Source organism: Pseudomonas sp. 21LCFQ02, assembly GCF_024129895.2.
Lineage (GTDB): Bacteria > Pseudomonadota > Gammaproteobacteria > Pseudomonadales > Pseudomonadaceae > Aquipseudomonas.
Map to the genome: position 1 here is coordinate 687424 of NZ_CM178749.1, position 54779 is coordinate 742202.

Here is a 54779-nt window from a genome sequence, read left to right on the forward strand (position 1 = left end):
ATCTGATCGCTGATTTGCAGGCCGGCTTTGGACACCTCTAAAAACTACCTGCTGGCTGGGCGCCTGCGGCGCTACGCGCGCCATCGCCTACGTTTTTAGAGGCGCCCTTTTGCCACTGCAGGCTGACAGCGGTTCGCCCGGCTGTGCAATTTGCCCCGATGGCGCGGCTCTGCTAGTGTCGCGCCGGTTCACCCTGACCGGAAATAGCTCATGGCTCGCAAGAAAGCTGCACTGGATTTCGAACAGTCTCTCGCCGATCTGCAAACGCTGGTAGAGCGTCTGGAAAATGGCGAGTTGTCGCTGGAGGACTCCCTGACGGCGTTCGAACAAGGCGTGCGCCTGACCCGCGATTGTCAGAGTGCGCTGGCCCAGGCCGAACAGAAGGTCCAGATCCTGCTTGAGCGTGATGGCGAACTGGCCGAAGCACCGTTTGAAAGTGACTCACTCCAAGCGGATCAAGCGCAATGATCGCAACCTACCAAGCACTGAGCCAGGCCCGCGTGGACCGTGCTCTGGAACCGCTGTTCAAGGCCCCGACCGCCGAGCTGGACCGCATCTATGCGGCGATGCGCTACAGCGTGATGAACGGCGGTAAACGGGTTCGCCCGCTACTGGCCTACGCGGCCTGCGAGGCCATGGGCGGCATCCCGGAACACGCCAATGGCGCAGCCTGTGCGGTGGAACTGATTCACGCCTACTCGCTGGTCCATGACGACCTGCCAGCCATGGACGATGACGACCTGCGGCGCGGCCAGCCGACGACCCACAAGGCCTTCGACGAAGCCTGCGCGATTCTTGCCGGCGACGGCCTGCAAAGCCTGGCGTTCAGCGCCCTGACCGACCCGCAACTGAACGTGCGCGATGCGCAAACCCGCCTGCAGATGGTCGAGACCCTGGCCCGTGCCGCCGGTCCCGCCGGCATGGTCGGCGGCCAGGCCATCGACCTGGGTTCGGTGGGTCTGAAGCTTGATCAGGCTGCACTGGAGAACATGCACCGGCACAAGACCGGCGCCCTGATCGAAGCCAGTGTACGCCTCGGTGCCCTGGCCAGCGGCCACGCCGACAGCGAGCGGCTGGCGGCCTTGCAGGTCTACGCGCGCGCCGTCGGTCTGGCTTTTCAGGTTCAGGACGACATTCTCGATGTAGAGAGCGACACGGCAACGCTGGGCAAACGCCAAGGCGCCGATATCGCCCGCGACAAGCCGACCTACCCTGCATTGCTGGGGCTGGACGCCGCCAAGGCCTATGCGCTGGAGCTGCGTGACCAGGCACTTGAAGCCCTGCGACCATTCGACGCGGCCGCCGAACCGTTGCGCGCGCTGGCCCAGTACATTGTCGAGCGACGTAACTGACTGGCACCGCCTGTCGCCGTATGTTTCCCGCTAGCGAATCAATACTGATCTGCCACGTCGAAACGTACAGCATTACTCATCCACGACGCGCTTCATGGGCAGCCTGCCATGCTTGATGTAAACTGCCGCGTCTTCTACTTATAACGATTCGCCTGATGCCCAAGACGTTCAAAGAGATTCCCCGCGAGCGCCCCGTCACGCCGTTGCTCGACCGTGCTGGCACACCGGACGCCCTGCGCCGCCTCGGCGAAGCCGAGCTGGAAACCCTGGCCGATGAACTGCGCCTTGAACTGCTCTACAGCGTAGGCCAGACCGGCGGCCACTTTGGCGCAGGTCTGGGTGTCATCGAACTGACCATCGCCCTGCATTACGTGTTCGACACGCCCGATGACCGCCTGGTCTGGGACGTCGGTCATCAGGCCTATCCGCACAAGATCCTCACCGGCCGTCGCCAGCGCATGCTGAGCCTGCGCCAGAAGGACGGCATTGCGGCATTCCCGCGGCGCAGCGAAAGCGAGTACGACACGTTCGGCGTCGGCCACTCCAGCACCTCGATCAGCGCCGCGCTGGGCATGGCCGTTGCCGCTCGTCTGCAAGGCATCGAGCGCAAGTCGATTGCCGTGATCGGCGACGGCGCGCTGACCGCAGGGATGGCCTTCGAAGCGTTGAACCATGCACCGGAAGTCAACGCCGACATGCTGGTGATCCTCAACGACAACGACATGTCGATCTCGCGCAACGTCGGCGGCCTGTCCAACTACCTGGCCAAGATCCTCTCCAGCCGCACGTACACCAGCATGCGCGAAGGCAGCAAAAAAGTGCTGTCGCGCCTGCCCGGTGCCTGGGAAATCGCCCGTCGTACCGAAGAATACGCCAAGGGCATGCTGGTGCCTGGCACGCTGTTCGAAGAGCTGGGATGGAACTATATCGGCCCGATCGACGGCCACGACCTGCCGACCCTGGTCGCTACCCTGCGCAACATGCGCGACCTCAAGGGGCCGCAGTTCCTGCATGTGGTCACCAAAAAGGGCAAGGGCTTCGCCCCGGCGGAAGTCGACCCCATCGGTTATCACGCGATCACCAAACTCGACCCGCTGGACGCTCCGGCCGCCGCGCCCAAGAAGCCCGGTGGGCCGAAGTACGCCGGAGTGTTCGGCCAGTGGATATGCGACATGGCCAGCCAGGACCAGCGGCTGGTGGGCATCACCCCGGCCATGAAGGAAGGCTCTGACCTGGTGGATTTCGCCGAGCGTTTTCCGCAGCGTTATTTCGACGTGGCGATTGCCGAACAACACGCGGTGACCCTGGCCGCCGGCATGGCCTGCGAGGGCAGCAAGCCGGTCGTGGCGATCTATTCGACCTTCCTGCAACGCGGTTATGACCAGTTGGTGCATGACGTGGCGGTGCAAAACCTCGATGTGCTGTTTGCCATCGACCGCGCAGGATTGGTGGGTGAAGACGGCCCGACCCACGCCGGCAGTTTCGACCTGTCTTACCTGCGCTGCATCCCGGGCATGCTGATCATGACCCCGAGCGATGAGAACGAGCTGCGCAAGATGTTGACCACCGGCTACCTGCACGAAGGCCCGGCGGCGGTGCGCTATCCACGCGGCACCGGTCCGAACGCCGCCATCGAGGCGGGTCTGGCGCCGATCGAGATTGGCAAGGGTGTGATCCGTCGCCAGGGTAACGGCGTAGCGATTCTGGTGTTTGGCGTGCAGTTGGCCGACGCGCTAAAAGCCGCTGAGCCGATTGATGCGACGGTGGTCGACATGCGTTTCGTCAAGCCGCTGGACGAAGCGCTGCTGCGCGAAATCGCTGCTGGTCATGAGCTGTTGGTGACTGTCGAGGAGAACTCGGTGATGGGTGGCGCTGGCGCTGCGGTCAGCGAATTCCTCGCCCAGGCCAATATTCTCAAGTCGGTACTGCATCTGGGGCTGCCGGACACCTATGTAGAGCACGCCAAGCCGGCGCAAATGCTGGCTGAATGCGGCCTGGATGCCGAAGGGATCGCGGCGGCGATTGCGCGGCGCCTGGAGTTGATGGGTAACTGACGCCTTCGCGGCTGAAGCGGATCGCCGCCCGGCCTCTCCTACGGTTTCACAAACCTTGCAGGAGCGGCTTCAGCCGCGAACGATCCGGTTCGGTGTATCGATCTTTACCGCTTAGGCCGCAGGCTGCGGCGGCACCAGACGTGGAATACGGTACAGGAACAACAATCCGATACTGGCAAACGCCAGCAGGAACACCAGCGCGGCGTTCAGGCTGAACAACACGCCAATCGCCGCAAACCACGCCGGGGTACTGGCCGCCAGAAACGCGATACGCCGCACCGCCGCCAGGTTCAGCCAGGCAGCGGGTTCCTGCGGTGTATCCAGGTGAGTACGGGTGGTTTCCAGCGCACGCTTGTAGACGCCATGGGTCCTGACGCTGATCAACAACGACCCAGCGCCCATTGCAAACAACAGCAACGCCATGATCCCCGGCTCCGAAGCCTTGAAGAACAGGCAGGCGAGCAGCAGCGGCGCAAGGGTCAGGCCCAGTTGCCGCCACCAGGCCAGCTCCAGTCGCTGATACACCTCGCCCCGGGTCACGCCGGATCGACCTCGCTCTGATGCTCATTGCCCATCATATGGCCCAGCTTGCCGGCCTTGGTAGCCAAGTACAGCTTGTTATGCGGATTGCGCCCGGTGTGCAGCGGCACCCGCTCGGCAACCTTGATGCCCATGTCGGTCAGCGCCTTGACCTTGCGCGGGTTATTGGTCATCAGCCGTAGCGACTCCACGCCAAGGTGCTCAAGCATCGGCAGGCAGATGCCGTACTCACGCATGTCGGCGGCAAAGCCCAGGCGCTCGTTGGCCTCGACGGTATCGGCACCACCATCCTGCAGCTCATAGGCGCGGATCTTGTTCATCAGGCCAATACCTCGGCCTTCCTGGCGCAAATACAGCAACACACCACGGCCTTCTTCAGCAATCGCCCGCAGGGCTGCTTCGAGCTGGGAGCCGCAATCGCAACGCTGGCTGAACAACGCATCACCTGTCAGGCATTCGGAATGCACCCGGCCGAGCACAGGCGCGCCATCGGCGATCTCGCCAAGGCTCAGGACAACGTGTTCACGCCCGGTGGCCGACTCAAGAAAGCCGTGCATGGTGAATTGCGCAAAAGGCGTGGGCAATTTGGAAGCGGCGACAAAAACGACGGGCACCCTGTGCTCCTAAATGTGAAATCAGGCAAGCCGGCATTGTAACAGCAGGTTTGACACTCGCTTATGCCGAATTTTCGTACGTCAATATCAGAAAACTAGATTAAGTCGACGATCCACACCAGCCCTTGTAGCGACAACCAGGCCATCACACCGGCCAGTACGTCGTCGAACATGATGCCGATGCCGCCCTGGATATTCCGGTCGCACCAGCAAATGGGCCAGGGTTTAAGAATGTCGAAAAACCGAAACAGCACAAAACCTGCGAGCAGCCAGTGCCAGCCCTCGGGAACCAGCCACAGGGTGATCCACATGCCGGCAATCTCATCCCAGACGATGCCTTCATGATCGTGCACGCCCAGATCATCGGCGACTCTGCCACACAGCCAGCAACCGAAGATCAGGGTGATCGTCAGCATCAGGCCGTAGCCCCAGCCCGGCAGCATCTGCCACAGGGGAATGAACGGCAGGGCGATCAGCGAACCCCAGGTGCCCGGTGCCTTGGGCAGGGTTCCGGTACCGAAACCAAACGCCATGAAATGCCAAGGGTTGGTCCATACCGAAGGCGGCACGTACTCGGCAGAAATCTTGTCGGGATTGTTATTCACTGTGAATCTCGAAAATGTTGATAACCGCGCACTGCCGGGGTGATGTCCTGGCCGTCTCGGTCGATCAGCGCAACGCCTTCGCCGGCAGTCACCTGACCGATGACAGTGATCGGCCAACCAGCGGCTTGCAAGCCGGCCAGCTGAGGGGCTGGCAGAGTAAAAGCCAGGACATAATCGTCACCGCCGCTCAGGGCTGCCTGTTGCGCAGCAACGTCGCCCAACAGGTCGAGCAGTGCACTGGACATCGGCAAACAGTCGCGTTCAACCAGCAGGCGCACGCCTGACGCCTTGGCGATATGCCCGCAGTCGGCCAGCAAGCCGTCGGAAATATCCAGCGCGGCCGTGGCCTTGCCGCGCAGGGCCATACCCAGCGCCAACTGCGGTTGTGGCGACCAGTAGCGGGCCAGCAGTGGCTCGCTGACAGCAGGCTCAGTGCTGCGCTCGCCCAGCACCAGCGGCAAGGCGCCCGCCGCATCGCCCAACGCCCCGCCGACACACAGCAGCTCGCCAATCTGCGCGCCGCCACGGGTCAGCGCCTGGCCGCCAGGCACAGCGCCAAAAACTGTCAGGGTCAGGCTCAGCGGGCCACGGGTGGTGTCGCCACCGATCAGGCGCAGCCCGCAGGCTTCGGCCATCCGATTGAGACCTTCGGCAAAGGCTTTGAGCCAGTCGGCCGTGAAGTCAGGAAGGGTCAGCGCCAGGGTGAAGCCAATCGGCCGGGCGCCCATCGCCGCCAGGTCGCTGGCGGAAACACCCAGGGCGCGCTGGCCAAGCAGGAAGGGATCACAGACAACCGGAAAGTGCACCCCGGCCACCAGGGTGTCGGTAGACACCGCCAGTTGCTCGCCCGCCGCCAGGCTGAGCAAGGCGCAATCGTCACCGATGCCCAGCGCGACCGACTCGCCGGGCCGCGCACAGGGCGCGGCGGCGAAGTAGTGACGGATCAGTTCAAACTCACCCATGACAGCCTGCCTTATCGACAAGCCGATCAGCGCTTGTGAGCTTTGACTTCAGCAGCACGCAGGCTTGGCGCCAGTTTGTCCAGCACACCGTTGACGAACTTGTGGCCGTCAGTGGAGCCGTAGACCTTGGCCAGTTCGATCGCTTCGTTGATCACCACGCGATACGGCACGTCGATGCGACGCAGCAGTTCGAAGGTGGACAGCCGCAGCACGGCCAGTTCAACCGGGTCGAGTTCTTCGATGGTCAGGTCCAGGCACGGCTTGAGCGCAGTGTCGATCTCGCCCTTGTGGCTGGCCACGCCGTGCAGCAGTTCGCGGAAATAACCGCCGTCAACATTGCTGAAGTCGTTATCGACGCGAAACTGCGCTTCGATCTCGTTCAGCGAATGACCGGCCATCTGCCACTGGTACAACGCCTGGGTCGCCAGTTGCCGTGCTTCGCGGCGCTTGGCGGACTTGCTCTTGGCGACGTCCGGTGACTTGGGTTCGCGCGGGTTGAACTTGTCGCTTTCGTCGGAAATCACTTGGCCTCCAACTGCGCCAGCAGGCTGACCATTTCCAGAGCCGACAAGGCCGCTTCAGCACCTTTGTTACCGGCCTTGGTGCCGGAACGCTCGATGGCTTGCTCGATGGTGTCGACAGTCAACACGCCGAAGGCAACCGGTACGCCGAACTCCATGGAGACCTGGGACAGGCCCTTGACGCATTCGCCGGCCACGTATTCAAAGTGCGGAGTACCACCGCGAATCACCGCGCCCAGAGCAACGATGGCGGCAAATTCGCCGCGCTGGGCGACTTTCTGTACGACCAGCGGGATTTCGAAGGCACCCGGCGCGCGGATGATGGTGATGTCGCTTTCTTTGATGCCGTGGCGAACCAGCGCATCGATAGCACCGCTCACCAGGCTTTCCACTACGAAACTGTTGAAACGGCCAACCACAAGGGCGTAGCGGCCTTGTGGTGCGATGAAGGTACCTTCGATGGTCTTCAGGGTCATGCGCTTGAGTCCCGTATAAAGAGCGGGTTCGCCTCAGTGGCGAACATTGAAAATGTCAGGGCACCTCTAAAAACTACCTGCGTTGCCATCGCGGCATTGAAAACCGGCTCAAAATGCTCATTTACACCCCGTAAACTCCGCTTTCTCGCCGGTTCTCGCCTTGCGCTGACTGCCTCGCCTACATTTTTCGAGGTGCCCATTAGGTCATCAATCAAAAAGCACGACGCGCAGACGGCAAAAACCTGGGTTTTTGCTCTATCTGCGCGCGAGTTGTCATTCCGATGGCACGTATTCTACAACTTCCAGATCAAAACCGGATATCGCATTGAACTTCATTGGCGAACTCATCAGGCGCATCTTGCGCACACCGAGGTCGCGCAGGATTTGCGAACCGGCGCCCACCGTGCTGTAGGTGCTCGGCAACTTGATCGGCTGTTGCCCGGCGGTTTCCCGAATATGCGCCAACAGCACATCGCCATCAAGCGGGTGACCGAGCAGCAGCACGACACCGCTGCCGGCCTCTGCCACGGCTGCCATGGCGGCGCGCAGGCTCCAGCGGCCGGGCTGTTTGACCAGCAGCAGGTCGCGCAGCGGGTCCATGTTATGGACCCGCACCAGAGTCGGCTCTTCGGCGCAGATCTTGCCCAGGATCAGGGCCAGATGCACTTCGCCTTCGACCGAATCACGGTAGGTCACCAGGTTGAAGTGCCCCACTTCGCTGTCCATCGGCTGCTCGGCAATCCGCTGAACGGTACGTTCGTGGGTCATGCGATAGTGAATCAGGTCGGCAATGGTGCCGATCTTGATGTCATGTTCAAGGGCGAAAGCTTCCAGCTCGGCGCGACGCGACATGGTGCCGTCGTCGTTCATGATTTCGCAGATCACCCCGGACGGCTCGAAACCGGCCATCCGCGCCAGGTCGCAGGCGGCCTCAGTGTGCCCGGCACGCGCCAGAGTGCCGCCAGGCTGGGCCATCAGCGGGAAGATATGGCCGGGGCTGACGATGTCTTCAGCCTTGGCATCCCTGGCCGCTGCCGCCTGCACAGTGCGTGCACGGTCGGCAGCAGAGATACCGGTGGTCACGCCTTCGGCGGCTTCGATGGACACCGTGAACTTGGTGCCGAAGCCAGAACCGTTGCGCGGCGCCATCAGCGGCAGCTTGAGCGTTTCACAACGCTCGCGGCTCATGGGCATGCAGATCAGGCCGCGCGCGTAGCGGGCCATGAAGTTGATGTGCTCAGGCTTGACGCATTCGGCGGCCATGATCAGGTCGCCTTCGTTCTCGCGGTCTTCGTCATCCATGAGGATGACCATCTTGCCCTGACGAATGTCTTCGATCAGGTCTTCAATCGTGTTGAGCGCCACGCGGCACCCCCTTAATTCAGGATTTCAGGTAGCCGTTGGCGGCCAGAAAGCTTTCGGTGATACCGCCCTGGGTCGGTTCGGCGGCCTTGTCGCCCAACAGCAGGCGCTCCAGATAACGCGCCAGCAGGTCGACTTCAAGGTTGACCTTACGCCCCGGGCGGTAGTCAGCCATGATGGTCTCGGCCAGGGTGTGCGGCACGATGGTCAGCTCGAACTCGGCGCCGTGCACGGCATTGACGGTCAGGCTGGTGCCATCAACGGTGATCGAGCCTTTGTGAGCGATGTATTTGGCCAGCTCACGCGGCGCACGCACACGGAACTGGATCGCCCGGGCGTTTTCTTCCCGCGAAACGATCTCGCCCACGCCATCGACGTGACCGCTGACCAAGTGGCCGCCCAGCCGTGAGCTGGGAGTCAGGGCCTTTTCCAGGTTGACCAGGCTGCCGGTCTTGAGGTCGACGAATGCGGTGACGTCGAGGGTTTCGCGGCTGACATCGGCCCAGAAACCGTCGCCTGGCAGTTCAACCGCGGTCAGGCACACGCCGTTGACCGCGATACTGTCGCCGAGCTTGACATCGCTCAGGTCGAGTTTGCCGGTCTCCACATACACCCGAACGTCGCCGCCTTTGGGAGTCAGTGCACGGATGCTGCCGATCGATTCGATGATGCCGGTAAACATGGGGATCCTCCGCAGGAACAGGCTGCACGCCAACAGGCGCCAGGGCAAAGCCGGAAATTATACGCCGCGTCTGGGCGCAGGCAGAGCAATGACGTGCCAATCGCTGCCAACTGCACGCATTTTCACGATATTGAGCTCTAGGGCTTCATCCATTCGCGACAACGGCAAATCCAGCAACGGCCTGGCGCTGGAGCCGAGGAACTTGCCGGCGATGAAGATCTGGTATTCGTCGACCAGGCCAAGCTGAGTGAAGGCCCCGGCCAGTCGTGGGCCGGCCTCGACCAACACGTCATTGGCTCCGCGCGCGCCCAGCTCAAGCAGCAAAGCGCGTAAATCGACATGCCCCTGCGCACCGGGCAGGCTGAGCAATTCATGGCCCTGCGCCTGGTAATGCGCCACGGCATCGGCGCCCGCACAAGCCGCCACCAGCGCCGGACCAGCCTGGAAGAAAGCGGTGTCCAGAGGCACTCGCAAGCGGCCATCGACCAGGACCCGCAATGGTGCCCGGCTGGCGGCCAGAGCGGTCTGCTCTGGGTCCAGAGCCAGTTGTTCGGGGCGCACTGTCAGCCGTGCGTTGTCGGTGAGTACCGTGTCGGCACCGCTGAGCACTACGCTCGATTGGGCGCGCAAACGCTGGACGGCGGCACGCGCCTCGGGACCTGTGATCCATTGGCTTTCGCCGCTGGCCATCGCCGTGCGCCCGTCCAGGCTCATGGCCAGCTTGACCCGCACATAAGGCAGGCCGCTTTCCATACGTTTGATAAAGCCTTTGTTCAGCTTACGCGCCTCGGCTTGCAGCACACCGCTGTGGACTTCGATGCCAGCGTCGTGCAGGCGCTGCAAGCCACGCCCGGCCACTTGCGGATTGGGGTCCTGCATCGCCGCCACCACCCGCCCCACGCCTGCCTTGACCAATGCGTCAGCGCACGGTGGGGTGCGGCCATGATGGCTGCACGGTTCAAGAGTGACATAGGCGGTGGCCCCACGGGCCTGTTCACCGGCCTGACGCAGGGCATGCACTTCGGCATGCGGCTCACCGGCCCGTACATGCCAGCCTTCGCCCACCACCTGAGCATCGCGCACGATCACGCAACCGACCCGCGGGTTGGGATGGGTGGAGTAACGCCCCTTGCGTGCCAGCTCCAGCGCGCGAGCCATGTAACCGGCGTCGAGTACCGCTTGCTGCGCGCTCATTCCTTGCCCGGCTCACGAGCCAGGCGCTCGATCTCTTCGCGAAATTCGTTGAGGTCCTGAAAGCGCCGATACACCGAAGCAAAGCGGATGTAGGCAATCTCATCGAGCTTTTGCAACTCGCCCATGACCAGCTCACCCACCACCAGCGACTTGAGCTCACGCTCGCCGGTCGCTCGCAGCTTGTGCTTGATATGCACCAGCGCCGCTTCCAGGCGTTCAACACTGACAGGACGCTTTTCCAGCGCCCGCTGCATGCCGGCCCGCAGTTTTTCTTCATCGAAAGGCTGACGTCTGCCGTCCTGCTTGATCAGCCGCGGCATGACCAGTTCGGCGGTCTCGAAGGTGGTAAAACGCTCGCCGCAGGCCAGACACTCGCGACGGCGACGGACCTGCTCGCCTTCGGCAACCAGGCGCGAGTCGATGACTTTGGTGTCATTGGCAGCGCAGAAGGGACAGTGCATGGTGGCAAGCCACTGAAAAAGGGGAGCGCCATGGTAGCGCATCTCGTCGCCAAGACAAGACTCAGAGCGCTGGACACAGCGCCACGGCAATATGAAACTGCCGTCACGTTTACCCGATGCCGGAGCCGATGCGTGCTCCTCCACTGTTTTAGCTGGAGTATTCATGTCACCAAGACATTTCGCCGTGCTCGGCCTGGTTGCACTGCTGGGCGCCTGCAGCAGCAATGAAGCACCGGAGCCGACCCCGGCCCGCCCGGCGCAAGCCGTCGTCAAGAAGCCGGAAGGTCCAGGCCCGCTATTGCCACATCAGCGTGAATTGAGCGGCCAGTTGCTGGGCATCCCGGCAGGCGCGGAAGTCGAACTGGCGATTCTGGTGATCGACGAGCGCGGTCGGCCGCAGAAGCTGCTGGCCAGTACCAAACTCCAGGGCAACGGCCAGTCGCTGCCGTTCCAGGTGCGCTTCAACCCCGAGGCGTTCCCGGTCGGCGCGCGGGTCGAGCTGCGCGGGCGTGCCAGCCAGTCCGGCCAGTTGATCCTGCATCTGCCTGCGCTGCGCATCGAGCAGCCCAATACCCAGGCACTCGGCCCGCTGCAACTCGTCAAGGCACCGTGAAAGTCCTGCAGCACGCATTAAGCCAATTACTTGGCGATGCCCGGCTGGTGGTCACGCCGCTGCCGGGCACCGACCTGAGCCTGTGGCTGATCGACGAGCAGAACATGGACCGGGCATTCAGCCCGGAAGAAACCCGGCGCATTCTCGAACAACCGCCCTACTGGGGTTTCTGCTGGGCCAGCGGCCTGGCACTGGCGCGCTTTCTCGCCGAACAGCCGCACTGGGTGGCTGGCAAACGGGTGCTGGATTTCGGCTCTGGCTCCGGAGTGGCGGCCATTGCTGCGGCCAAGGCCGGGGCACTGGAGGTGGTGGCTTGCGACCTTGACCCGCTGGCCCTTCATGCCTGCCGAGCCAACGCCGCACTCAATGACGTGAAGCTCAGTTACTCGACAGACTTCTTTGCCGAGGCCGACCGCTTCGACCTGATCCTGGTCGCTGACGTGCTCTACGACCGCGCCAACCTGCCACTGCTGGATCATTTTCTCAGCCGCGGCCATCAGGCACTGGTGGCCGACTCACGGGTGCGCGACTTCCAGCATCGGTCCTACCAGCGCCTGGCCAGCCTGCAGGCGCTGACCTTGCCGGACCTGGCCGAGCCCCATGAATTTCGCCATGTCAGCCTGTATCACGCCAGCCGCTCGGAGCACACAGCTTTCAGCAATGCCTTGTGACCTTTATAGTTGGCAGCATCCCGAGATGCGAGACGCGCAATGAGCCAGGACACGCCTTATATCTACGACGTAACCGTCGCCACCTTCGATCAACAGGTCATCGAGAAGTCCTTCCAGCAACCGGTACTGGTCGATTTCTGGGCCGAGTGGTGCGCGCCATGCAAGGTACTGATGCCGCTGCTGGCACAGATCACCGAGGGCTATCAGGGCAATCTGATACTGGCCAAGGTCAACTGCGACATCGAACAGGAAATCGTCGGCCGCTTCGGCATCCGCAGCCTGCCGACCATCGTGTTGTTCAAGGACGGCCAGCCGGTCGACGGGTTTGCCGGCGCACAACCGGAGTCGGAAATCCGCAAATTCCTGGAGCCGCACGTGCAACTGCCGGCACCGGCGGCTGCCGACCCGTTGCAACTGGCCGGGCAACTGTTTGCCGAAAGCCGGTTTGCCGAAGCCGAAGCGCAGCTCAAGGTGCTGCTCAGTGAAGACAACAGCAACGCCAAGGGTCTGATCCTGTATGCACGCTGCCTGGCTGAACGCGGTGAACTGGGCGAAGCACGCACCGTACTGGATGCGGTCAACAGCGACGATGCACACAAGGCTGAACTGGCCGGTGCCAAAGCGCAATTGACCTTCCTCGGCCAGGCCGCGCAACTGCCGCAAAGCGCTGAGCTCAAGAGCCGCCTGGCGCAGAACCCGCAGGACGACGAAGCCGCTTACCAGCTGGCCGTCCAGCAACTGGCGCGCCAGCAGTACGAGGCGGCACTCGAAGGCCTGCTCAAGCTGTTTGTCCGCAACCGTGGTTACAGCGAAGGCCTGCCGCACAAGACCTTGCTGCAAGTGTTCGATCTGCTCGGCAATGACCATCCTCTGGTCACGACCTACCGCCGCAAGCTGTTCGCCGCGCTTTATTGAACCCAGCTGTACAGCGGCGCATCAGCGCCGCTTTCGACCTTGACCTGGGCGTTGTGACGTAGCCGCACCAGCAAGCGCTTGGCCGCTGCGGCGCTGCCGGCCAGGCTTTCAAGTTGCCCGAGCAGGTCCGGGCCGCTCAATGCACCGGCTTGTTGCAGCAGCTGTTGGGCGTGTTGCCACAGCCGGTCGTCCTGGTTGAGCGGCTGGCTGGTCGCCGTAGGCCGGGCGTCCTCGGACGTCGCAACCTGCTGGCCATTGCCTGGCTGCGCGGTGCCGAACCCGGCAAACAACCTCGCCCAATCGCCTTCATCCATTTCAATCTCAAGGTCCACCGGCCACTGGCCGATGCTTCCGCGAATCCGCAGCATGGTCTGCCCCTTCCAACAATCAGATACGCATGCTCCCACAGCTGCCCTCGGCAGCGGCAAAAAAAACCGCTATCATTGCCGACCTCTGTTATAAGATTACATTACATTTCAAGTCATCCCGCCGGAGTCCGTTATGCGCCGTCTGTTGCTCGCCCTGCCCTTCGCCCTGCTGCCGCTGGCTTTCGCCCAGGCCGCAGCGGAGCACGATCATGACCATGAGCACGACCACGGCAGCCTGGGCGCCCATGAACACGGTGTCGGTCGCCTGGATGTGGTACTTGAAGGCAAGACGCTGCAAGTGCAATTCGAAAGCCCGGCGATGAACATTGTCGGCTTCGAGCACGCCCCGAGCAGCGCTGAAGACAAAGCCAAAGTCGCCAAGGCCCGCGAATATCTGCTCAAGCCCAACGCGCTGTTCAGCATCTCTGAAGCCGCCCATTGCTCGGCCCGTTCGGTGAAGCTGGAAAGCCCGCTGTTTGGCGACAAGCCAGATGAACATGACCACGCCAAGGATCACGATCACGCGAAACCGGCCGAGAGCGGCGAGCACGAACACAGTGAAATCCACGCCAACTACATCTTCACTTGCGATGCACCGGCCATTCTGAAGAAACTCGACCTGAGCCAGGTCTTCAAGACCTTCCCTGACACCAAGAAGCTCCAGGTGCAGCTGATTTCTCCTGGCGGCCAGTCCGGTGCCGAGGTCATCGCAGCCAATCCGAGCGTCAAGTTCTGAGTCTGTGGCTGTATCAGCGACCGGGCTTGCCCGGTCGTTTCGTTTTCCCCATTTGAGAGTCAGGGCATGAACCAGGCACTTATCGAGCTGAGCGAACTGGGCTTTAACTGGCCCGGCCAACCACAGTTGCTGGACATCCCGGCTTTTCGTCTGGAGGCTGGCGAAACACTGTTTCTCAAAGGCCCCAGTGGCAGCGGCAAAACCACTCTGCTGGGCCTGCTGGGCGGTGTGCAGACGCCGGTCAGCGGCAGTGTCCGGCTGTTGGGGCAAGAGCTGACCGGGCTGTCAGCCGCCGCTCGCGACCGCTTCCGGGTCGACCACACCGGGTATATTTTTCAGCAGTTCAACCTGCTGCCGTTTCTGTCGGTACGGGAGAACGTCGAACTGCCCTGCCACTTTTCCAAAGTCCGTGCAGGTCGCGCCAGCCAGCGTCATGGGTCAGTGGCCAAGGCAGCCAGCGAGCTGCTGAGCCATCTGGGCCTGCACGATGCGACCTTGCAGGAACGTCGCGCCGACTCGCTGTCGATCGGCCAGCAACAGCGGGTCGCCGCCGCCCGCGCATTGATTGGCCAGCCGGAGCTGGTAATCGCCGACGAGCCGACCTCGGCGCTGGACGCCGACGCCCGCGAGGCCTTCCTGCAACTGCTGTTCGCCGAGTGCCGTGCCGCCGGCTCCAGCCTGTTGTTCGTCAGCCATGACCAGAGCCTGGCGCCGCTGTTCAACCGCAGCCTGTCGCTGGCCGAACTCAATCGCGCCGCCGCCGTGGAGAATTGAGATGTATCTGTTTCGCCTGGCCATGGCCAGCCTGGCCAACCGCCGCTTCACCGCATTCCTGACCGCCTTCGCCATCGCCTTGTCGGTGTGCCTGCTGCTGGCCGTGGAACGGGTACGCACCGAGACCCGCAGCAGCTTCGCCAGCACCGTCAGCGGTACTGATCTGATCGTTGGCGCCCGCTCCGGCTCGGTCAACCTGCTGCTGTACTCGGTGTTCCGCATTGGCAACGCGACCAACAATATTCGTTGGGAGAGCTTCGAACACTTCGCCCAGCATCGTCAGGTAAAGTGGGCAATTCCGATTTCCCTGGGCGACTCGCACCGCGGCTATCGGGTGATGGGCACCAGCGAGGCGTACTTCGAGCACTACCGCTACGGCCGCCAGCAACCGCTGGAACTGGCCCAGGGCCGCGCATTCCAGACCGACCCTTTCGAGGTGGTGCTGGGCGCCGAGGTGGCCGAAGCGCTGCATTACCAGTTGGGCGACAAACTGGTGCTGGCCCATGGTGTGGCCACCATCAGCCTGGTCAAGCACGACGACAAGCCCTTTACCGTGGTGGGCATTCTCAAGCGCACCGGCACGCCGGTGGACCGCACCCTGCACATCAGCCTCGGCGGCATGGAGGCGATTCACATCGACTGGCACAACGGCGTACCCGCGCGCGGCAACCAACAAATCTCCGCCGACCAGGCGCGCAATATGGACCTGACGCCCACGGCGATCACCGCCATGATGCTCGGCCTGAACAGCAAGATTTCGACCTTTACCCTGCAGCGTGAAGTCAACGAGTACCGGGGTGAACCGCTGCTGGCGATCCTGCCGGGCGTGGCCTTGCAGGAGCTGTGGAGCCTGATGGGCACGGCTGAGAAAGCGCTGTTCGTGATCTCGCTGTTCGTGGTGCTGACCGGGCTGATCGGCATGCTCACGGCCATCCTGACCAGCCTCAACGAGCGGCGCCGGGAAATGGCGATCCTGCGCTCGGTGGGCGCACGCCCCTGGCATGTCGCCAGCCTGCTGATTCTGGAAGCCTTTGCCTTGGCCCTGATTGGCGTATTGGCTGGGCTTGCGCTGTTGTACACCGGCATCGCCGCCGCACAAGGTTACGTCCAGTCCGAATACGGTCTGTATCTGCCGCTTTCCTCGCCCAGCCAATATGAATGGAGCCTGCTTGCTGGCATTCTGGGCGCTGCGCTGGTGATGGGGGTGGTGCCAGCCTGGCGTGCCTATCGTCAGTCACTGGCCGACGGGCTTTCGATTCGTTTATGAGGATGTTGATCATGCGGCGCCTGCTGCTTGCCCTGTTGCTTTCGGTCCCCCTGTCGTCCTGGGCGGCCGAGCCCCGCGTGCTGACCTGGAACGACATGATTCCAGCAGACGCGCCGCCGGTGACGCCAATCACCCAGCCGATCCATGACCTGTCGAAAATGGCCGACGCGCTGAGCATGGAATCAGCCCCCGCCGCCCACCAGCAAGCCCCCGACGCGCCGGTGGTCAAAGCGCTGGACGGCAAACTGGTGCGCCTGCCGGGTTATATCGTGCCACTGGAAGTCAGCGAGGAAGGCCGGGTGACCGAGTTTCTGCTGGTGCCGTTCTTTGGCGCCTGCATCCACGTACCACCACCACCGGCCAATCAGATCGTGCATGTCACCAGCGAGCTGGGCGTGAAGGTCGAAGAGCTGTACCAGCCGTACTGGATCGAAGGACCGATGCAGGCCAAACACACCAGCAGCGAACTGGCCGAGGCCGGCTACCAGATGGTGGCAGACAAGATTTTTGTCTACGAACTGTCGGATTCCTGAAAGGTCGATTTCAACGCAGTGTTGCCGAGTGCAGCCATTTTGTGGACACCCTCTGAGTGTCATCACACTTTCATTGAGCTGAGTCAAAACCGCGACGCAGACGCTTTTTTAACATGGCTCCAGACTTTTTAACCGCTCTGGAGCCTTTGATGAACAAGTCCCTGCTGTGCGCATCCCTTTGTGCACTCGCCCTCGCCGCCCCGCTGGTTGCCCATGCTCACCAGGCCGGTGATTTCATCGTGCGTGCCGGCGTTGCCCACGTCGACCCGCATGAAGACAGCGGTGAAGTGCGTCTGGATGGCAGCAAGGTTTCCGGCACCAAAGCCTCGGTTGATGGCGAAAACCAACTGGGCCTGACCTTTGCCTACATGCTGACCGAGCATGTCGGTATCGAGTTGCTGGCCGCTACACCGTTCAGCCACACCGTCTCGGTTCATGGCCTCGGCCCAGGTCTGGATGGCAAGCTGGCCGATATCAAGCAACTGCCACCAACCCTGTCGCTGCAGTACTACCCAATGGCCGCCTCGTCTGCCTTCCAGCCGTATGTCGGCGTGGGCATCAACTACACCAAATTCTTCGATACCGACCTGGCGGGTAACCGCAAGGACCAGGGCTTCAGCAACCTCAAACTCAAGGACTCGGTGGGCCTGGCCGGTCAGGTGGGCGTGGATTACCAACTGACCGATCACGTCATGCTCAACGCCTCGGTGTGGTACGTGGACATCGACACCAAGGCCAGCGTCGACGGTCCGTCAGCGCTGAGTGTTGGCAAGACCAAGGTGGATGTGGATATCGACCCGTGGGTTTACATGGTGGGTGTGGGTTACAAGTTCTGAGCCGGCACACCGGATAAATAAAAAAGGCACTTCAGTGATGAAGTGCCTTTTTGTAGCGTTGCATCAAGCGCTATTCAGCGCCCCAACAGCCTGGCCAGGCCGTCAGTCAGCGGCATCGGCGTTTCGAGGGTGAAACGCTGCAACAGGCGCTGGTTATTGGCCCGGGAATGGCGGATATCACCAGGGCGCGCCTGCTGATAGCTCACCTCTGGCAGGCTGCCAACCACATCCTTCAGAGCCGCCAGCAACTGATTGAGCGAGGTGGTCTGGTTCAGGCCGACGTTGATCGCGCCCTCTTCAACTGTCGGCTGCTCCAGTGCCTGAACCAGTAGCTTGACCAGATCGCCAACGTAGAAGAAATCACGGGTCTGCTCACCATCGCCGAACACACTGATCGGCTTACCCTGGGTGGCGCGCTCGGCGAAGATGCTGATCACTCCCGAGTACGGCGAGGACGGGTCCTGGCGCGGCCCGAAGATGTTGAAGAAGCGGAACACCACCGGCTCCAGCGCATGCTGGCGGCGATAGAAATCCAGGTAATGCTCGCTGGACAGCTTGTCGCTGGCATAGGGAGTCAGCGGCGCCTTGGGGGTGTCTTCACTGATCGGCTCGCCTTCGCCATTGTTACCGTACACAGCAGCACTGGAGGCGAACACCACCCGCTTGATGCCCGCCTCGCGCATGGCCTCACAGACGTTCAGGGTCCCGATGAAGTTGCTCTGGTGCGTCTTTACCGGGTCGTCCACCGAAGCCTGTACCGAAGCGACAGCGGCCAGATGCGCTACCGCCTGACAACCCACGGCAGCGCGTGCGACCAGTGCCGCGTCAGCCACATCACCTTCGATCAGTTCGACGTTGGGGTTATCCAGCGGCAGGTTGCTGCGCTTGCCGGTGGACAGGTCGTCGAGAATCCTGACCGGGTAACCTTTGGCCAACAGGGCGTCGGCCAGATGTGAGCCGATGAAACCGGCACCGCCGGTAATCAGGATAGGAGCGTCAGACATGCCGATAATACCGGTCTAGCAGAACGGGCAACCCGGCGCGCCAGGCGCGTGGCTTGATCCCGAAGGTATGAAGGATTTTCTTGCAGGCCAGCACCGCGTGCTGCGGCTCTTCAGCTGCATCGGGCCGCGCGGCGTGAGCCTGTGCGGTCGGTGCTTCGATGGCCAGCGGGTGCAACAGCCGCGCCTCGGTAAGAATCGCCTGGCCCAGGGCAATCGGCGTGGTGGCTTCGTGGCCGGCGTAGTGATAGGTGCCCCACAGAGGTGCCTCGCAGTCGAGCTGCTTGAGCACCGAGAGCAGGACCCGCGCGGCGTCATCGACGGGCGTCGGATTACCGCGTCGGTCATCGGCCAGCAACAACTCTTCAGCGTCCTTGGCGCGGCTCAGAAAACGCCCGAGCACGCCATCCGGGCTGTCGTCGAGCAGCCAGCCAAAGCGTACCAGCACATGCTGCGGACACGCGGCGCGAACGCTCTGCTCGATCCGCCAGAGTGCCTGGCCGCGCAGGCCCAGCGGCACCGGCTCGTCCTTTTCGCTGTAGGCAGTCGCTCGCGAGCCGTCGAAGACCCGGTAGCTGGACGGTTGCAGCAAGGTAATACCGTGATGCTGGCACAGTTCGGCCAAGCGCTCTACGGAGCGTTCCTGGGCGTCCAGGCGCGCTTCGTTGACAGTTTCGGCCTGGAACCAGTCGTAGTAATAGGCCAGGTTGATCAGGGCGTCGGGGCGGGTGTCGTCGAGCAGTTGCGTGAGGCTGGCTGCGTCCCAGCCGTCTTGCGGCGGACGCGGTGCGAGGAACGCGATATCTTCCTCGGCACCCAGTCGTATCAGCGCCTGCCCGAGGGCATTCCCGCCGCCCAACAGCATAAGGCGCATTCGCATAGAGTCTGCAGGCTCGGTCTCGGTTTTTATCAAATCATCAGGTTCAAAACGCCTGCAAACATAACACGTTGCCCGCCGGTGCCCAACAGTTGTGCGCTGCCCTTGCCGTCATGCGCCAGCAGGGGCTGGTGGCCCTTCTAGCGCCGGCGGGCGGTGCGCGGCTCCGGGGTTCATGACCATCTGCGGGTAAGTCTGGGCGAAGTGGACCTTCGGATGCTGGTCAACGCGCTTTTTGAGCCGTTCGTTAAAGGCTCGGCCAACGCTGTATTGCCCGCCTGAAGAGGTGCGGAACTGCGCGGTCAGCACCACGCCGTTGAGGTCCATACGGTCGACACCGAAGACCTCCAACGGACCTTGCAGGTTGTTCTTGAGCAGGATGTCTTCAGTGATCGAATGACCGGTCTCGCGGATCAGCGCCAGCGCCTCGTCAATATCGGTGTCATAAGTGAACTGCACCGAGAAGAACGCATAGGCAAACTGCCGCGACTGGTTGGTGACTGCCTTGATCTGGCCGAACGGCACCGAGTGCACAAAGCCTTTGCCGTCACGCAGGCGCACCGTGCGGATCGTCAGGCTTTCGACCGTACCTGAATGGCCGGTGCTGAGCACCACCCAGTCGCCGACCGAAAAGGTGTCTTCGATGATGATGAACAGGCCGGTGATCACATCTTGCACCAGTTGCTGCGAGCCGAAACCGATTGCCAGGCCCACGACACCGGCACCCGCCAGCAATGGCGCAACGTTGATGCCCAGGTTGGCCATGGTGGTAATGGCGCAGATCACCACGAGGATGATTTTTATCGCATTACGCAGCAGCGGCAAAATGGTCTTGACCCGGGTGCTGGGCTGGCGGCCGGAGCGATGGTTGACCGGCGGCTTGAGCGCTTCCTGAATCGCCGTATCAAGGACCACCCAGAGCAGCCAGGTCACCAGGAAAATCAGGCCAATACTGCTCAGCGAATCGCTGATCGCCCTGCCGAGGCTGTTGCGCTGGGCGAACTCGAACAGCGAAAAGCCCCATATACGCCCCAACACCTCAATGAAGGTCACCGCCAGCACGATGCGCAGGCAGGCATACACCAGGCTGAGCAAGCGCGCTTTATAAGCATGGCCGGTGCGTACCGCAGGGTCCGAGGGCTGCTTGAAGAAGTGCTGGAACACGGTACTGAGAAACACCGTGGCAATCAGCAACAAGGTTGTGAACAGCGCGCAGCGCAGGGTCTCTTGGCTGTCCTCGCCAGCGCCGATCAGATTGATTGCCGAGACCATGATCATCAACAGAATCGGCAGATTCCACAGGTTGGAGAAGATCTTCAGCGACTGTTGCAGCGCTGGCTGGCGCATACGGCTGCTCAGCGCCCGGTTGCGAATCAGGTGTGCCACCGGGCGGCGCATGCGGATAACCAACACACAGAACACCGCAGAGGCAAACAGGCCAGTGAACACCGCGATGCTGGTCGTGACGTTGCTGCCAATCTGCCGCGCGATCTGCGGGCTGGTCAGGGCATCGCTGAGCGCCGCCAGAAAGCCGATGACGAACAGCGGCGTCGGCGTGTAACGACGCAGGATCTTCACCGCCGTACGCTTGTGCCCGGCATTGAACATGACAATCACGCACAGCAGTACCGAGGTCGAAAACACACCGCTGCTGGTGGCGTAGGCAAAACACAAAGCCAGCGCCCGGCCAATCGAAGACGGTAGAAATTGGCTGACATACAGGGTCAAGGGCAGGCAGATCAGCGCTGGAACCGTGAACGGCAATACGTACTTGAGCAGCGCCTGACTGCGCGTTCGGGTCCTCATGAAGGCTCGCCGGTTCAAGCGTTTGGCAATAAAGCGCCCCAGACCATGGAGCAGCACAAATGTACCGATCCAGACCACCGACAGCACCAGAAAGTCGCCCACCATCTGCCAGGCGCTGCGTTGCGAAGGCTTGTTGACCAGCTTGTCGAGCTCTGTGGCGGCCCGGTCTGCACGCAGCCGCCAGGTATCGACCAGGTCACCGTTGAGATTCAGCGCTCGCTGAACATCGTCGATGCTGCTGCTCAGAGCCCCCAGCAGGCCGCCCTCGACAAGGATTTCAGCGGCTGGCGGTTCCGCCTCGGCGGGTTTGTCGGTTTCAGGCTCCTTTTTCTCCTCGACCGGAGCTTTCTCGGCAGGCCCGGAGGCGGCCTTGTCATCGGGCTTGTCGGCAGCAGCAGCGCCGAGCGGCAGGGCCGGGACTTCAGCAGCGTGCACGGTCAGGTTGCCCGCAAACGAAAGCACCACTAACAGAATCAGGGTCTTTAACTGAACCGCCACGCTGCACTCTCCTCCATCCAGATATCCGATGGGGCTTATCCCCAAGGAACTGATCCCTGCGCGACCCGCAAAGTTCGCCTGAGTGGGCAAGAAATTGGCTGATATTGCGATGCAGGACATTTCAAGGACAACAGCGGGAGGTTGCCGTTAGACATGCGCCCATCAGACGCTTACCGCGGATCTGTGCACTGCCTCCCTGAGAACCTGACGGCTTTTTTTGATTGACGGGTCCATCTCACAAAGATGCTGCCAGAACTTCTCTGCCTGAGTCTCCAGAGGCTGCTTAAGGCGAATCAGCTCGATACTCAAGGTGATGTCATGCTCTTCCCCGCCCGCTCGAACCAGCCTTTTTCGTTCCATGTCCTGGATGACAATTGCCCATGGCAACCAAGCCACGCCAAGTCCCATAAGCGCCATGGAATGCAAGCCATCGGCCAGCGAGCTGTCATGAATGGCAGTGAGCACCGGCAGGTTTTTTGCGATATCGAGTTTTCTTTCCAGCGCCCAGCCCAGAGAGCACTCAGGCTGATAGCGCAAATAAGATACCTCACCGCTCGCCGGCTCAAGACTGTTCAGTGCCGCCCCCAGCATGTCAGGGGCACTGACCGGGACTAGGCGCTCATGGCCCAGCGTCAGGATGTCGAACTGCTGAAAGTCGACGGCGCCTGACAAACAATCACGGATACCGTTGCCCTCATCGCTAAAGGCGACGACGAAGTCTGCCTTTCGATCAGATAACGCGCGAAAACAGCCAGGCAAGTTGGCGAAGTCAATCGAAAACCGTGTAGCGCTCGACTGATTGCGCACTCTGGGCAGCCAGTCAGGGAAGAAGGCCCTGGACATGATATGCGGGGCTGCCAGGGAAATATGCAAGCGCTTGTGCTCTCTGGCGCGGGCGACTGCGGCTTTGGCGTTGTCCAGCAACGCGACCGCCTCAAGCGCGGCAGCCTGCAACTGTTCGCCTGCATCGGTCAGCTCAAGCCGGTGTCGGGACCGATCGAAAACCGGTGCGCCCAACCACTCTTCAAGACTGTTTATGCGTCGGCTCAACCCTGAGGTCGTCACATTGCAACGTTCAGCGGCCTGAGAAAAACTGAGAATACGCGCCAGCACCAGGAAATCTTTCAAAGTCCGAAGATCGCTCATCTTGCGAATCTCGCCATATCCGTTGACGCCGCATCATGGCATGACCGATTCAGCACGGCAAAGCGCTGCGCACTCATCCGACGCTGCCATTGTTGCAACACCTTTTGCCAAAACCGCAATGGCATCTGTCAGCAGTACTGCTAAAAAGCGGACGCTGCCCGGATGGCAGTCAGATGGAATGACTTTGACAAGGAAGTGCAGATGAGTACGCCACATAAGACATTGATCCTCGGGTGCGCTTCCACGGGCGCCAAGTTCACGCCGCGCAATCATTACATCACGGGTGATCAACTGCTGGACTCTATTTGCACCGGGGCAACCATTCATGCCAGCGAACAAGCGATCGTCGACGAAGCGATCGAACTCTATGAATCAGGCTGCCGCTACTATCACTACCACGCGCGCAACCCGCTGACCCGGGAACAGACCACCGACAATGAGATTTATCAGTCGGTCAGCCGCACCATTCAGCGCGCCTGCAAAGACACCCTGCTCAGTTTTGGCGCCAGCCGCAATGGTCGTGAAGTACAAGACAACATCAAGAAATTCGGCGAATGGGAGCGCGTCAGCCAGTGTGCCTTGCCTTTGCACTTTGGTGGTGCCCACTTCGTGACGATTCAGGCTGCCATCGAGCTGCAAGTCATCTGTGACATGGAAAGAAAGCTGAGGAAGTTTGACATCGAGTACCTGTCCAGCGCTCAGTTTGCTCAGGACATCAACAGCTACACGCCCTCTGACCGCGTGGTGAAAGCCACCATGGAAACAAACTCTACAAGTAAAGGCGCCGATTACGGCAGCACCTCGCCGTTGATCCAGTTCCAGATCTACCGCAACGCCATTGCCGCACGCCAACAACTGGGCCTGTTCCATGAAGTGGAATGGGTGCAACTGACGCGCAGTTACGGCATGACGCGATTTGCCGTCGAACACCCGGCCCTGCGCCTGGGCAGTTCGGGGCAGTTGAATATCATCCTGCTGTTCGGTTTTTCGAGTCGCCTGCCGTTTCCTCAGACCTACGAAGAGTTCTGCAATATCGTCGACATTGCCAAGAGCCTTGAATACGACCTGGCCAACCCGAACGAAATAAAGCGCAAGGTGACCATCACTGTTGGCGCTGCGGTCATGCCACAACATGCCGAGCTGCACTACCAGCCTGTCGATGTAGGGCCACAGAAAGGCACGCCAATGTGTGCGCTCAGACGTCTGGCCACCTATGCCGCGCAACCCGACAGCAAGGTCGATATTCTTCGTGTGGGCATGGAGGACACGCCGTACAGCGTGGATAACGAGGGACGTGTGCATATGGGCGATAATCTGCAACTGCTGCATATCGCCCTTGAACAGGTCACGGCCAACGGCGCGAGCATAGAAACGGCTCCGGAAAGCATCATTCATCGAATGGGGCTGGATCTGGTCAGGACGGAATACCTGGCCACCCAACGCCAGACGCCACTGGGCGACTGTGGACCGACCTCCTTGTATCAGGAAACTGTTCTATGAGCGCTACAGACAACCCGCGCCAGCAATCAAACTATCGCTGGGTCATCCTCTTGATCGCCACCATTGCCCAAGCCAGTGCGTGCTTCTTCGTTCAAGGGATTGGCGCAATTGCGATTTTCATTCAACAGGACTGGCACCTGTCGGTCTTGCAGATTGGCCTGTTAGTGTCTGCCGCGCAGCTGATTCCGATAGTGGGGCTGCTGGTGGCGGGTGAGTTACTGGATCGTTTCGATGAGCGCTGGGTTGTCGGTATCGGCACCTTGCTTGTGGCAGCGGCGCTCTGTGCGGCGATGTTCGCCAACAGCTACCTTATGTTGTTGCTGTTTCTGATCATCGTCGGTGCCGGCTATAGCACCGCTCAGCCAGGCGGCAGCAAATCGGTTTCCAGTTGGTTCTCCAGGCACCAGCGCGGCTTTGCGATGGGCATCCGCCAAGCCGGGCTGCCACTGGGGGGCGCGCTGTCGGCCGCGATGCTGCCGTATATTGCCACCCGCTGGGGCTGGCAATGGTCGTTTCTGGCCGGCGGGCTGGTGGCCCTTGCCGGTGCCGTGATCTTCCTGCTGTTTTACCGCAGCGCCAACCCGGACCCAGGCGAGCAAGGCCCGGCGCGAGCTGCTGCGCAGGATCTCAAGGCAACCCTGGCATCGCGCTTCTCGATGCTGAAGGAGCCGGCGATGAAGCAGATCATGATCTCCGGGATCAGCCTGATCTCGGTGCAATACGGCATCCTGATTTTCACCGCACTGTATCTGTACGACCGACTGGACTTGAGCATCACGGCGGCGGCCTCATTGCTCTTTATCGCCCAAGGGGCCGGGGTAATGGGCCGGATCATCCTGGCGGCATGGAGTGACCGGTGTCAGTCAGGGCGCTACTTTCCCGTTATGACTTGCATGCTGGCCATTATCGTTGGCCTGTTGACCCTGATCTGGATGCCTATGCATACCTTCGTCCTGCTGGCGCTGCTGGCAGGCTGGCTCGGCTTTTTCGGGTTTGGCTGGTACGGTCCCTGGGTCGCCTATGTCGCGGAGTCCGCCCCGGCGAGCAAAACCGGTTTTGCACTGGGACTGGCCATGGCCTGTAATCAGGTCGCTATTGTGCTCATGCCACCTGCGCTGGGCTTACTCAAAGACCTGACGCACAGCTACATTCCCGGCTGGAGCCTGTTGATCGTCATGACGCTGGTGGCGCTGGTCATCTCCGCACGCAATGCCTTGAGCTTTCCCAGGCTGGCCTGGGGACGCAAATAACCCGATGCGTAACCACTCAAAGGAAGACTGGCAATGACTGCCCTTCGCTACATTGATTTCCCTGAATTGCTGGAACGGGCACAGCGCGCCAGCAATATCGAAGTCAGTTGCCGATGTAATACCAAGGTCCTTACCGGCTGGGAAAGTCCACTGGTCTCGTCCAATGCCCATCATCTACTGGACATCGGCACGCTGAGCAACGCCGACGAGGAAGATCTGACCATCAACGAGTATCACCCGTCAGGCACCCATTACTGGTCAACGCAGGCCCCCATTGCGCCCCGTTACTACCCCTACAACCGCTGCAAGGTGTCTGAATGTCTGTTGTGCGGGCGCTGCTACCTGCGCTATTCGGAAAGCGGGGCTTATCACATTGAACCGAGAATTCGCTATCTGGACCCGGCGCTGATCGTGGATGCACCTCTGCCAGCCTGATCAGCCGTCTGCCAGATTACAGTCAGAGCTGCACGAGCAGTTGCGGCAGGCCGGCAATCGATGCCAGGCAGTAACTCGCCAAACCACTGTCGTCGCGCTGCAGCCCAGCGGACTTGCCGGTCAGTACCCGCACACTGCGCACCCCGATGCCTGACGCTCCCGCCATATCGGTGCCTGGATCATCGCCAATCACCAACACCTCGCGGGCCTGGCAACCGATCGACTGCAGGGCCATCTCAAAGAACAATGACGAGGGCTTGCCCGTAACCTGCGCAGTTTGCCCACTGGCGTACTCCAGCGCCGCCACGAAGGCGCCGCAATCCAGGCTCGGGCCATCTGCCGCAAACCAGAACGGATTCTTTTGCAGGGCAATCAACCGTGCGCCGCCGCTCAGCAGGCGAAACACCCGATTCAGGTTGTCGTAGCAAAAGGCCTGACCGATATCGCCGATCACCACATAGTCGGGGTTGCGCTCATTGATGAGCAGTCCATCGAACAGCGGCCGAACCGGATCGGGCACCAGCAGATAGCTGCTACACCCTTGCCGGGCCCGCAACCAGGCCACACAAGCGGTGGTGGCAGTCTGGATATGCTGCGCCGGTACGGCAAGACCCAGCGCGGCGAGTTCGGCACTGATGGTTGCAGGCGAGCGTGCCGTGATATTGGTCAGCAGGCGATAGTCGAGCCCTTGCTCATGCAGCCAGGCCAGTGACTCGGCCGCGCCGGCAATCAGCGCCCCCTGATGGGTCAGCGTGCCTTCGATATCGAGTAGCAGTCCTTTGCAGTTCATCTTTATATCCTCTACACAATGCGAAAGCCCCCGCTGGGCGGGGGCTTTCACTGTAGGGCAGCTTGCAGTCAGTTGCTTGTCAGAAAGGAATATCGTCATCGAAGCTGTCGAAGTCGGCCGCCGGCTGCGGAGCCGGTTTTGGCGCTGGTCGCGACTCACGCTGCGGCTGGCTGTACGACTGTTGTGGCGACTGGTCGTAAGACTGATGCTGCGGCGACTGATCGTAGGACTGCTGTGGCGCCGGAGCCGGACGTGACTGCTGCGGGCGCGACTGGCCGTAGTTGCCACCACCCTGGTTGTCGCCCTGCTGCGGACGGCCACCGAGCAGTTGCATGGTGCCCTGCATGTCGACGACGATTTCAGTGGTATAACGCTTGATGCCGTCTTTTTCCCATTCGCGAGTCTGCAGCTTGCCTTCGATGTAGACCTGCGAGCCTTTGCGCAGGTACTCGCCGGCAATTTCCGCGACCTTGCCGAACAGCGAGACGCGGTGCCATTCGGTACGCTCGACCTTCTGGCCGCTCTGCTTGTCGGTCCATTGTTCACTGGTAGCCAGACTCAGGTTGGTCACGGCGTTGCCGTTAGGCAGGTAACGGACTTCGGGATCCTGGCCGCATGTACCGACCAATATGACTTTGTTAACCCCACGGGCCATAACGTTCTCCTAGACTTCACACGTTTGAGTGGCTGGACTGTTGACCAGCTTTTCGAGCGACGCGCGATCCAATAGTTTTGTATCAAGTTTGATATAGATGGCCGCCTCTTCGGCAACCACCACGGCATCTGTTACGCCCGGTACGGACTTCAGGCGTTGTGCCAGGCCTGTTTCTCGCTGTGCCTCAGGCGACAGCGGCAGGCGCAGGCTGGTCACGTAAGGCGGCTCGCGCATGCTCATGGCAACGACCAGCCAGATGGCCGCCAGCGCTGCGCAGCCCAGAAACACCACGTCCAGCCCGCCCTGCTGAAATAGCCAGCCGCCCATGATTCCGCCGACCGCAGAGCCGAGGAACTGGCTGGTGGAATACACCCCCATGGCCGTGCCTTTGCCGCCTGCCGGCGAAACCTTGCTGATCAGCGATGGCAGTGTGGCCTCCAGCAGGTTGAACGCGGTGAAGAATACCACGCTGCCGATCACCAGCGTTCGCAGCGTGTCGCCAAAAGCCCAGAAGAATATTTCAGAGAGCATCAGCACCGTAACAGCGCCAATCAGCACGGCCTTCATGCGGCGCTTCTTTTCGCCATAAATGATGAACGGCAGCATGGCGAAGAACGACACCAGCAGCGCCGTGAGATACACCCACCAATGCTCTTCCTTGGGCAGGCCGGCCTTTTCCACCAGCGCCAGCGGCAAGGCCACGAAACTGGACATCAGCATGGCATGCAGGACGAAGATTCCCAGGTCCAGACGCAGCAGGTCTGGATGGCGCAAGGTCGCGCCCAGGGCTGCCTTGTCGACCCCGGACTCTCGATGCATCAACGGCCCCGAAGACCTGGGCACCATGAACGCCACGATCAGGATCCCCAGCAGCGCCATGGCGCCGGTGGCAAGAAACAGACCGGACAGGCCGAATGCACTGGTCAGCACCGGGCCGATCACCATGGCAATGGCAAACGACAGGCCGATGGTCATGCCAATCATGGCCATGGCCTTGGTGCGGTGCTGTTCCCGGGTCAGGTCCGAGAGCAAGGCCATGACGGCGGCTGAAATCGCCCCGGCACCTTGCAACACACGACCGGCAATCACCCCTTCGATGGAGTCGGCACCCGCGGCCACCAGGCTGCCGAGCGCGAATACCAGCAACCCCAGGTAAATCACCGGGCGTCGGCCGATGCGGTCGGAGATAAAGCCCAGCGGGATCTGCAAAATGGCCTGGGTCAGGCCATAGGCGCCGATGGCCAGGCCGATCAGTGCTGGCGTAGCGCCCGCCAGGTCCATGCCATAGGTGGACAACACCGGCAGGACCATGAACATGCCGAGCATGCGAAAGGCGAACACCAGCGCCAGCCCGCCCGCCGCGCGGGTCTCGGCACCACTCATGCGTTCGCTATGGGAGTCTTGCATGGAAAAACCTCGTGTGAACCGGCGGCGATTCTACCAGTCCCAACGAGGTACGGCACATACGCGGCGCTTTGCCGCGTAATGGCGTGGAGCCGTATACTCCGTCGTTTATGCCCGCCAGCGAGGCCGCAGTGGATAAAATCCTGATTCGTGGGGCTCGGACCCACAACCTGAAGAACATCGACCTGACCCTTCCTCGCGACAAGCTGATCGTTATCACCGGGCTGTCAGGCTCCGGCAAGTCTTCGCTGGCGTTCGACACGCTATATGCCGAAGGCCAGCGCCGTTATGTCGAATCGCTGTCGGCCTATGCCCGGCAGTTCCTGTCGATGATGGAAAAGCCCGATGTCGACACCATTGAAGGTCTGTCGCCCGCCATCTCCATCGAGCAGAAATCCACCTCACACAACCCGCGCTCGACCGTCGGCACCATCACCGAAATCTACGACTACCTGCGCCTTTTGTATGCGCGGGTCGGCCAGCCGCGCTGCCCGGACCACGATATCCCACTGGAGGCCCAGACCGTCAGCCAGATGGTCGATCTGGTACTGGCCGAACCTGAAGGCCGCAAACTGATGCTGCTGGCCCCGGTGGTGCGCGAGCGCAAAGGCGAGCACCTGTCGGTGTTCGAAGAGCTGCGTGCTCAAGGGTTCGTCCGCGCCCGGGTCGACGGTACCCTGTATGAGCTCGATGAAGTCCCCAAACTCGACAAACAGAAGAAGCACTCCATTGATGTGGTGGTCGACCGCTTCAAGGTGCGTGGCGACCTCCAGCAGCGCCTGGCCGAATCGTTCGAGACCGCCCTGCAACTGGCCGATGGCATCGCCCTGGTCGCACCGATGGATGATGAGCCAGGCGAAGAGATGATCTTTTCGGCGCGCTTCGCCTGCCCGATCTGCGGTCATGCGATCAGCGAGCTGGAGCCCAAGCTGTTTTCCTTCAACAATCCGGCCGGCGCCTGCCCGAGCTGCGACGGCCTGGGCGTCAAACAGTTCTTCGACGTCAAGCGCCTGGTCAATGCCGAGTTGACCCTGGCCGAGGGGGCGATACGCGGCTGGGACCGACGTAACGTCTACTACTTCCAGATGCTTGGCTCACTGGCCCAGCACTACAAGTTCAGCCTGGAGGTGCCGTTCAAGGAGTTGAAAGCCGATATCCAGAAGGTGCTGCTCAATGGCAGTGGCACGCAGAGTGTCGATTTCCGCTACCTCAATGACCGCGGCGATATCGTCAAGCGCGCCCACCCGTTCGAAGGCATCGTGCCGAATCTGGAGCGTCGTTATCGGGAGACCGAATCGGCCACCGTACGCGAAGAGCTGGCCAAGTTGCTCAGCACCCAATCCTGCCCGGACTGTCGTGGTACCCGCCTGCGCCGCGAAGCCCGGCATGTGTGGGTCGGTGAGCGGACCCTGCCCGCCGTGACCAATATGCCGATTGGCGACGCTGCCGAGTATTTCGCCGGGCTGACCATGACAGGCCGGCGCGGTGAGATCGCCGCGAAAATTCTCAAGGAAATCTGCGAGCGTCTGCAATTTCTGGTCAACGTCGGCCTGGACTACCTGACCCTGGACCGCAGCGCCGACACACTGTCGGGTGGCGAGGCGCAGCGTATTCGTCTGGCCAGCCAGATCGGCGCCGGCCTGGTCGGGGTCATGTACATCCTTGACGAGCCGTCGATCGGCCTGCATCAGCGCGATAACGACCGACTGCTGGCAACCCTCAAGCATCTGCGCGATATCGGCAACACAGTGATCGTGGTCGAGCACGACGAGGATGCGATCCGCCTGGCCGATTACGTGGTGGATATCGGTCCTGGCGCCGGCGTACATGGCGGGCAGATCGTTGCCGAAGGCACGCCTGCCGAAGTCATGGCGCATCCCGACTCGCTGACCGGTAAATATCTGTCAGGCCGAGTGAAGATCGAAGTCCCGGCCAAACGCACAGCGCGCAACAAGAAGCTGTCGCTGACCCTAAAAGGCGCACGCGGCAACAACCTGCGTAACGTGAATCTGGAAATTCCGATCGGCCTGCTGACCTGTGTGACCGGCGTATCCGGCTCGGGCAAGTCGACGCTGATCAACAATACGCTGTTCCCCCTCGCCGCCACTGCACTCAACGGTGCCACCACGCTGGAAGCCTCTGCTCACGACAGCATCAACGGCCTGCAGCATCTGGATAAGGTGGTGGATATCGACCAGAGCCCGATCGGCCGCACACCGCGCTCCAACCCGGCGACCTATACCGGGCTGTTTACGCCGATTCGCGAATTGTTCGCCGGGGTACCGGAGTCGCGCTCGCGGGGTTATGGCCCCGGCCGCTTCTCGTTCAACGTCAAGGGCGGACGCTGCGAGGCCTGTCAGGGTGACGGCCTGATCAAGGTAGAGATGCACTTTCTGCCGGACATCTACGTGCCCTGCGATGTGTGCAAGAGCAAGCGCTACAACCGCGAAACCCTGGAGATCAAGTACAAGGGCAAGAACATTCACGAGGTGCTGGAAATGACCATCGAGGATGCCCGCGAGTTCTTTGATGCCGTACCTGCTCTGGCGCGCAAGCTGCAAACCCTGATGGACGTCGGCCTGTCGTATATCAAGCTGGGTCAGTCAGCAACCACGCTGTCCGGCGGCGAAGCACAACGGGTCAAGCTGTCACGCGAGCTGTCCAAGCGCGACACGGGCAAGACCTTGTATATCCTTGATGAACCAACCACCGGCCTGCACTTTGCTGATATCCAGCAGTTGCTCGACGTGCTGCATCGTCTGCGCGACCACGGCAACACCGTGGTGGTAATCGAGCATAACCTGGATGTGGTCAAGACCGCAGACTGGCTGGTCGACCTGGGACCTGAAGGTGGATCACGCGGTGGCCAGATCATCGCCACCGGTACGCCGGAAGACGTGGCGGCCATGGAGCAATCGCATACCGGCCACTATCTCAAGCCGTTGCTGGAGCGTGATCGCGCCTAAGGGCAGCTACAAGCTTCAAGTTATAAGCTGCAAGCAGAAGCAACACCGCACTTTCTTGCAGCTTGCCGCTTATAGCTTGCAGTCCAATAAAAAAGCCCCTGTCACAGCAATGTGCAGGGGCTTTTTAATGATTTACTGCCTGTCAGAACTGCGACTGCAGGTAGTTCTGCAGGCCGATGGATTTGATCAGGCCTTGCTGTTTTTCCAGCCAGTAGGTGTGATCTTCCTCGGTATCGGCCAGTTGCAGGCGCAGGATGTCGCGGCTGATGTAGTCACCGTGCTTTTCGCACAGCTCAATGCCTTTACACAGCGCAGCACGCACTTTGTATTCCAGGCGCAGGTCGCTGGCCAGCATCTCCGGTACAGTCGTACCGACATCCAGATCGTCCGGGCGCATGCGCGGAGTGCCTTCAAGCATGAGAATCCGGCGCATCAACGCATCGGCGTGCTGCGCCTCCTCTTCCATCTCATGATTGATGCGCTCGTAGAGCTTGGTGAAGCCCCAGTCTTCGTACATGCGCGAGTGAATGAAATACTGGTCACGCGCAGCAAGTTCGCCGGTGAGCAAAGTATTGAGGTAATCAATGACGTCTGGATGGCCTTGCATCGCCAAACTACTCCCTACAGAAAGGCTGTAGTTTGAACCAAGCCTCTCTTGAGGTCACGGCCATTCGCGCAATAAAACGATAAAAAGCAGTGAAAATCGGTTATCAAGAAGCGAAAAACCGCCCAAATGAGGGCGGTTCTGTTTATCACTATTACTTAGCTAACGGTTACACCCAACGCCTTGGCAATGCCTTCACCATAAGCCTGGTCAGCCTTGTAGAAGTGCTGTAGCTGGCGCTGCACAACGTCGCTGCTGACCCCGGCCATGGCGCCGGCAATGTTGTTGATCAGCAACGCTTTCTGCTCATCATTCATCAGGTTGAACAGCTTGCCGGCCTGGCTGTAGTAGTCAGTGTCCTCACGGTGATCATGACGGTCCGCAGCGCCACTGAGCGCCAGCGCCGGCTCTGCGTAACGCGGCGCCTGCTTAGGGGCATCGCCATAGCTGTTGGGCTCGTAATTCGGAGCAGCGCCACCGTTGTCACCATAGGCCATGGCGCCATCGCGCTGATAGGTGTTCACCGGGCTCTTGGCCGCATTGATGGGCAGGTGCTGATGGTTGGTGCCTACCCGGTAGCGATGCGCGTCGGCATAGGCAAACACGCGGCCCTGCAGCATACGGTCTGGCGACAGACCAACGCCTGGAACCATGTTGCTCGGTCCAAATGCCGCCTGCTCGACCTCGGCAAAATAGTTCAGCGGGTTGCGGTTCAGCTCCACCTCACCGACCTCGATCAGCGGGAACTCCTTCTGCGACCAGGTCTTAGTCACGTCGAACGGGTTCTCGTGATGCTGATTGGCCTGTTGTTCGGTCATGATCTGGATGCAGACCTGCCATTTCGGGAAATCACCGCGCTCAATGGCTTCGAACAGATCGCGCTGTGCGTAGTCAGGATCGGTACCGGCAATGCGTGCAGCATCGGCCGGCGCGAGGTTCTTGATGCCTTGTCTGGTCTTGTAGTGCCATTTCACCCAATGCCGCTCACCGGCAGCGCTGATCAGGCTGTAGGTATGGCTGCCGAAGCCGTGCATATGGCGGTAGCCATCCGGGATGCCGCGATCGGAAAACAGGATAGTGACCTGGTGCAGCGCCTCAGGCGAATGCGACCAGAAGTCCCACATCATCTGCGCGCTTTTCAGGTTACTTTGCGGCAAGCGCTTCTGGGTGTGGATAAAGTCCGGGAATTTGAGCGGGTCACGAATGAAGAACACCGGCGTATTGTTGCCGACGATGTCCCAGTTGCCTTCTTCGGTGTAGAACTTCAGCGCAAAGCCGCGAGGGTCACGCTCTGTGTCGGCCGAGCCACGCTCGCCACCGACAGTAGAAAAACGCAGGAAAATCGGGGTCTGCTTGCCCACCGCCTCGAACAGCTTGGCGCTGGTGTACTGAGTGATGTCGCGGGTAACCGTAAAGGTGCCATGCGCGCCCGAGCCTTTGGCGTGTACACGGCGCTCAGGGATGTTCTCACGGTTGAAATGCGCGAGCTTCTCGATCAGGTGGAAGTCATCGAGCAACAATGGGCCGCGAGGGCCTGCCGAGCGAGAGTTCTGGTTGTCAGCAACAGGTGCGCCGCTTGCGGTGGTAAGGGTCTTGGTCTGGCTCATCGGTAATCCTCCTCAGGCATTGAAGCATCCGTTTAAACGGCTTGAGGAAGAGTATTGTCCATATTCGTTACAAGGGTAAATTGATTGCTTGTTAAACGTTGATAGCAATTACCAATCTACAGACAACAAAAAACCGGGCACTAGGCCCGGTTTCTTGTGATCAGACTGACGTCTTACTCGGCATCTACAGCAGCAGCACCGACTGGACGATCAACCAGCTCGACGTACGCCATTGGCGCGTTGTCGCCAGCGCGGAAACCGCACTTCAGGATACGCAGGTAGCCACCCGGACGGGTTGCATAGCGCTTGCCCAGATCGTTGAACAGTTTGCCTACAGCGGACTTCGAACGAGTACGGTCGAAAGCCAGACGACGGTTGGCAACGCTGTCTTCCTTGGCCAGAGTGATCAGCGGCTCGGCAACGCGGCGCAGTTCTTTGGCTTTTGGCAGGGTAGTTTTGATCAGCTCGTGCTCGAACAGCGACACTGCCATGTTTTGAAACATGGCCTTGCGGTGCGCGCTGGTGCGGCTCAGGTGACGACCACTTTTACGATGACGCATGGTTCATTCCTTACCAAACTCGCGTTCGGTGATTACGACGATCAGGCCGTGGCCTTGTCGTCCTTCTTAAGACTTGCCGGCGGCCAGTTGTCGAGGCGCATGCCGAGTGACAAACCGCGGGAGGCCAAAACGTCCTTGATTTCAGTCAGGGACTTCTTGCCCAGGTTCGGAGTTTTCAACAGCTCTACTTCGGTGCGCTGAATCAGATCACCGATGTAGTAGATGTTCTCCGCCTTCAGGCAGTTGGCCGAACGCACGGTCAGTTCCAAATCGTCAACCGGACGAAGCAGGATCGGATCGATCTCGTCTTCCTGTTCGATTACAACAGGCTCACTGTCACCTTTGAGGTCGACGAACGCAGCCAACTGCTGTTGCAGAATGGTTGCAGCACGGCGGATAGCCTCTTCAGGATCCAGAGTACCGTTGGTTTCCAGATCAATAACCAGCTTGTCCAGGTTGGTACGCTGTTCGACACGGGCGTTTTCCACCACGTATGCGATACGACGGACCGGGCTGAACGAAGCGTCCAGCTGAAGACGGCCAATGCTACGGCTTTCGTCTTCATCGCTCTGACGCGAGTCGGCCGGCTCATAACCACGACCACGAGCTACGGTGAGCTTCATGTTCAGGACGCCGTTGGACGCCAGGTTAGCGATTACGTGATCGGGGTTAACGATCTCGACATCATGATCCAGCTGAATATCGGCAGCGGTAACCACCCCCGAACCCTTTTTCGACAAGGTCAGCGTAACTTCGTCTCGACCGTGCAGCTTGATAGCCAGGCCTTTGAGGTTCAACAGGATTTCAATGACGTCTTCCTGTACACCTTCGATCGCGCTGTACTCGTGGAGTACACCGTCGATCTCGGCCTCGACTACTGCACAGCCGGGCATGGAGGACAACAAGATGCGACGCAACGCATTGCCCAGGGTATGGCCGAAACCACGCTCGAGAGGCTCGAGCGTAATCTTGGCGCGGGTTGGACTGACAACCTGAACGTCGATGTGACGTGGTGTCAGAAACTCATTTACCGAAATCTGCATGGATGCACCTATTTTCTAGCCCTTACTTGGAGTAGAGCTCGACAATCAGGCTTTCGTTGATGTCGGCGGATAGATCACTGCGAGCAGGAACGCTTTTGAAAACGCCCGACTTCTTCTCAGTGTCTACGTCTACCCATTCTACGCGGCCACGTTGGGCACACAGTTCAAGAGCCTGGCCAATACGCAGCTGGTTCTTCGCCTTTTCACGGACAGCAACAACGTCGCCGGCACGTACTTGGTACGAAGGAATGTTTACAGTCTGACCATTGACGCTGATCGACTTGTGCGAAACCAGTTGACGGGATTCAGCACGAGTCGAGCCGAAGCCCATGCGGTATACAACGTTGTCCAGACGGCATTCGAGCAGTTGCAGCAGGTTTTCACCGGTTGCACCTTTCTTGCTAGCGGCTTGCTTGTAGTAGCCGCTGAACTGACGCTCGAGAACACCGTAGATACGACGTACTTTTTGCTTTTCACGCAGCTGGGTGCCGTAGTCGGACTGACGGCCACGGCGCTGGCCGTGGATACCTGGGGCTGCTTCGATGTTGCACTTGGATTCGAGTGCGCGCACACCGCTCTTCAGGAAAAGGTCAGTGCCTTCACGACGAGCAAGTTTGCATTTTGGACCAATGTAACGAGCCATTTCTTACAGTCTCCTGGATTACACGCGGCGCTTCTTCGGCGGACGGCACCCGTTGTGCGGGATTGGTGTCACGTCGGTGATGCTGGCGATCTTATAGCCACAGCCGTTCAGAGCGCGAACAGCGGACTCACGACCTGGGCCTGGACCCTTGACGTTGACGTCGAGGTTCTTGAGACCGTATTCCAGCGCGGCTTGACCAGCACGCTCGGCAGCTACCTGAGCAGCGAACGGGGTGGACTTACGCGAACCACGGAAACCCGAACCGCCGGAGGTAGCCCAGGACAGGGCGTTACCTTGACGATCGGTAATGGTGACGATGGTGTTGTTAAAAGACGCATGGATGTGGGCGATGCCATCAACCACTGTCTTTTTAACTTTTTTACGAGGACGAGCAGCAGGTTTTGCCATGACTAATTTCCTGTCGAAACGCTGGAGCGATTACTTGCGGATCGGCTTACGCGGACCTTTGCGAGTACGTGCGTTGGTCTTGGTACGCTGACCGCGTACTGGCAGACCGCGACGGTGACGCAGACCGCGGTAGCAGCCCAAGTCCATCAAGCGCTTGATTTTCATGTTGATTTCGCGACGCAGGTCACCTTCAGTGGTGATCTTCGCCACTTCGCCACGCAGCTGTTCGATCTGCTCGTCGCTCAGATCCTTGATTTTTACAGCCGGGTTTACGCCGGCATCTGCACAGATTTTCTGTGCAGTAGTGCGACCAACACCATAGATGTAGGTCAGCGAGATAACAGTATGCTTGTTATCTGGAATGTTAACGCCTGCAATACGGGCCATTCAGTGGGACTCCAGTTGACAGCTACCTACGCCCCGGAAGCCAAGAAATAGGGCGCGAGATAATATCGCTGTAGTAACAATTAATCAACCCAGCAGCACACTAGCTGCTGGGCTTAAGCACAGCTCACAATCAGCCTTGGCGCTGCTTATGACGTGGTTCCGCGCTGCAAATTACTCGAACAACACCTTCGCGGCGAATAATTTTGCAGTTACGGCACAGCTTTTTCACCGATGCACGAACTTTCATCACCAACTCCTCGAACCTTATGGGTCTCTCAGCGCAGCATGCCGCTGCCGCCGTAGCCCTTCAGGTTGGCTTTCTTCATCAGGGATTCATACTGGTGCGAAACGAGGTGCGATTGTACTTGCGACATGAAGTCCATCACAACCACGACCACGATCAGCAACGAGGTCCCGCCAAGGTAGAACGGAACGTTGGCAGCCACCACCAGGAACTGGGGAAGCAAGCAAACGGCCGTCATATAAAGAGCACCGAACAGGGTCAAACGGGTCAAAACGCCATCAATGTAGCGCGCCGACTGCTCGCCTGGACGAATGCCCGGAATAAAGGCACCGGACTTTTTCAGGTTTTCCGCTACGTCTTTCGGATTGAACATCAACGCCGTATAGAAGAAGCAGAAGAAAATGATCCCTGCACTAAACAGCAGAATGTTCAACGGCTGACCAGGAGCGATCGACTGCGAAAGGTCCTGCAACCAGCCCAAACCTTCAGACTGACCGAACCAGGAACCCAGCGAAGCCGGGAACAGCAGAATGCTGCTTGCAAAAATGGCCGGGATCACACCAGCCATGTTCACTTTCAGCGGCAAGTGGCTGGTCTGTGCAGCGAAGACCTTGCGGCCCTGCTGACGCTTGGCGTAGTGCACAGCAATACGACGCTGGCCACGCTCAATGAACACCACGAAACCGATGATCGCTACCGCCAGCAAACCGATGGCAACCAGCGCGAAAATGTTGATATCGCCCTGACGTGCAGACTCGAAAGACTGCCCGATTGCCCTCGGAAGACCAGCAACGATACCTGCGAAGATCAACATCGAGATACCGTTACCAACACCACGCTCGGTAATCTGCTCACCCAGCCACATCATGAACATCGCACCAGCCACGAAGGTGGTAACGGCCACGAAGTGGAAGCCGAAGTCTGCAGCGAACGCCACACCCTGACCGGCCAGGCCGACGGACATGCCGACAGCTTGAACCAGAGCCAGGATGACGGTGAGATAGCGGGTGTACTGGCTGATCTTGCGACGGCCAGCTTCACCTTCCTTCTTCAACTGCTCCAGCTGCGGACTGACGGCGGTCATCAGCTGCATGATGATCGATGCCGAAATGTACGGCATGATCCCCAATGCAAAGATGCTCATCCGCTCCAGTGCGCCACCGGAGAACATGTTGAACAAGCTAAGAATGGTCCCCTCATTCTGTCGAAACAGTTCCGCCAGCCGGTCCGGATTGATACCAGGCACTGGGATATGCGCACCGATCCGATAGACGATAATCGCCAGGAACAGAAAACGCAGTCGAGCCCAGAGCTCGGACAGTCCGCCTTTGCTGAGCGCTGAGAGAGCACCTTGCTTAGCCATTTATTCCTCGAACTTGCCGCCAGCTGCTTCGATAGCCGCACGTGCACCTTTGGTGACGGCGATTCCCTTGATAGTGACAGCGCGAGTAACTTCGCCCGACAGCATGATTTTCACACGCTGAACGTTCTGGTTGATCACGTTGGCATCTTTCAGGGTCTGTACAGTTACGACGTCGCCTTCCACTTTGGCCAGCTCGGACAGACGCACTTCTGCGCGGTCCATGGCTTTCAGGGAAACGAAACCGAACTTGGGCAGACGGCGATGCAGAGGCTGTTGACCACCCTCGAAACCAGGGGCAATGGTGCCACCGGAACGGGAAGTCTGACCTTTGTGACCACGGCCACCGGTCTTGCCCAGGCCACTACCGATACCACGGCCTGGACGATGCTTCACGGGACGGGAACCCGGAGCTGGACTCAGATCATTGAGTTTCATCGATTAACCCTCGACGCGCAGCAGGTAGTAAGCCTTGTTGATCATCCCGCGATTCTCGGGAGTATCCTGGACTTCTACGGTGTGACCGATGCGACGCAGACCCAGACCCTTAACGCACAGTTTGTGGTTAGGCAGACGGCCAGCGACGCTCTTGATCAGCGTTACTTTTACGGTAGCCATGATCAGATGATCTCCTCAACGCGCTTGCCACGTTTGGCAGCGATGGAATCAGGAGACTGCATAGCCTTCAGACCCTTGAAAGTGGCGTGAACCACGTTTACAGGGTTAGTCGAGCCGTAGCACTTGGCCAGGACGTTCTGAACACCAGCAACTTCCAGAACAGCACGCATCGCGCCACCGGCGATGATACCGGTACCTTCCGAAGCAGGCTGCATGTAGACCTTGGAGGCGCCATGAGCAGACTTGGTAGCGTACTGCAGAGTGGTGCCGTTCAGGTCAACCTGAATCATGTTGCGACGAGCAGCTTCCATCGCTTTCTGGATGGCGGCAGGCACTTCGCGGGACTTGCCACGGCCAAAGCCTACACGGCCCTTGCCATCACCTACCACGGTCAACGCGGTGAAAGTGAAGATACGACCGCCTTTGACGGTCTTGGCAACGCGGTTAACCTGAACCAGCTTCTCGATGTAGCCTTCGTCGCGTTTTTGATCGTTATTTGCCATAACTTAGAACTCCAGCCCGCCTTCACGAGCAGCATCAGCCAGCGCCTTGACACGGCCGTGGTACTTGAAGCCAGAACGGTCGAAGGCAACTTGCGATACGCCAGCGGCTTTAGCGCGCTCAGCAACCAGCTTGCCAACCTTAGTGGCCGCGTCGATGTTGCCAGTGGCACCATCACGCAGTTCTTTGTCCAAAGTCGAAGCGCTTGCCAGGACTTTGCTGCCGTCGGCCGAAATGACCTGGGCATAGATGTGCTGCGAAGAGCGGTGCACGCAGAGACGAACGACTTCGAGTTCGTGCATTTTCAGGCGTGCTTTGCGAGCGCGACGCAGTCGGGTAACTTTTTTGACGGTCATTTGCTATGCCCTACTTCTTCTTGGCTTCTTTACGACGGACGACTTCGTCTGCGTAACGCACACCTTTGCCTTTGTAAGGCTCAGGACGGCGGAAGTCGCGGATCTCAGCGGCCACCTGACCAACCAGCTGCTTGTCGATACCACGAATCAGGATATCGGTCTGGCTAGGAGTCTCAGCGGTGATGCCATTCGGCAATTCGTAATCCACTGGGTGCGAGAAGCCAAGCGCCAGGTTCAGGACGGAGCCTTTTACCTGAGCCTTGTAACCAACACCTACCAGCTGGAGCTTGCGCTCGAAGCCTTGGCTAACGCCCTGGACCATGTTATTGACCAGTGCGCGAGTGGTACCGGCCATTGCGCGAGTCTGTTGATCGCCATTGCGAGCAGCAAAACGCAGCTCACCAGCTTCTTCAACGACTTCAACGGACGAGTGGACATTCAGTTCGAGGGTGCCTTTGGCGCCCTTGATGGAAAGCAGCTGGCCGGCGAGTTTGATCTCGACGCCCGATGGCAGCTTAACGGGGTTCTTCGCTACGCGTGACATAGTTATCCCCCCTTAGAACACAGTGCAAAGCACTTCGCCGCCGACACCGGCAGCGCGCGCAGCACGATCAGTCATCACACCTTTGTTGGTGGAGACGATAGACACACCGAGGCCGCCACGTACTTTTGGCAGATCATCGGAGGACTTGTACTGACGCAGGCCTGGACGGCTGACGCGTTTGACTTCTTCGATGACCGGACGGCCTTCGAAATATTTCAGCTCAATGGACAGCGAAGGTTTGACTTCACTGCTGACCTGATAACCCGCAATGTAACCTTCGTCTTTGAGAACTTTGGCTACAGCTACCTTCAACTTGGAAGATGGCATGCTCACAACGGGCTTTTCAGCCATCTGGGCATTACGGATACGAGTTAGCATGTCCGCTAACGGGTCCTGCATACTCATGGGCTAGACGCTCCTGATACAGATAAAATTAGCCTTCCGGCTACTACATTTCGCCGAGACAACCGGGCAGAGAAAAACACGGGCTCAGGCGAGCCGGCAATTCTAGTCTTCCCCCAGAAATGAATCAAGCCCCATAAGGGGCTTGATTCAGTCTCGCAACATCCAGCGACCAGCGGTAGAACCACCGGGCGCCGTTGTCGAGATACGTGTTACCAGCTGGCTTTCACCAGACCTGGTACGTCACCACGCATGGCAGCTTCACGCAGCTTGTTACGGCCGAGGCCGAACTTGCGGTAAACGCCGTGCGGACGACCAGTCAGGCGGCAACGGTTACGCAGGCGCGAAGCGCTGGCGTCACGTGGTTGCTTCTGCAGAGCTACGGTAGCTTCCCAACGCGCTTCTGGACTTGCGTTCAGATCAACGATGATAGCTTTCAGCTCGGCACGCTTCTTGGCGTACTTGGCAACGGTGAGCTGACGCTTCAGCTCACGGTTTTTCATGCTCGTCTTGGCCATTATCCGGACTCCAATCAGTTACGGAACGGGAACTTGAAAGCACGCAGCAGGGCGCGGCCTTCGTCGTCGTTCTTGGCAGTGGTGGTCAGGGTGATGTCCAGACCGCGCAGAGCATCGATCTTGTCGTAATCGATTTCCGGGAAAATGATCTGCTCTTTCACGCCCATGCTGTAGTTGCCACGACCATCGAAGGACTTGGCATTCAGGCCGCGGAAGTCGCGAACCCGAGGCAGGGAGATCGACAGCAGACGATCCAGGAATTCGTACATACGATCACGGCGCAGAGTAACCTTCACGCCAATCGGCCAACCTTCACGAACCTTGAAACCTGCAATCGACTTGCGAGCGAAAGTCACAACGGCCTTTTGACCGGTGATCTTTTCCAGGTCAGCAACAGCGTGCTCGATGACTTTCTTGTCACCGACCGCTTCGCCCAGACCCATGTTCAGGGTGATTTTGGTAACGCGCGGAACTTCCATCACGTTCGCCAGCTTAAGTTCTTCCTTAAGCTTGGGAGCGATATCCTTCCGGTAAATCTCTTTCAGTCGTGCCATGGTCTTCTACCTAGCAGTGTTCAAGCATCAACCGCTTTTTGGGTCGACTTGAAGACACGAATTTTTTTGCCGTCTTCTACTTTGAAACCAACGCGGTCAGCCTTGTTGGTTTCGCCGTTGAAAATGGCGACGTTGGAAGCGTGCAGAGGCGCTTCTTTCTCGACGATACCGCCCTGAACGCCCGACATCGGGTTCGGCTTGGTATGACGCTTCACCAGGTTCACACCACCAACAACCAGACGGTTGTCAGCGAGGACCTTCAGCACCTTACCGCGCTTACCTTTGTCTTTGCCGGCGATCACGATGATCTCGTCGTCACGACGAATCTTTTGCATGTCGGATCTCCTTACAGCACTTCAGGGGCGAGCGAGACGATCTTCATGAACTTCTCACCGCGAAGTTCACGAGTCACTGGCCCGAAGATACGGGTGCCGATCGGCTCTTGCTTGTTGTTCAACAGAACAGCAGCGTTACCATCGAAGCGAATGATCGAACCGTCTGCACGGCGAACGCCGTGACGGGTGCGGACTACAACAGCAGTCATCACCTGGCCTTTCTTCACTTTACCGCGAGGAATGGCTTCCTTGACGGTAACTTTGATGATGTCACCGATACCAGCGTAACGACGATGGGAGCCACCCAGCACCTTGATGCACATAACGCGGCGAGCGCCGCTGTTATCGGCCACATCGAGCATGGATTGAGTCTGAATCATATAATTTCTCCGACCCCTAGTCCTTAGACTTCCACAGCGCGTTCGACGATTTCAACCAGTGCCCAGGACTTGGTCTTGGCTACCGGACGAGTTTCACGAATAGTGACCTTGTCGCCGATATGGCACTGATTGGTTTCGTCATGCGCGTGCAGCTTAGTCGAACGCTTAACGTATTTACCGTAGATCGGGTGCTTTACGCGACGCTCGATCAATACGGTGATGGTCTTGTCCATCTTGTCGCTGACGACACGGCCAGTCAGCGTGCGGACGGTTTTTTCAGCTTCAGCCATGATCACTTACCTGCCTGCTGGTTGAGCACAGTTTTCACGCGAGCGATGTCACGCTTAACTTGCGAGAGCAGGTGCGACTGCCCCAACTGGCCAGTTGCTTTCTGCATGCGCAGATTGAACTGGTCGCGCAGCAAGCCGAGCAGTTGCTCGTTCAGTTGCTGTGCTGATTTTTCACGAAGTTCATTCGCTTTCATCACATCACCGTCCGCTTAACAAAGGAGGTGGCAAGTGGCAGCTTCGCAGCAGCCAGGGCAAAAGCCTCACGCGCCAACTCTTCAGAAACACCCTCGATCTCGTACAGGACTTTGCCTGGCTGGATCTGGGCAACCCAGTATTCAACCGAACCCTTACCTTTACCCATCCGCACTTCGAGAGGCTTCTTGGTAACCGGCTTGTCCGGGAACACACGGATCCAGATCTTGCCGCCACGTTTTACGTGACGGGTCAGGGCACGACGTGCCGACTCGATCTGACGGGCGGTGAGACGACCGCGGGCTACAGCTTTCAGCGCGAACTCGCCGAAGCTGACTTTGCTACCGCGCAGAGCCAGACCACGGTTGTGGCCGGTCATTTGCTTGCGGAACTTCGTACGCTTTGGTTGCAACATTTGGCGTACCCCTTACTTGGCAGCTTTTTTACGAGGCGCTGGTGCTTGCGGCTTCAGCTCTTCCTGGCGACCACCAATTACTTCGCCTTTGAAGATCCAAACCTTTACACCGATCACACCGTAAGTGGTGTGCGCTTCGTAAGTGGCATAGTCGATGTCGGCACGCAGGGTGTGCAGAGGCACACGACCTTCGCGATACCATTCAGTACGTGCGATTTCAGCACCGCCGAGACGACCGCTAACCTGAATCTTGATACCTTTGGCACCAATGCGGATAGCGTTCTGTACGGCGCGCTTCATGGCGCGACGGAACATGACACGACGCTCCAGCTGCTGAGCAACGCTCTGGGCAACCAGCATACCGTCGAGCTCCGGCTTGCGGATCTCTTCGATATTGATGTGCACAGGCACACCCATTTGCTTGGTCAGGTCCTGACGCAGTTTCTCAACATCCTCACCCTTCTTGCCGATCACGATGCCGGGACGAGCGGTGTGGATGGTGATGCGTGCTGTCTGAGCCGGACGATGAATATCGATACGGCTAACGGACGCGCTTTTTAGTTTGTCCTGGAGGTACTCACGCACTTGCAGATCTGCCAGCAGGTAGTCTGCATAAGTGCGACCGTCTGCGTACCAGACGGAGGTGTGCTCCTTGACGATTCCCAGGCGAATGCCAATGGGATGTACTTTCTGACCCATCTCTTCGACTCCGTTACTTGTCAGCAACCTTGACAGTGATATGGCAAGACCGCTTGACGATGCGATCAGCACGGCCTTTGGCACGTGGCATGATGCGCTTCAGCGAACGCCCTTCGTTGACGAAAACAGTCGAGACCTTCAGGTCATCAACGTCTGCGCCTTCGTTATGCTCGGCGTTGGCTACGGCCGACTCCAGCAATTTTTTCAGGATCTCAGCGGCTTTCTTACTGCTGAAAGCCAACAGGTTGAGCGCTTCGCCCACCTTCTTCCCGCGGATCTGGTCGGCGACCAAGCGGGCTTTCTGGGCGGAGATTCGAGCGCCCGACAACTTAGCGGCTACTTCCATCGTTCCTTACCCCTTAACGCTTGGCTTTCTTGTCAGCCACGTGCCCGCGATAAGTACGGGTACCGGCAAACTCGCCCAGTTTATGGCCAACCATATCTTCACTTACCAGAACCGGTACGTGCTGACGGCCGTTGTGTACTGCGATGGTCAGACCGACCATTTGTGGCAGGATCATCGAACGACGAGACCAGGTCTTAACTGGTTTGCGATCGTTCTTTTCCGCCGCCACTTCGATCTTCTTCAGTAGGTGAAGATCAATAAAAGGACCTTTTTTCAGAGAACGTGGCACTGTCGTATCCCTCTATTTACTTGCGACGACGGACGATCATTTTGTCGGTACGCTTATTACCACGGGTTTTAGCACCCTTGGTTGGGAAGCCCCATGGCGATACCGGATGACGACCACCGGAGGTACGACCTTCACCACCACCATGTGGGTGGTCAACCGGGTTCATGGCAACACCACGAACGGTTGGGCGAACGCCACGCCAGCGCTTGGCACCAGCTTTACCCAGCGAACGCAGGCTGTGCTCGGAGTTCGAGACTTCACCCAGGGTCGCACGGCACTCGGCCAGAACCTTGCGCATTTCGCCGGAGCGCAGACGCAGGGTCACGTAGACGCCGTCACGAGCGACCAGCTGAGCCGAAGCACCAGCGGAACGAGCGATCTGGGCACCTTTGCCAGGCTTCAGTTCGATAGCGTGAATGGTGCTACCAACCGGGATGTTGCGCAGCTGCAGGGTGTTACCGGCCTTGATTGGGGCCAGGGCACCGGAGATCAGCTGGTCGCCTGCACTCACGCCTTTAGGGGCGATGATGTAGCGACGCTCGCCATCTGCATAACGCAGCAGGGCGATGTGAGCAGTACGGTTCGGGTCGTATTCGATACGCTCAACGATGGCAGCGATGCCATCCTTGTCGTTGCGACGGAAGTCGACCAGACGGTAATGCTGCTTGTGGCCACCACCGATGTGACGAGTGGTAATGCGACCATTGTTGTTACGACCACCAGACTTCGATTTTTTCTCGAGCAGCGGTGCGTGAGGAGCGCCTTTGTGCAGCCCCTGGTTGACCACCTTGACCACGAAACGGCGGCCAGGGGAAGTCGGTTTGCATTTAACGATTGCCATGATGCACCCCTTCCTTACTCAGCACTGCTGCTGAAATCGAGATCTTGGCCTGGCTGAAGGGAGATAACTGCCTTCTTCCAGTCATTGCGTTTGCCCAGACCGCGAGCAGTGCGCTTGCTTTTACCCAGAACGTTCAGGGTAGTCACGCGCTCTACTTTCACGCCGAACAGAACTTCAACGGCCTTCTTGATTTCCAGCTTGGTTGCATCAGTAGCAACCTTGAAAACGAACTGACCTTTCTTGTCAGCCAGAACTGTGGCCTTCTCGGAAACATGCGGGCCAAGCAGAACTTTAAATACGCGTTCCTGGTTCATCCCAGCAGCTCCTCGAATTTCTTCACGGCCGACACGGTAATCAGAACCTTGTCGTATGCGATCAGACTGACCGGATCGGAACCTTGCACGTCACGTACATCGACGTGTGGCAGGTTGCGAGCAGCCAGGTACAGATTCTGGTCAACGGCGTCGGAAACGATCAGCACGTCGGTCAGACCCAGACCGTTCAGTTTACCCAGCAGGTCCTTGGTTTTCGGCGCTTCGACAGCGAAGTCCTGAACCACGACCAGACGGTCGGTACGAACCAGCTCAGCGAGGATGGAGCGCAGGGCTGCGCGGTACATCTTCTTGTTGAGCTTCTGGGAGTGATCCTGAGGACGAGCAGCAAAAGTGGTACCGCCGCCGCGCCACAGCGGGCTACGGATAGTACCGGCACGAGCACGGCCAGTACCTTTCTGACGCCATGGGCGCTTACCGCCACCAGAGACGTCGGAACGGGTTTTTTGCTGCTTGCTGCCCTGACGACCGCCAGCCATGTAGGCGACGACTGCCTGGTGCACCAGGGTCTCGTTGAACTCGCCGCCAAATGTCAGTTCGGAAACTTCGATGGCTTGAGCGTCATTTACATTTAATTGCATGTCAGCTTCCCCTTAACCGCGAGCCTTGGCTGCCGGACGTACAACCAGGTTGCCGCCAGTAGCGCCAGGAACAGCGCCCTTGACCAACAACAGATTGCGTTCAGCGTCCACGCGCACTACTTCAAGGGATTGCACGGTCACGCGCTCAGCGCCCATATGACCGGACATTTTCTTGCCCTTGAATACACGACCAGGAGTCTGGCACTGGCCGATAGAGCCCGGGACGCGGTGGGAGACGGAGTTACCGTGGGTGTTATCTTGACCGCGGAAATTCCAGCGCTTGATAGTACCCGCGAAACCCTTACCTTTGGACTGACCGGTCACGTCGACCAGTTGACCAGCAGCGAAGATTTCGGCGTTGATCAGATCACCAGCCTTGTACTCGCCTTCTTCAAGACGGAATTCAAGAACGGTACGACCTGCGGCAACGTTCGCCTTGGCGAAGTGACCTGCCTGAGCAGCAGTCACGCGCGAAGCACGACGCTCACCAACAGTGACTTGCACTGCACGGTAGCCATCAGTTTCTTCAGTTTTGAACTGAGTGACGCGATTCGGCTCGATCTCAATGACCGTAACCGGAATAGAGACACCTTCTTCGGTAAAAATGCGGGTCATACCGCACTTACGACCGACTACACCAATAGTCATGTTGTAAACCTCATGAGTGTACGGGGCTTTCACCCGCTATGGCCGCCCATTTCAGAGCGTTACACGACCAAGACCCAAGTCTTAGCCGAGGCTGATCTGCACTTCCACGCCAGCCGCAAGATCAAGCTTCATCAGAGCGTCAACGGTTTTATCCGTTGGCTGGACGATGTCCAGGACGCGCTTATGAGTGCGGATTTCGTACTGGTCGCGCGCGTCTTTGTTGACGTGCGGAGAAACCAGAACGGTGAACCGCTCCTTACGGGTAGGCAGTGGAATAGGACCACGCACCTGTGCCCCAGTACGTTTCGCGGTTTCCACGATTTCCTGGGTAGATTGGTCGATCAGGCGATGGTCAAAAGCCTTCAACCTGATACGGATTTGCTGATTTTGCATTGGATTCCAGACTCCGATTGCTATCCCGACGAGCGCAATACGCCCGTTTAAAGGAGGCGCAATTCTATAGACGCTTCAGAATAGTGTCAACCCAATAAAAAAGCCCCCGCTAGGCGGGGGCTTCTTCAACCTATCGCTTATTAGGCGATGATTTTTGCAACGACGCCAGCACCAACGGTACGGCCGCCTTCACGAATGGCGAAACGCAGACCGTCTTCCATTGCGATTGGCTTGATCAGGGTGACTTCCATCTGGATGTTGTCACCTGGCATCACCATCTCAACGCCTTCTGGCAGTTCGCAGTTACCGGTTACGTCAGTAGTACGGAAGTAGAACTGAGGACGGTAGCCTTTGAAGAAAGGAGTGTGACGACCACCCTCTTCCTTGCTCAGAACGTAGACTTCAGCTACGAACTTGGTGTGAGGCTTGATGGTGCCTGGCTTGGCCAGAACCTGACCACGCTCAACGTCGTCACGCTTGGTGCCACGCAGCAGAACGCCGCAGTTCTCACCAGCACGGCCTTCGTCCAGCAGTTTGCGGAACATTTCAACGCCGGTGCAAGTGGTCTTGGTGGTGTCACGCAGACCAACGATTTCAACTTCTTCCTGGATGCGAACGATACCACGCTCAACACGACCAGTTACCACGGTGCCACGACCGGAGATCGAGAACACGTCTTCGATTGGCATCAGGAAGGTCTTGTCGATAGCACGCTCAGGCTCTGGGATGTAGCTGTCCAGAGTCTCAACCAGCTTCTTGACAGCCGAAGTACCCATTTCGTTGTCGTCTTGGCCGTTCAGAGCCATCAGAGCCGAACCGATGATGATTGGAGTGTCATCACCTGGGAAGTCGTAGGTGCTCAGCAGGTCGCGAACTTCCATCTCGACCAGTTCCAGCAGCTCAGCGTCGTCAACCATGTCAGCCTTGTTCAGGAAGACAACGATGTACGGAACGCCAACCTGACGGGACAGCAGGATGTGCTCACGAGTTTGTGGCATCGGACCATCGGCAGCCGAGCAAACCAGGATCGCGCCGTCCATCTGGGCAGCACCAGTGATCATGTTTTTGACGTAGTCGGCGTGACCTGGGCAGTCAACGTGCGCGTAGTGACGAACAGAAGAGTCGTACTCTACGTGAGCAGTGTTGATGGTGATACCACGAGCCTTTTCTTCTGGCGCGCTGTCGATTTTGTCGAAGTCGACTTTAGCCGAACCGAAAACCTCGGAGCAAACGCGAGTCAGAGCAGCGGTCAGAGTGGTTTTACCGTGGTCAACGTGACCGATGGTGCCAACGTTGACGTGCGGTTTGTTACGTTCAAATTTTTCTTTAGCCACGACAGTGAACTCCTAGCCTAAAGGGGGTTAGATCAACCTTGTTTTTTAACGAGCGCTTCGACGATGTTCGACGGAGCTTCAGCGTATTTGGAGAATTCCATGGAGTAGCTCGCGCGACCCTGAGACATGGAACGAACGTCGGTCGCATAACCGAACATTTCTCCTAGCGGCACTTCAGCACGGATAACCTTGCCGGAGACCGAGTCTTCCATACCCTGGATCAGACCACGACGACGGTTCAGGTCACCCATCACGTCACCCATGTAGTCCTCAGGGGTCACTACCTCGACCTTCATGATCGGCTCAAGCACCTTACCGCCACCCTTTTGGGCCAGTTGCTTGGTCGCCATCGAAGCAGCGATCTTGAACGCCATCTCGTTGGAGTCGACGTCATGGTAGGAACCATCAAATACGGTAGCCTTCAGGCCGATCAGCGGATAGCCGGCAACAACGCCGTTCTTCATCTGCTCTTCGATACCCTTCTGGATCGCCGGGATGTATTCCTTAGGAACCACACCACCTACAACTTCGTTGGCGAAGACCAGACCTTCGGTAATGTTGCCCTTGTCGTCCACGTCCGGAGTCGAAAAACGAACCCAGCAATGGCCGAACTGACCGCGACCACCGGACTGACGAACGAATTTACCTTCGATCTCGACATTGTCCTTGGTGATGGTTTCACGGTAGGAAACCTGCGGCTTACCGATGTTGGCTTCGACGTTGAACTCACGCTTCATGCGGTCAACGAGGATGTCCAGGTGCAGCTCACCCATACCGGAGATAATGGTCTGACCAGTCTCTTCGTCGGTACGAACGCGGAACGATGGGTCTTCCTGAGCCAGCTTGCCCAGTGCGATACCCATTTTTTCCTGGTCCTGCTTGGTCTTCGGCTCAACAGCTACCGAAATTACAGGCTCAGGGAAGTCCATACGCTCCAGGATCACCTGCTTGTCGGCGTCGCAAAGGGTATCACCAGTGGTGACGTCCTTCATGCCGATCAGCGCAGCGATGTCGCCGGCACGTACTTCTTTGATTTCTTCGCGCTGGTTCGCGTGCATTTGCACCATACGACCCACACGCTCTTTCTTGCCCTTGACCGAGTTGATCACGGAGTCGCCCGAGCTCAGGAAGCCCGAGTAGACGCGCACGAAAGTCAGAGTACCAACGAACGGGTCGGTGGCAATCTTGAACGCCAGAGCCGAGAACGGCTCGTCGTCGCTGGCGTGACGCTCGATTTTCGGAGCGTTTTCGTCTTCGACGTGATCAGGGTGGATACCCTGGATCGCAGCGATTTCGGTCGGAGCCGGCAGGAAGTCGATAACGGCGTCGAGAACCAGAGGAACACCCTTGTTCTTGAAGGACGAGCCGCAGACCGCAGGAACGATTTCACCAGCCAGGGTGCGCGCACGCAGACCAGCCTTGATCTCTTCTACAGTCAGCTCACCTTCTTCAAGGTACTTGTTCATCAGCTCTTCGCTGGACTCGGCAGCCGCTTCAACCATGTTGGAGCGCCACTCTTCAGCCAGCGCCTGCAGATCGGCAGGAATTTCTTCCTCACGATAAGTGGTGCCTTTGTCGTCTTCGTTCCAGTAGATCGCCTTCATCTTGATCAGATCGACCTGACCGGCGAACTCTTCTTCAGCACCGATAGCGATCTGGATCGGAACCGGGGTGTGGCCCAGACGGTTCTTGATCTGACCTACTACGCGCAGGAAGTTTGCACCAGCACGGTCCATCTTGTTCACGTAGACGATACGTGGAACGTTGTACTTGTTCGCCTGACGCCATACGGTTTCAGACTGAGGCTCGACACCGGAGGTGCCGCAGAACACAACGACCGCGCCGTCGAGTACACGCAGCGAACGCTCTACTTCAATGGTGAAGTCAACGTGGCCAGGGGTATCGATAACGTTTACGCGATAGTTGTCGTACTGACCGCGGGAACCTTTCCAGAAGGTGGTGATGGCAGCGGAGGTAATGGTGATACCCCGCTCCTGCTCTTGCACCATCCAGTCAGTGGTCGCAGCGCCGTCATGCACTTCACCGATCTTGTGGCTCAGACCGGTGTAGTACAGGATCCGCTCGGTAGTGGTGGTCTTGCCCGCGTCAACGTGAGCACAGATACCAATGTTACGGTAGCGGTTGATTGCAGTAGTACGAGCCATAAAGCCCTCGCAAAAAGATTGAAGCCGAAATTAGAAGCGGTAGTGCGAGAAAGCCTTGTTGGCTTCGGCCATACGGTGAACGTCTTCACGCTTCTTGACAGCAGCACCTTTGCCTTCGGCAGCGTCCAGCAGCTCGCCGGCCAGGCGCAGCGCCATGGACTTCTCGCCGCGCTTGCGGGCGAAGTCTACCAGCCAGCGCATTGCCAGCGCGTTACGGCGGGACGGACGAACTTCAACAGGAACCTGGTAAGTAGCACCGCCTACACGGCGCGACTTCACTTCGACCAGCGGAGCGATGGCGTCGAGAGCTTTCTCGAAGATTTCCAGGGGATCGCTGTTCTTGCGTTCTTTAACCTTGTCCAGCGCGCCATAAACGATACGCTCGGCAACGGCTTTCTTGCCGCTTTCCATTACGTGGTTCATGAACTTCGCCAGGATCTGGCTTCCGTATTTCGGATCGTCAAGGATCTCGCGTTTTGCTGCTACGCGTCTTCTTGGCATGGATAAGCCCTCAAACGGTCTTCAGGTTAGCCCGGGACAGCACTCCAGAGGAGCTTGCCCGACCTTACTCTTATCGACTCAAAAAAATAGAAAAGTGCAAAATCAGTCAGAAACCAAAGCCACTTAGGCTTTTTTAGGCTTCTTGGTACCGTATTTCGAACGACCTTGGTTACGACCTTTGACGCCGGAAGTATCCAGAGAGCCGCGAACGGTGTGGTAACGAACACCTGGCAAGTCTTTTACACGACCGCCGCGGATCAGTACCACGCTGTGCTCTTGCAGGTTGTGGCCTTCACCACCGATGTACGAGGAAACCTCGAAACCGTTGGTCAGACGCACACGGCATACTTTACGCAGTGCCGAGTTAGGTTTTTTCGGCGTAGTGGTGTACACGCGGGTGCACACGCCACGACGTTGCGGGCAGTTCTGCAGCGCAGGAACGTCGGATTTCTCGACGATACGCTTGCGCGGCTGACGTACCAGCTGGTTGATAGTTGCCATCTACTAGCTCCACTGTTGACTTGCAGACGCTATTGCCTGCAAGAAAGCAAATGACAGGGCGATAGGCCCTGTCAAATTTAGGGGTACAAGAGTCTAAAGAGGATCTCGCCCCCAGTCAAGGCAATGCCCCGACCTCTTCCACCGTCTTGCGACAACTGAATGTTGCCGCAAGACCTGAAAAACGCCGGGGCATGACCCTTAGTTACCGCTGGAGTTCAACGCCTCGGTCAGAGCGGCCTCGACTTCGCTGGCGCTGACGCGCTGCGGCTTGTCGATATCACGGCGACGCTTACGCTCGCTGTGGTAAGCCAGACCTGTACCTGCCGGGATCAGACGACCCACGACGACGTTTTCTTTCAGGCCGCGCAGGTAATCGCGCTTGCCGGTTACTGCTGCTTCGGTCAGTACGCGGGTAGTCTCCTGGAAGGAGGCCGCGGAGATGAACGACTCGGTCGACAGCGATGCCTTGGTGATACCCAGCAGTACGCGGGTGTACTTGGCAATGAACTTGTCTTCGCTGGCCAGACGCTCGTTTTCCATCAGGACCTGGGTCAGTTCGACCTGATCGCCCTTGATGAAGCTGGAGTCGCCCGATTCAGCCACTTCAACCTTGCGCAGCATCTGACGCAGGATGGTCTCGATGTGCTTGTCGTTGATCTTAACGCCTTGCAGACGGTAAACGTCCTGGATCTCGTTAACGATGTACTTGGCCAGCGCGCTCACACCCAGCAGACGCAGGATGTCGTGCGGATCGCTCGGACCGTCGGAGATAACTTCGCCGCGGTTGACCTGTTCGCCTTCGAAGACGTTCAGATGGCGCCACTTCGGAATCAGCTCTTCGTACGGCTCGCTGCCATCGTTCGGCGTGATGACCAGACGACGCTTGCCCTTGGTCTCTTTACCGAAGGCGATGGTACCGCTGACTTCTGCCAGGATCGACGCCTCTTTAGGACGACGCGCCTCGAACAGGTCGGCAACGCGCGGCAGACCACCGGTGATGTCACGGGTCTTGGACGTTTCTTGCGGAATACGCGCGATAACGTCACCGATTGCGATCTGAGCACCGTCAGCGACGTTGACCAGAGCGTTGGCCGGCAGGAAGTACTGGGCCGGTACGTCGGTACCAGGCAGCATCAGGTCCTTGCCATCGAGGCCGACCATCTTCACCGCAGGACGGATGTCCTTGCCGGCAGCCGGACGGTCTTTGACGTCGAGGACTTCGATGTTGGTCATACCGGTCAATTCGTCTGTCTGACGCTTGATGGTAATACCTTCTTCCATGCCCACGTAGGTCACGGTACCTTTCATCTCGGTAACGATCGGGTGAGTGTGCGGATCCCACTTGGCCACGATCGAGCCAGCGTCAACCTTGTCGCCTTCCTTCACCGAAATCACAGCACCGTAAGGCAGCTTGTAGCGCTCACGCTCACGACCGAATTCGTCGGCGATTGCCAGCTCACCGGAACGCGATACCGCGACCAGATGACCGTCGACACGCTCTACGTGCTTCAGGTTGTGCAGACGAACGGTACCGCCGTTCTTGACCTGTACGCTGTCGGCAGCGGAAGTACGGCTTGCCGCACCACCGATGTGGAACGTACGCATGGTCAGCTGGGTACCCGGCTCACCGATGGACTGGGCAGCGATAACGCCGACCGCTTCACCGATATTGACCTGATGACCGCGAGCCAGGTCGCGACCGTAGCAGCTCGAGCAGATACCGAAACGGGTTTCGCAGCTGATCGGCGAACGCACGATGACTTCGTCGATGCTGTTCAGCTCGATGAATTCAACCCACTTCTCGTCAACCAGAGTGCCGGCCGGAACGATGACGTCCTCGGTGCCTGGCTTGAACACGTCACGGGCGATTACACGACCCAGTACACGCTCACCCAACGGCTCTACAACGTCACCGCCTTCAATGTGCGGAGTCATCAGCAGGCCGTGCTCGGTGCCACAATCGACCTCGGTCACAACCAGGTCTTGTGCAACGTCTACCAGACGGCGAGTCAGGTAACCGGAGTTCGCGGTCTTCAGTGCGGTATCCGCAAGACCTTTACGAGCACCGTGAGTCGAGATGAAGTACTGGAGTACGCTCAGACCTTCACGGAAGTTCGCAGTGATTGGCGTCTCGATGATCGAGCCGTCCGGCTTGGCCATCAGACCACGCATACCGGCCAGCTGACGGATCTGGGCAGCGGAACCCCGAGCACCGGAGTCAGCCATCATGTACATCGAGTTGAACGATTCCTGATCGACTTCAGCACCCGTGCGGTCGACAACCTTCTCTTTCGAGAGGTTGGACATCATCGCCTTGGATACTT

The 54779-nt window shown here is 59.1% G+C and carries 69 protein-coding genes (2 of these 69 only partly in view); 16 read left to right on the plus strand and 53 right to left on the minus strand.

The window, feature by feature from the left end; translation table 11 throughout:
• From metC to dxs, 4 genes are all read left to right on the plus strand, one after another.
• A protein-coding gene (gene metC, locus NJC40_RS03175; RefSeq protein WP_045483956.1) for a cystathionine beta-lyase crosses the window boundary here: on the plus strand, positions 1–41 show its end. 1123 nt of this gene lie to the left of the window's left edge; 41 of the gene's 1164 nt are visible here — the last part of the coding sequence; the start codon falls outside the window, past its left edge; its stop codon occupies positions 39–41.
• A gap of 169 nt (positions 42–210) precedes the next feature.
• Complete coding sequence (locus NJC40_RS03180; protein WP_045483958.1) at positions 211–468, plus strand: exodeoxyribonuclease VII small subunit; 258 nt, start codon at positions 211–213, stop codon at positions 466–468.
• A complete protein-coding gene (gene ispA, locus NJC40_RS03185; protein WP_045483960.1) occupies positions 465–1352 on the plus strand; it encodes a (2E,6E)-farnesyl diphosphate synthase in 888 nt (295 codons plus the stop codon). The genes NJC40_RS03180 and ispA overlap by 4 nt, the downstream gene beginning before the upstream one ends.
• A 155-nt stretch (positions 1353–1507) precedes the next feature.
• Entirely contained in the window at positions 1508–3406 is a 1899-nt protein-coding gene (gene dxs / locus NJC40_RS03190) for a 1-deoxy-D-xylulose-5-phosphate synthase (protein WP_253117401.1), read from the plus strand.
• 111 nt (positions 3407–3517) lie between these two features.
• Here the strand turns inward: dxs and NJC40_RS03195 are convergent, their stop codons facing one another.
• The 10 genes from NJC40_RS03195 to nrdR form a co-directional block, all read right to left on the minus strand.
• Positions 3518–3946 (minus strand): MFS transporter, encoded by a 429-nt coding sequence (locus tag NJC40_RS03195; RefSeq protein ID WP_253141578.1) that lies wholly within the window; start codon positions 3944–3946, stop codon positions 3518–3520.
• On the minus strand, positions 3943–4560 hold the full coding sequence (gene ribA, locus NJC40_RS03200) for a GTP cyclohydrolase II (RefSeq protein WP_045483968.1): 618 nt from the start codon (positions 4558–4560) through the stop codon (positions 3943–3945). Before ribA ends, NJC40_RS03195 begins: the two co-directional genes overlap by 4 nt.
• A gap of 95 nt (positions 4561–4655) precedes the next feature.
• The gene (locus tag NJC40_RS03205; RefSeq protein ID WP_253141576.1) at positions 4656–5165 is read right to left on the minus strand and encodes a phosphatidylglycerophosphatase A family protein; all 510 of its coding nucleotides are present in this window, start codon (positions 5163–5165) and stop codon (positions 4656–4658) included.
• Complete coding sequence (thiL, locus tag NJC40_RS03210; protein ID WP_253141574.1) at positions 5162–6127, minus strand: thiamine-phosphate kinase; 966 nt, start codon at positions 6125–6127, stop codon at positions 5162–5164. Before thiL ends, NJC40_RS03205 begins: the two co-directional genes overlap by 4 nt.
• Before the next feature lie 26 nt (positions 6128–6153).
• Positions 6154–6651 (minus strand): transcription antitermination factor NusB, encoded by a 498-nt coding sequence (gene nusB, locus NJC40_RS03215; RefSeq protein ID WP_045483978.1) that lies wholly within the window; start codon positions 6649–6651, stop codon positions 6154–6156.
• Positions 6648–7124, minus strand: a complete 477-nt coding sequence (gene ribH, locus NJC40_RS03220) for a 6,7-dimethyl-8-ribityllumazine synthase (protein WP_045483981.1) — start codon at positions 7122–7124, stop codon at positions 6648–6650. The genes nusB and ribH overlap by 4 nt, the downstream gene beginning before the upstream one ends.
• A 273-nt stretch (positions 7125–7397) precedes the next feature.
• A complete protein-coding gene (gene ribBA / locus NJC40_RS03225) occupies positions 7398–8489 on the minus strand; it encodes a bifunctional 3,4-dihydroxy-2-butanone-4-phosphate synthase/GTP cyclohydrolase II (protein ID WP_253141572.1) in 1092 nt (363 codons plus the stop codon).
• A gap of 16 nt (positions 8490–8505) precedes the next feature.
• A complete protein-coding gene (locus NJC40_RS03230) occupies positions 8506–9168 on the minus strand; it encodes a riboflavin synthase (RefSeq protein WP_253141570.1) in 663 nt (220 codons plus the stop codon).
• A 57-nt stretch (positions 9169–9225) separates the two neighbouring features.
• Positions 9226–10362, minus strand: a complete 1137-nt coding sequence (gene ribD, locus NJC40_RS03235) for a bifunctional diaminohydroxyphosphoribosylaminopyrimidine deaminase/5-amino-6-(5-phosphoribosylamino)uracil reductase RibD (protein WP_253141567.1) — start codon at positions 10360–10362, stop codon at positions 9226–9228.
• Positions 10359–10823 (minus strand): transcriptional regulator NrdR, encoded by a 465-nt coding sequence (gene nrdR, locus NJC40_RS03240; RefSeq protein ID WP_045493887.1) that lies wholly within the window; start codon positions 10821–10823, stop codon positions 10359–10361. Before nrdR ends, ribD begins: the two co-directional genes overlap by 4 nt.
• Before the next feature lie 163 nt (positions 10824–10986).
• On the opposite strand from nrdR, the gene NJC40_RS03245 reads away from it, so the two are divergent.
• Genes NJC40_RS03245 through trxA form a run of 3 tightly spaced genes read left to right on the plus strand, consistent with a single transcriptional unit; the run spans position 10987 to position 13022 of the window.
• Complete coding sequence (locus tag NJC40_RS03245) at positions 10987–11436, plus strand: hypothetical protein (protein ID WP_253141565.1); 450 nt, start codon at positions 10987–10989, stop codon at positions 11434–11436.
• Entirely contained in the window at positions 11433–12107 is a 675-nt protein-coding gene (locus NJC40_RS03250; protein WP_253141564.1) for a class I SAM-dependent methyltransferase, read from the plus strand. The genes NJC40_RS03245 and NJC40_RS03250 overlap by 4 nt, the downstream gene beginning before the upstream one ends.
• Positions 12108–12146: 39 nt before the next feature.
• Positions 12147–13022, plus strand: a complete 876-nt coding sequence (gene trxA, locus NJC40_RS03255; protein WP_045483998.1) for a thioredoxin — start codon at positions 12147–12149, stop codon at positions 13020–13022.
• Here trxA and NJC40_RS03260 read toward each other — a convergent pair.
• Complete coding sequence (locus NJC40_RS03260) at positions 13016–13390, minus strand: hypothetical protein (protein ID WP_253141563.1); 375 nt, start codon at positions 13388–13390, stop codon at positions 13016–13018. The two genes, trxA and NJC40_RS03260, sit on opposite strands and share 7 nt — an antisense overlap.
• A 133-nt stretch (positions 13391–13523) precedes the next feature.
• Here NJC40_RS03260 and NJC40_RS03265 point away from each other — a divergent pair, with 133 nt between their 5' ends.
• The 5 genes from NJC40_RS03265 (at position 13524) to NJC40_RS03285 (ending at position 17536) form a co-directional block, all read left to right on the plus strand.
• Positions 13524–14126: a DUF2796 domain-containing protein gene (locus tag NJC40_RS03265; protein ID WP_045484004.1), complete on the plus strand. Its 603-nt coding sequence runs from the start codon at positions 13524–13526 to the stop codon at positions 14124–14126.
• A gap of 66 nt (positions 14127–14192) precedes the next feature.
• The gene (locus NJC40_RS03270; protein ID WP_045484007.1) at positions 14193–14900 is read left to right on the plus strand and encodes an ABC transporter ATP-binding protein; all 708 of its coding nucleotides are present in this window, start codon (positions 14193–14195) and stop codon (positions 14898–14900) included.
• A 1-nt stretch (position 14901) separates the two neighbouring features.
• Complete coding sequence (locus NJC40_RS03275) at positions 14902–16167, plus strand: ABC transporter permease (RefSeq protein ID WP_045484010.1); 1266 nt, start codon at positions 14902–14904, stop codon at positions 16165–16167.
• Positions 16168–16178: 11 nt separating this feature from the next.
• Positions 16179–16700 (plus strand): DUF3299 domain-containing protein, encoded by a 522-nt coding sequence (locus NJC40_RS03280; RefSeq protein ID WP_045493890.1) that lies wholly within the window; start codon positions 16179–16181, stop codon positions 16698–16700.
• A gap of 149 nt (positions 16701–16849) precedes the next feature.
• On the plus strand, positions 16850–17536 hold the full coding sequence (locus NJC40_RS03285; RefSeq protein ID WP_045484014.1) for an OmpW/AlkL family protein: 687 nt from the start codon (positions 16850–16852) through the stop codon (positions 17534–17536).
• Positions 17537–17610: 74 nt separating this feature from the next.
• Here the strand turns inward: NJC40_RS03285 and NJC40_RS03290 are convergent, their stop codons facing one another.
• The 4 genes from NJC40_RS03290 to NJC40_RS03305 form a co-directional block, all read right to left on the minus strand.
• On the minus strand, positions 17611–18540 hold the full coding sequence (locus tag NJC40_RS03290; RefSeq protein ID WP_253141562.1) for an NAD-dependent epimerase/dehydratase family protein: 930 nt from the start codon (positions 18538–18540) through the stop codon (positions 17611–17613).
• Complete coding sequence (locus tag NJC40_RS03295) at positions 18533–19417, minus strand: sugar nucleotide-binding protein (RefSeq protein ID WP_253117389.1); 885 nt, start codon at positions 19415–19417, stop codon at positions 18533–18535. The genes NJC40_RS03290 and NJC40_RS03295 overlap by 8 nt, the downstream gene beginning before the upstream one ends.
• Positions 19418–19525: 108 nt before the next feature.
• Positions 19526–21718 carry a mechanosensitive ion channel family protein gene (locus NJC40_RS03300; RefSeq protein WP_253141561.1) on the minus strand — a complete coding sequence of 731 codons (2193 nt, stop codon included), beginning with the start codon at positions 21716–21718 and terminating at the stop codon, positions 19526–19528.
• Positions 21719–21880: 162 nt separating this feature from the next.
• Positions 21881–22864 (minus strand): LysR family transcriptional regulator, encoded by a 984-nt coding sequence (locus NJC40_RS03305; RefSeq protein WP_253117387.1) that lies wholly within the window; start codon positions 22862–22864, stop codon positions 21881–21883.
• A gap of 201 nt (positions 22865–23065) precedes the next feature.
• Here NJC40_RS03305 and NJC40_RS03310 point away from each other — a divergent pair, with 201 nt between their 5' ends.
• Genes NJC40_RS03310 through NJC40_RS03320 form a run of 3 tightly spaced genes read left to right on the plus strand, consistent with a single transcriptional unit; the run spans position 23066 to position 26049 of the window.
• Entirely contained in the window at positions 23066–24364 is a 1299-nt protein-coding gene (locus NJC40_RS03310) for a 3-keto-5-aminohexanoate cleavage protein (RefSeq protein WP_253141560.1), read from the plus strand.
• Positions 24361–25614 carry an MFS transporter gene (locus NJC40_RS03315; RefSeq protein ID WP_253141553.1) on the plus strand — a complete coding sequence of 418 codons (1254 nt, stop codon included), beginning with the start codon at positions 24361–24363 and terminating at the stop codon, positions 25612–25614. Before NJC40_RS03310 ends, NJC40_RS03315 begins: the two co-directional genes overlap by 4 nt.
• Before the next feature lie 33 nt (positions 25615–25647).
• Positions 25648–26049: a hypothetical protein gene (locus NJC40_RS03320; RefSeq protein WP_045484053.1), complete on the plus strand. Its 402-nt coding sequence runs from the start codon at positions 25648–25650 to the stop codon at positions 26047–26049.
• Between the two features lie 22 nt (positions 26050–26071).
• Here the strand turns inward: NJC40_RS03320 and NJC40_RS03325 are convergent, their stop codons facing one another.
• The 3 genes from NJC40_RS03325 to NJC40_RS03335 form a co-directional block, all read right to left on the minus strand.
• Entirely contained in the window at positions 26072–26839 is a 768-nt protein-coding gene (locus NJC40_RS03325; RefSeq protein ID WP_253141550.1) for a TIGR01458 family HAD-type hydrolase, read from the minus strand.
• Positions 26840–26918: 79 nt separating this feature from the next.
• Positions 26919–27494 (minus strand): single-stranded DNA-binding protein, encoded by a 576-nt coding sequence (locus NJC40_RS03330; protein ID WP_045484060.1) that lies wholly within the window; start codon positions 27492–27494, stop codon positions 26919–26921.
• Between the two features lie 9 nt (positions 27495–27503).
• Positions 27504–28901, minus strand: a complete 1398-nt coding sequence (locus tag NJC40_RS03335; protein ID WP_253117954.1) for an MFS transporter — start codon at positions 28899–28901, stop codon at positions 27504–27506.
• 128 nt (positions 28902–29029) lie between these two features.
• On the opposite strand from NJC40_RS03335, the gene uvrA reads away from it, so the two are divergent.
• Complete coding sequence (uvrA, locus tag NJC40_RS03340) at positions 29030–31864, plus strand: excinuclease ABC subunit UvrA (RefSeq protein WP_045493892.1); 2835 nt, start codon at positions 29030–29032, stop codon at positions 31862–31864.
• Positions 31865–32006: 142 nt separating this feature from the next.
• Here the strand turns inward: uvrA and bfr are convergent, their stop codons facing one another.
• The 35 genes from bfr to rpoC form a co-directional block, all read right to left on the minus strand.
• Positions 32007–32471, minus strand: coding sequence for a bacterioferritin (gene bfr, locus NJC40_RS03345; protein ID WP_045484066.1), 465 nt, complete (start codon positions 32469–32471; stop codon positions 32007–32009).
• A gap of 155 nt (positions 32472–32626) precedes the next feature.
• Positions 32627–34075, minus strand: coding sequence for a catalase (locus NJC40_RS03350; protein ID WP_253141549.1), 1449 nt, complete (start codon positions 34073–34075; stop codon positions 32627–32629).
• Positions 34076–34248: 173 nt separating this feature from the next.
• Positions 34249–34635 (minus strand): 50S ribosomal protein L17, encoded by a 387-nt coding sequence (gene rplQ / locus NJC40_RS03355; protein ID WP_045484071.1) that lies wholly within the window; start codon positions 34633–34635, stop codon positions 34249–34251.
• A 41-nt stretch (positions 34636–34676) separates the two neighbouring features.
• A complete protein-coding gene (locus tag NJC40_RS03360; RefSeq protein WP_045484073.1) occupies positions 34677–35678 on the minus strand; it encodes a DNA-directed RNA polymerase subunit alpha in 1002 nt (333 codons plus the stop codon).
• A 22-nt stretch (positions 35679–35700) separates the two neighbouring features.
• Positions 35701–36321 carry a 30S ribosomal protein S4 gene (gene rpsD / locus NJC40_RS03365; RefSeq protein WP_045484076.1) on the minus strand — a complete coding sequence of 207 codons (621 nt, stop codon included), beginning with the start codon at positions 36319–36321 and terminating at the stop codon, positions 35701–35703.
• Positions 36322–36339: 18 nt separating this feature from the next.
• The gene (gene rpsK, locus NJC40_RS03370) at positions 36340–36729 is read right to left on the minus strand and encodes a 30S ribosomal protein S11 (protein ID WP_002555466.1); all 390 of its coding nucleotides are present in this window, start codon (positions 36727–36729) and stop codon (positions 36340–36342) included.
• 30 nt (positions 36730–36759) lie between these two features.
• Positions 36760–37116: a 30S ribosomal protein S13 gene (gene rpsM, locus NJC40_RS03375; protein WP_045484080.1), complete on the minus strand. Its 357-nt coding sequence runs from the start codon at positions 37114–37116 to the stop codon at positions 36760–36762.
• 130 nt (positions 37117–37246) lie between these two features.
• On the minus strand, positions 37247–37363 hold the full coding sequence (gene rpmJ / locus NJC40_RS03380) for a 50S ribosomal protein L36 (RefSeq protein WP_002555468.1): 117 nt from the start codon (positions 37361–37363) through the stop codon (positions 37247–37249).
• A gap of 28 nt (positions 37364–37391) precedes the next feature.
• Positions 37392–38723: a preprotein translocase subunit SecY gene (secY, locus tag NJC40_RS03385; RefSeq protein WP_045484083.1), complete on the minus strand. Its 1332-nt coding sequence runs from the start codon at positions 38721–38723 to the stop codon at positions 37392–37394.
• Positions 38724–39158 (minus strand): 50S ribosomal protein L15, encoded by a 435-nt coding sequence (rplO, locus tag NJC40_RS03390; protein ID WP_045484086.1) that lies wholly within the window; start codon positions 39156–39158, stop codon positions 38724–38726.
• 3 nt (positions 39159–39161) lie between these two features.
• Complete coding sequence (rpmD, locus tag NJC40_RS03395; protein ID WP_045484089.1) at positions 39162–39338, minus strand: 50S ribosomal protein L30; 177 nt, start codon at positions 39336–39338, stop codon at positions 39162–39164.
• Between the two features lie 2 nt (positions 39339–39340).
• Complete coding sequence (gene rpsE, locus NJC40_RS03400; protein ID WP_045484099.1) at positions 39341–39841, minus strand: 30S ribosomal protein S5; 501 nt, start codon at positions 39839–39841, stop codon at positions 39341–39343.
• 3 nt (positions 39842–39844) lie between these two features.
• The gene (gene rplR / locus NJC40_RS03405; protein ID WP_002555473.1) at positions 39845–40195 is read right to left on the minus strand and encodes a 50S ribosomal protein L18; all 351 of its coding nucleotides are present in this window, start codon (positions 40193–40195) and stop codon (positions 39845–39847) included.
• 10 nt (positions 40196–40205) lie between these two features.
• Positions 40206–40739, minus strand: coding sequence for a 50S ribosomal protein L6 (rplF, locus tag NJC40_RS03410; protein ID WP_045484102.1), 534 nt, complete (start codon positions 40737–40739; stop codon positions 40206–40208).
• Positions 40740–40751: 12 nt separating this feature from the next.
• Complete coding sequence (rpsH, locus tag NJC40_RS03415; protein WP_045484105.1) at positions 40752–41144, minus strand: 30S ribosomal protein S8; 393 nt, start codon at positions 41142–41144, stop codon at positions 40752–40754.
• A 209-nt stretch (positions 41145–41353) separates the two neighbouring features.
• Positions 41354–41659, minus strand: coding sequence for a 30S ribosomal protein S14 (gene rpsN / locus NJC40_RS03420; protein ID WP_045484107.1), 306 nt, complete (start codon positions 41657–41659; stop codon positions 41354–41356).
• Between the two features lie 14 nt (positions 41660–41673).
• On the minus strand, positions 41674–42213 hold the full coding sequence (rplE, locus tag NJC40_RS03425) for a 50S ribosomal protein L5 (RefSeq protein WP_045484112.1): 540 nt from the start codon (positions 42211–42213) through the stop codon (positions 41674–41676).
• Between the two features lie 20 nt (positions 42214–42233).
• Positions 42234–42548 carry a 50S ribosomal protein L24 gene (rplX, locus tag NJC40_RS03430; protein WP_045484115.1) on the minus strand — a complete coding sequence of 105 codons (315 nt, stop codon included), beginning with the start codon at positions 42546–42548 and terminating at the stop codon, positions 42234–42236.
• 11 nt (positions 42549–42559) lie between these two features.
• Positions 42560–42928 carry a 50S ribosomal protein L14 gene (rplN, locus tag NJC40_RS03435; protein WP_045484118.1) on the minus strand — a complete coding sequence of 123 codons (369 nt, stop codon included), beginning with the start codon at positions 42926–42928 and terminating at the stop codon, positions 42560–42562.
• Positions 42929–42951: 23 nt separating this feature from the next.
• Positions 42952–43218, minus strand: coding sequence for a 30S ribosomal protein S17 (rpsQ, locus tag NJC40_RS03440; RefSeq protein ID WP_045484121.1), 267 nt, complete (start codon positions 43216–43218; stop codon positions 42952–42954).
• A gap of 2 nt (positions 43219–43220) precedes the next feature.
• Entirely contained in the window at positions 43221–43412 is a 192-nt protein-coding gene (gene rpmC / locus NJC40_RS03445; RefSeq protein ID WP_002555481.1) for a 50S ribosomal protein L29, read from the minus strand.
• The gene (gene rplP / locus NJC40_RS03450; RefSeq protein ID WP_009397508.1) at positions 43412–43825 is read right to left on the minus strand and encodes a 50S ribosomal protein L16; all 414 of its coding nucleotides are present in this window, start codon (positions 43823–43825) and stop codon (positions 43412–43414) included. Before rplP ends, rpmC begins: the two co-directional genes overlap by 1 nt.
• Before the next feature lie 12 nt (positions 43826–43837).
• Positions 43838–44524 (minus strand): 30S ribosomal protein S3, encoded by a 687-nt coding sequence (rpsC, locus tag NJC40_RS03455; protein WP_045484124.1) that lies wholly within the window; start codon positions 44522–44524, stop codon positions 43838–43840.
• 13 nt (positions 44525–44537) lie between these two features.
• Entirely contained in the window at positions 44538–44870 is a 333-nt protein-coding gene (rplV, locus tag NJC40_RS03460; protein ID WP_045484127.1) for a 50S ribosomal protein L22, read from the minus strand.
• A gap of 13 nt (positions 44871–44883) precedes the next feature.
• Positions 44884–45159 (minus strand): 30S ribosomal protein S19, encoded by a 276-nt coding sequence (gene rpsS / locus NJC40_RS03465; RefSeq protein ID WP_004883670.1) that lies wholly within the window; start codon positions 45157–45159, stop codon positions 44884–44886.
• Between the two features lie 16 nt (positions 45160–45175).
• Positions 45176–46000 carry a 50S ribosomal protein L2 gene (gene rplB, locus NJC40_RS03470; RefSeq protein ID WP_045484132.1) on the minus strand — a complete coding sequence of 275 codons (825 nt, stop codon included), beginning with the start codon at positions 45998–46000 and terminating at the stop codon, positions 45176–45178.
• A 14-nt stretch (positions 46001–46014) separates the two neighbouring features.
• Positions 46015–46314 (minus strand): 50S ribosomal protein L23, encoded by a 300-nt coding sequence (gene rplW, locus NJC40_RS03475; protein ID WP_045484135.1) that lies wholly within the window; start codon positions 46312–46314, stop codon positions 46015–46017.
• The gene (rplD, locus tag NJC40_RS03480) at positions 46311–46913 is read right to left on the minus strand and encodes a 50S ribosomal protein L4 (protein ID WP_045484138.1); all 603 of its coding nucleotides are present in this window, start codon (positions 46911–46913) and stop codon (positions 46311–46313) included. Before rplD ends, rplW begins: the two co-directional genes overlap by 4 nt.
• 12 nt (positions 46914–46925) lie before the next feature.
• Positions 46926–47561, minus strand: a complete 636-nt coding sequence (rplC, locus tag NJC40_RS03485; RefSeq protein WP_045484141.1) for a 50S ribosomal protein L3 — start codon at positions 47559–47561, stop codon at positions 46926–46928.
• A gap of 81 nt (positions 47562–47642) precedes the next feature.
• On the minus strand, positions 47643–47954 hold the full coding sequence (gene rpsJ / locus NJC40_RS03490; protein ID WP_003186070.1) for a 30S ribosomal protein S10: 312 nt from the start codon (positions 47952–47954) through the stop codon (positions 47643–47645).
• A gap of 140 nt (positions 47955–48094) precedes the next feature.
• Entirely contained in the window at positions 48095–49288 is a 1194-nt protein-coding gene (gene tuf / locus NJC40_RS03495) for an elongation factor Tu (protein ID WP_045484144.1), read from the minus strand.
• Positions 49289–49320: 32 nt separating this feature from the next.
• On the minus strand, positions 49321–51453 hold the full coding sequence (gene fusA / locus NJC40_RS03500) for an elongation factor G (RefSeq protein WP_045484147.1): 2133 nt from the start codon (positions 51451–51453) through the stop codon (positions 49321–49323).
• A gap of 30 nt (positions 51454–51483) precedes the next feature.
• On the minus strand, positions 51484–51954 hold the full coding sequence (rpsG, locus tag NJC40_RS03505; protein WP_003186074.1) for a 30S ribosomal protein S7: 471 nt from the start codon (positions 51952–51954) through the stop codon (positions 51484–51486).
• Positions 51955–52077: 123 nt separating this feature from the next.
• Positions 52078–52455, minus strand: coding sequence for a 30S ribosomal protein S12 (gene rpsL / locus NJC40_RS03510; RefSeq protein WP_045484153.1), 378 nt, complete (start codon positions 52453–52455; stop codon positions 52078–52080).
• 198 nt (positions 52456–52653) lie between these two features.
• On the minus strand, positions 52654–54779 hold the 3' portion of the coding sequence (rpoC, locus tag NJC40_RS03515; RefSeq protein WP_045484156.1) for a DNA-directed RNA polymerase subunit beta'. Its footprint extends 2074 nt past the window's final position; the window shows 2126 of its 4200 coding nt (coding positions 2075–4200); the start codon falls outside the window, past its right edge; it ends in the stop codon at positions 52654–52656.

Coding starts and splice junctions, on each gene's coding strand:
- rplW (WP_045484135.1), bottom strand. CDS start 46,314: ATGAACCAGGAACGCGTATTTAAAGTTCTGCTTGGCCCGCATGTTTCC.
- NJC40_RS03285 (WP_045484014.1), top strand. CDS start 16,850: ATGAACAAGTCCCTGCTGTGCGCATCCCTTTGTGCACTCGCCCTCGCC.
- NJC40_RS03330 (WP_045484060.1), bottom strand. CDS start 27,494: ATGGCCCGTGGGGTTAACAAAGTCATATTGGTCGGTACATGCGGCCAG.
- rpsK (WP_002555466.1), bottom strand. CDS start 36,729: ATGGCAAAACCTGCTGCTCGTCCTCGTAAAAAAGTTAAAAAGACAGTG.
- NJC40_RS03230 (WP_253141570.1), bottom strand. CDS start 9,168: ATGTTTACCGGCATCATCGAATCGATCGGCAGCATCCGTGCACTGACT.
- rpsC (WP_045484124.1), bottom strand. CDS start 44,524: ATGGGTCAGAAAGTACATCCCATTGGCATTCGCCTGGGAATCGTCAAG.
- rpsE (WP_045484099.1), bottom strand. CDS start 39,841: ATGGCAAATAACGATCAAAAACGCGACGAAGGCTACATCGAGAAGCTG.
- NJC40_RS03335 (WP_253117954.1), bottom strand. CDS start 28,901: ATGCAAGACTCCCATAGCGAACGCATGAGTGGTGCCGAGACCCGCGCG.
- NJC40_RS03270 (WP_045484007.1), top strand. CDS start 14,193: ATGAACCAGGCACTTATCGAGCTGAGCGAACTGGGCTTTAACTGGCCC.
- NJC40_RS03350 (WP_253141549.1), bottom strand. CDS start 34,075: ATGAGCCAGACCAAGACCCTTACCACCGCAAGCGGCGCACCTGTTGCT.
- rpsG (WP_003186074.1), bottom strand. CDS start 51,954: ATGCCAAGAAGACGCGTAGCAGCAAAACGCGAGATCCTTGACGATCCG.
- NJC40_RS03275 (WP_045484010.1), top strand. CDS start 14,902: ATGTATCTGTTTCGCCTGGCCATGGCCAGCCTGGCCAACCGCCGCTTC.
- NJC40_RS03290 (WP_253141562.1), bottom strand. CDS start 18,540: ATGTCTGACGCTCCTATCCTGATTACCGGCGGTGCCGGTTTCATCGGC.
- rplD (WP_045484138.1), bottom strand. CDS start 46,913: ATGCAATTAAATGTAAATGACGCTCAAGCCATCGAAGTTTCCGAACTG.
- fusA (WP_045484147.1), bottom strand. CDS start 51,453: ATGGCTCGTACTACTGCAATCAACCGCTACCGTAACATTGGTATCTGT.
- ribD (WP_253141567.1), bottom strand. CDS start 10,362: ATGAGCGCGCAGCAAGCGGTACTCGACGCCGGTTACATGGCTCGCGCG.
- rpsN (WP_045484107.1), bottom strand. CDS start 41,659: ATGGCCAAGACGAGCATGAAAAACCGTGAGCTGAAGCGTCAGCTCACC.
- ribH (WP_045483981.1), bottom strand. CDS start 7,124: ATGACCCTGAAGACCATCGAAGGTACCTTCATCGCACCACAAGGCCGC.
- NJC40_RS03295 (WP_253117389.1), bottom strand. CDS start 19,417: ATGCGAATGCGCCTTATGCTGTTGGGCGGCGGGAATGCCCTCGGGCAG.
- rpmC (WP_002555481.1), bottom strand. CDS start 43,412: ATGAAAGCGAATGAACTTCGTGAAAAATCAGCACAGCAACTGAACGAG.
- secY (WP_045484083.1), bottom strand. CDS start 38,723: ATGGCTAAGCAAGGTGCTCTCTCAGCGCTCAGCAAAGGCGGACTGTCC.
- rpsL (WP_045484153.1), bottom strand. CDS start 52,455: ATGGCAACTATCAACCAGCTGGTACGTCAGCCGCGCAAGCGTATCGTC.
- rplX (WP_045484115.1), bottom strand. CDS start 42,548: ATGCAAAAGATTCGTCGTGACGACGAGATCATCGTGATCGCCGGCAAA.
- rplR (WP_002555473.1), bottom strand. CDS start 40,195: ATGACCGTCAAAAAAGTTACCCGACTGCGTCGCGCTCGCAAAGCACGC.
- rpsQ (WP_045484121.1), bottom strand. CDS start 43,218: ATGGCTGAAGCTGAAAAAACCGTCCGCACGCTGACTGGCCGTGTCGTC.
- NJC40_RS03320 (WP_045484053.1), top strand. CDS start 25,648: ATGACTGCCCTTCGCTACATTGATTTCCCTGAATTGCTGGAACGGGCA.
- rplV (WP_045484127.1), bottom strand. CDS start 44,870: ATGGAAGTAGCCGCTAAGTTGTCGGGCGCTCGAATCTCCGCCCAGAAA.
- NJC40_RS03305 (WP_253117387.1), bottom strand. CDS start 22,864: ATGAGCGATCTTCGGACTTTGAAAGATTTCCTGGTGCTGGCGCGTATT.
- rplO (WP_045484086.1), bottom strand. CDS start 39,158: ATGAAACTCAATGATCTGAGTCCAGCTCCGGGTTCCCGTCCCGTGAAG.
- rplE (WP_045484112.1), bottom strand. CDS start 42,213: ATGGCACGACTGAAAGAGATTTACCGGAAGGATATCGCTCCCAAGCTT.
- nrdR (WP_045493887.1), bottom strand. CDS start 10,823: ATGCACTGTCCCTTCTGCGCTGCCAATGACACCAAAGTCATCGACTCG.
- bfr (WP_045484066.1), bottom strand. CDS start 32,471: ATGCAAGGCCATCCAGACGTCATTGATTACCTCAATACTTTGCTCACC.
- rpsJ (WP_003186070.1), bottom strand. CDS start 47,954: ATGCAAAATCAGCAAATCCGTATCAGGTTGAAGGCTTTTGACCATCGC.
- ispA (WP_045483960.1), top strand. CDS start 465: ATGATCGCAACCTACCAAGCACTGAGCCAGGCCCGCGTGGACCGTGCT.
- rpsM (WP_045484080.1), bottom strand. CDS start 37,116: ATGGCCCGTATTGCAGGCGTTAACATTCCAGATAACAAGCATACTGTT.
- rplB (WP_045484132.1), bottom strand. CDS start 46,000: ATGGCAATCGTTAAATGCAAACCGACTTCCCCTGGCCGCCGTTTCGTG.
- NJC40_RS03245 (WP_253141565.1), top strand. CDS start 10,987: ATGTCACCAAGACATTTCGCCGTGCTCGGCCTGGTTGCACTGCTGGGC.
- NJC40_RS03310 (WP_253141560.1), top strand. CDS start 23,066: ATGAGTACGCCACATAAGACATTGATCCTCGGGTGCGCTTCCACGGGC.
- rpmJ (WP_002555468.1), bottom strand. CDS start 37,363: ATGAAAGTTCGTGCATCGGTGAAAAAGCTGTGCCGTAACTGCAAAATT.
- NJC40_RS03265 (WP_045484004.1), top strand. CDS start 13,524: ATGCGCCGTCTGTTGCTCGCCCTGCCCTTCGCCCTGCTGCCGCTGGCT.
- rplN (WP_045484118.1), bottom strand. CDS start 42,928: ATGATTCAGACTCAATCCATGCTCGATGTGGCCGATAACAGCGGCGCT.
- dxs (WP_253117401.1), top strand. CDS start 1,508: ATGCCCAAGACGTTCAAAGAGATTCCCCGCGAGCGCCCCGTCACGCCG.
- NJC40_RS03360 (WP_045484073.1), bottom strand. CDS start 35,678: ATGCAGATTTCGGTAAATGAGTTTCTGACACCACGTCACATCGACGTT.
- rpmD (WP_045484089.1), bottom strand. CDS start 39,338: ATGGCTACCGTAAAAGTAACGCTGATCAAGAGCGTCGCTGGCCGTCTG.
- NJC40_RS03260 (WP_253141563.1), bottom strand. CDS start 13,390: ATGCTGCGGATTCGCGGAAGCATCGGCCAGTGGCCGGTGGACCTTGAG.
- trxA (WP_045483998.1), top strand. CDS start 12,147: ATGAGCCAGGACACGCCTTATATCTACGACGTAACCGTCGCCACCTTC.
- NJC40_RS03280 (WP_045493890.1), top strand. CDS start 16,179: ATGCGGCGCCTGCTGCTTGCCCTGTTGCTTTCGGTCCCCCTGTCGTCC.
- thiL (WP_253141574.1), bottom strand. CDS start 6,127: ATGGGTGAGTTTGAACTGATCCGTCACTACTTCGCCGCCGCGCCCTGT.
- rplC (WP_045484141.1), bottom strand. CDS start 47,561: ATGACTATTGGTGTAGTCGGTCGTAAGTGCGGTATGACCCGCATTTTT.
- NJC40_RS03325 (WP_253141550.1), bottom strand. CDS start 26,839: ATGAACTGCAAAGGACTGCTACTCGATATCGAAGGCACGCTGACCCAT.
- rpsD (WP_045484076.1), bottom strand. CDS start 36,321: ATGGCTCGTTACATTGGTCCAAAATGCAAACTTGCTCGTCGTGAAGGC.
- NJC40_RS03315 (WP_253141553.1), top strand. CDS start 24,361: ATGAGCGCTACAGACAACCCGCGCCAGCAATCAAACTATCGCTGGGTC.
- NJC40_RS03180 (WP_045483958.1), top strand. CDS start 211: ATGGCTCGCAAGAAAGCTGCACTGGATTTCGAACAGTCTCTCGCCGAT.
- rpsH (WP_045484105.1), bottom strand. CDS start 41,144: ATGAGTATGCAGGACCCGTTAGCGGACATGCTAACTCGTATCCGTAAT.
- rplF (WP_045484102.1), bottom strand. CDS start 40,739: ATGTCACGCGTAGCGAAGAACCCCGTTAAGCTGCCATCGGGCGTCGAG.
- rplQ (WP_045484071.1), bottom strand. CDS start 34,635: ATGCGTCATCGTAAAAGTGGTCGTCACCTGAGCCGCACCAGCGCGCAC.
- rplP (WP_009397508.1), bottom strand. CDS start 43,825: ATGTTGCAACCAAAGCGTACGAAGTTCCGCAAGCAAATGACCGGCCAC.